Source organism: Streptococcus sp. 20925_1_77, from assembly GCF_041432125.1.
Lineage (GTDB): Bacteria > Bacillota > Bacilli > Lactobacillales > Streptococcaceae > Streptococcus.
The window spans coordinates 1-57,671 of sequence record NZ_JAPVZB010000011.1 but is presented as its reverse complement, the minus strand read 5'-3'; the positions used below and the strand labels follow the sequence as shown (position 1 = coordinate 57,671).

Below are 57,671 nucleotides of genomic sequence, written 5' to 3'. Positions count from 1 at the left end.
TACGAGCGCCAAAGTAAACCGAAAACGGCAAGCTCTTCATCGGTCAAAAAAGATAAGGAGAATACAGGACAAAAGAACTATCAAGAAGTATTAGATCGCTACAAGGCTTATGCAACCGCAATTAATGCCAAAGACCAAACGGCTTTACAAAATGAACTGAAGAAGATTGAAGCAACTTCAGAAGAATATGCGTATGTCTTTAACCTTCAAACACTTGGAAGCACTAATGAGTGGCACTATGCTTTTGAGGATCTTAATCGTGATGGTAATGATGAACTGCTGATTGGGGATGGCAAAACGATTGCTGCTGTGTATTATTTGAAAGATAAGCAGCCAACCTTGCTCCATGTAGCCTATGTGGCTTCTGCAGGTGGCTATCGCTCTAGCTTAGATCTTTTTGACAATGGACAAATCGTCTATGCTACTTGGCAATCTGTGAATCCAGAAATGGAATTGACCCTTTATTCGCTAGGAAAAGGGGAAGCCAAGGAAGAAAAGAAAGCAACCATTCAAATTGGTGGGAAGGAAACGGCAGAACAGGCTATTGGGATTTCAGCCAAGAAGTTGGACCTTAGTAAGCTTGATTGGAAAACGTTTGATGGTTCAGGAGACTCTAAATCAACAGCGAAAGCAGAAGAGAAAAAATCAGAAAGCTTCCAAGTACAAGTTAGCGTAGCTGATCTTCGTATTCGGAAAGAACCGTCTACTTCAGCTCCCTCTGCAGGAATGATCGCAAAAGGAACTCACACCATTACGGAAACTGTAGACGCGGATGGTCATACTTGGGGCAAATTGGAATCTGGACAAGGCTGGATCGCTCTTGACTATACAACGCGAGTGAGTGGAAATGCCGAATCAGCTCCTGCCAAAACAAAGACTGGTATGAATCTAGATGAAATAAAAGCTGGAAATTTCTCAAGTGTAGCAGGAGTATGGGAAAATAAGCACGGAACTAGTATTGAGTTTGATGCGCAAGGAATTGTGAAAGTCAATGGTAGTGCTGTCAATGGTGTTCAATTTTCTGGTTTTTACTTCAAGGAAGGCAATTTACACGGAGTTAGTCGGATGCCCGGCGCAACGAACGAAACGCCTATTCTTTTCATTCCTTCAAGAGAAGGTGGCAGTGAATCCATTTACTGGAGTAAGAGTGATGCTACGAATGGGAACGATTTGTACTACCGTGTGAACTAAAAAATAAGGAGACAAACATGAAAAAAATTGGAACCTATTTACTAGCTGCAGCCCTCTTGCTTTCCCTAGCAGCCTGCGCTCCGAAACGCTATGAGCGTAAGCATGCTCCAGTAGGATCTTCATCCGTCAAGAAGTCCTCTGGTGAGCCCCAAGAAAAAGAGAAGAGGGAAGAAAAGCAGTCAGATGAAAAGGACAAAGAAGCCATTGGGACCTTGTCAAAAGCGGACCAAGCGGATATCTATTCGATTATTGAAAACAGTGCGTCTTTGACCTATTCACTTCAGGTGCAACCGACTCGCTTGCTAGAGTTGAATAATGACCACGGCGCGGTTGATGGTTACCCACAAGACATGTTCATTGATTATTACAATACCTACACGCCGGGAACCTATAATCTGCAAGCTATCATTGATAAATTGAACGCAAAAGAAACATCGGACTCAATCCGCAGTCTTTCACAAGACAAGCTGATCCAGCTTACAAATGAAAAGAAAGACGGCTGGATCTATTCGACAAAAGACAAGGCCTTCTATGAAGTTGTTCCTGGCGGTCGTGGGGGAGCGATGCCACCGATGGAAATCCCTTCACCGGATGAATGGGTGATCAATGAAGATTCAGTTGAAGTGACAACGACTATCCAAGGAACTTCTGAACCATACAGACGTTTTGTCTTGAAACGCAACAACAAGAACTACAAGGGTGGAACACATAAAACACGCTTTTATGTGGATAGTACAGAATTCGTGAAATCGTAAAAATAATCAGAAGCTATATCTAGCTCTAAAATTTTTATATAGAACTTGCTGAAGAATCAAAGAAAAAGGTCCTCAAAGCCTTTTTCTTTTGGGCTTGAATATGTTAAAATAAAAGGTATACGTGCTTGGATACAAAGATGAGGATATAACATACAGATAGGCTGTTGAAATTCCTATCTCGTTGAGTTGCTTGACGGCCTTAGTATCTTGAGTAATTGAACACGGGCTAAATCCCTAGTGAAAAAGATAGATTTCCTAGTGTGCGTGGCACACTGCGTCAATCTCCTATTTTCATACGGGATTCTTCACGCCCTTTGTATCCTGATGAACTGAATTTTGGCCTCATTTCTTAGGAAAAAAGATAAGCTTCCTAGCACTCATCGAGTGCGGCGTCACCTTCCTATTTTTCTACAGAAATGTTCGGCAAGCCGAACCGTCCAAAATATCTTGATCTTTGTAGGCAAGTCGTATAATTTTATCAATCCAAAGGGGATTACAATGACAAAACAAGTGTTTCAAACGACTTTTGCGGGTCGTGAGTTAACCGTAGAGACTGGTCAGGTTGCCAAACAAGCAAATGGCGCTGTTGTCGTACGTTATGGTGAGTCAACTGTCTTGACGGCAGCTGTCATGTCTAAGAAGATGGCAACTGGGGATTTCTTTCCACTTCAAGTCAACTACGAAGAAAAAATGTATGCAGCTGGGAAATTTCCTGGTGGCTTTATGAAACGTGAAGGACGTCCTTCAACAGATGCGACTTTGACAGCGCGTTTGATCGACCGTCCGATCCGTCCAATGTTTGCGGAAGGTTTCCGTAACGAAGTGCAAGTCATCAACACAGTGCTTTCTTACGATGAAAATGCATCTGCACCAATGGCAGCCATGTTTGGTTCATCCTTGGCACTTTCTATCTCAGATATTCCATTTGACGGACCAATCGCTGGGGTACAAGTAGGTTATGTGGATGGGGAGATCGTCATCAACCCAACCCAAGAACAAGCTGAGCGCTCGCTTCTTGAATTGACAGTAGCTGGTACCAAACACGCTATCAACATGGTAGAGTCTGGTGCTAAAGAATTGTCAGAAGAAATCATGTTGGAAGCTCTTCTGAAAGGGCACGAAGCTGTTAAAGAATTGATTGCCTTCCAAGAAGAAATCGTAGCAGCAGTTGGGAAAGAAAAAGCAGAAGTAGAATTGCTTCATGTAGATGCTGACTTGCAGGCTGAAATCATCGCAGCCTACAACAGTGACCTCCAAAAAGCAGTCCAAGTAGAAGAAAAATTAGCTCGTGAAGCTGCGACTCAAGCAGTGAAAGACCAAGTGACAGCCGTTTACGAAGAAAAATATGCAGACCACGAAGAATTTGACCGAATCATGCGTGATGTAGCTGAAATCTTGGAACAAATGGAACACGCAGAAGTGCGCCGTTTGATCACAGAAGACAAAGTACGTCCTGACGGTCGTAAGGTCGATGAAATCCGTCCTTTGGATGCGGTTGTTGACTTCCTTCCTCGTGTGCATGGTTCAGGTCTCTTTACTCGTGGACAAACGCAGGCTCTTTCTATCTTGACTTTGGCGCCAATGGGTGAAACGCAAATCATCGATGGTTTGGATCCAGAGTACAAGAAACGCTTTATGCACCACTATAACTTCCCGCAATACTCTGTAGGGGAAACTGGACGTTACGGTGCACCTGGTCGTCGTGAAATTGGTCACGGTGCTCTTGGGGAGCGTGCCCTTGCTCAAGTATTGCCAAGTTTGGAAGAATTCCCATACGCGATTCGTTTGGTAGCAGAAGTTTTGGAATCAAACGGTTCTTCATCTCAAGCCTCTATCTGTGCGGGAACACTTGCCCTTATGGCGGGTGGTGTGCCAATCAAGGCACCAGTAGCTGGTATTGCAATGGGTCTCATTTCTGATGGAAATAACTATACCGTATTGACAGATATCCAAGGTTTGGAAGACCACTTTGGAGACATGGACTTTAAGGTTGCTGGTACTCGTGACGGGATTACAGCCCTTCAAATGGATATCAAGATCCAAGGGATTACTGCGGAAATCTTGACGGAGGCTCTTGCCCAAGCCAAGAAAGCTCGTTTTGAAATCCTTGATGTGATCGAAGCAACCATTCCAGAAGTTCGCCCAGAATTGGCTCCAACTGCTCCGAAAATTGATACCATCAAGATTGATGTGGACAAGATCAAGATTGTCATCGGTAAGGGTGGAGAAACCATCGACAAGATCATCGCTGAAACAGGCGTTAAGATTGACATCGACGAAGAAGGTAACGTATCTATCTACTCTAGCGACCAAGATGCCATCAACCGTGCTAAGGAAATCATTGCTGGTTTGGTTCGTGAAGCGAAAGTGGACGAAGTCTACCATGCCAAAGTGGTTCGGATCGAGAAATTTGGTGCTTTTGTCAACCTCTTTGACAAGACGGATGCCCTCGTTCATATCTCTGAAATGGCTTGGACGCGCACCAACCGTGTCGAAGACTTGGTAGCCATCGGTGATGAAGTCGATGTGAAGATTATCAAGATTGACGAAAAAGGTCGTGTCGATGCTTCAATGAAAGTTCTTCTCCCTCGTCCGCCAAAAGCAGAAAACAGCGAGGAAAAAGGTGAAAAAACTCATCGCCATGGCGATCGTCCTCGTCACCACAACAAAGACCACAAACCTAAAAAAGACTTTACTATTACACAAAAAGATTCAGAATAATCATTAGAAAAGGAGGAGCACGGTATGGGATGGTGGCGTGAAACCATCGATATTGTAAAAGAAAATGACCCAGCAGCGCGTACCTCGCTGGAGGTCCTTTTGACCTATCCAGGCGTCAAAGCACTGGCAGCTCACCGTGTTTCCCACTTTTTGTGGAACCATGGCTTTAAACTCTTGGCGCGGATGCATAGTCAGTTCTGGCGTTTTTGGACCCAGATTGAAATTCATCCAGGTGCGACCATTGCTTCTGGTGTCTTTATCGACCATGGAGCGGGCCTCGTTATCGGGGAAACGGCCATTGTTGAAAAAGGTGTCATGCTCTACCACGGGGTGACCCTTGGGGGAACAGGGAAGGATGTCGGGAAACGCCATCCAACGGTTCGTGAAGGAGCCTTGGTCTCCGCTCATGCCCAGGTCATCGGTCCGATTGAGATTGGGGCCAAGGCCAAAGTAGGAGCGGGAGCGGTCGTGGTCTCCGATGTACCGAGTGATGTGACCGTTGTCGGAATCCCTGCTAAGATTGTTCGTGTTCACGGTAAGAAGGATGAGCCAATCATTCACCAAGAAGAAGAAAAACGCGAATACTATGTGAATAAGATGGAGCATGCTAAGGAAGCCAGTCATCGGTCTTCTAGTTTGTAAGGAGATCGCTACGTGATTCAAGCAACCAATACATTGACTGACCACCAACTACTGGAAGCAAAGGCCCTTATTGCCATCTGTCAGAACGATGACGGAACTTTTCGGGATCTTTATCTCTCCAATATGCTCAATTTTGATCCCGATATGCCCGCCTTTTTCCTTTATTATGAAAAAGGTGAACTTGTTGGCCTATTAACGGTTTATGCAGATGACCCAGATGTGGAAGTAGCGATCCTGGTCCACCCCAATCATCGTCGTCAAGGCATTGCGCGAGCTTTATATAGAAGTTTTGAGACAGAAACGACATCTTATCCCATTGAGTCTGTAACTTTTCAGACAGAGCGTGTTTTTCTAGAGCGCCATCCTGAGTTTGTCAACAACTGGGGACTGGTCGAGGATGAAGAGACAGAAACCTGGTTAGGTAAGGATAGAAGACCTTATCCGTTAGCAACTGTTTCCAATCTGGACGTTTTGTTAGCAGATCGTTCCTATCAGGATCAAATTAGTCAGTTGAAGTTTCAGGCATTTTCAGAGGAACATGAATCTAGAGAAGTTGTGGATAGATATGTCGCTAAAGCTCTGAAGGATCCAGAAAGTCGCCTATATATTTTATTAAAAAACGGTCAGGTTATTGGAACTTGTACAGTTGATTTATCGAGTAATACGAATTACCTCTATGGTTTAGCAATAGCCGAACTTGAACGTGGAAAAGGCTATGGGAGCTACCTGGCAAAATCCCTCGTCAACCAACTCATTGAACAAAATGACAAGGAGTTTCAGATTGCCGTGGAAGACAGCAATGTAGGTGCCAAACGTTTGTATGAAAAGATTGGCTTTGTCAAACAGACTCAGGTGGTTTATTTGAAGCCAAAAGAGTAGAAACAGAAAGGAAATGAAGCGTGTTAAAAATTTATGATACCATGTCTCGTGATTTGCGAGAATTTGTCCCCATCGAGGAAGGGAAGGTCCGCATGTATGTTTGTGGGCCAACAGTTTACAACTATATCCACGTTGGGAATGCCCGTTCAACGGTAGCCTTTGACACGATTCGTCGCTACTTTGAGTATCGTGGCTACCAAGTTGCCTATATTTCCAATTTTACCGATGTGGATGATAAGATCATCAACCGTGCCAAGGAAGAAGGCATTACTCCTCAGGAAGTGGCGGATAAGTATATCGCAGCCTTTCGTGAAGATGTGACGGCTCTTGGGGTCAAGCCTGCAACCCGCCACCCTCGTGTGGTTGAGTTTATGGATGACATCATTCGCTTTGTTACCGACTTGATCGAAAAAGGCTATGCCTACGAGAGCCAAGGCGATGTCTATTTCCGTGTGGAAAAATCTCACAACTATGCTAAGTTAGCCAATAAAACTTTGGAAGACCTAGAGCTAGGTGCTTCTGGTCGGACAGATGAAGAAACGGCCCGCAAGGAAAATCCAGTGGATTTTGCCCTCTGGAAAGCTGCCAAACCAGGTGAAGTTTCTTGGGAAAGCCCTTGGGGACCTGGTCGTCCTGGCTGGCACATTGAGTGTTCGGTCATGTCAACGGGGATTTTAGGCGATACCATTGATATTCACGGTGGTGGAGCTGACCTTGAGTTTCCGCACCATACCAATGAAATTGCCCAGTCAGAGGCTAAAACTGGTCAAACCTTTGCCAACTACTGGATGCACAATGGCTTTGTCAATATTGACAATGTCAAGATGTCCAAGTCCTTGGGCAACTTTATTACTGTGCATGATGCCTTGAAGACCATCGATGGCCAAGTGCTTCGTTTCTTCTTTGCGACCCAACACTACCGCAAGCCGATTAACTTCACAGAAAAAGCTGTCCGCGATGCGGAGACCAACCTTAAGTATTTGAAAAATACTTATGAGCAACCTTTCGCCGGAGAAGTGGATCCAGCAGACTTACAAAACTTTGTGGACAAGTTTATTGCGGCCATGGATGAGGATATCAATGCCGCAAACGGAATCACTGTCGTCTTTGAATTGGCCAAATGGATCAATTCAGGTCATTACAACCAAGACGTCAAGGATGCCTTGGCAAAGATGCTAGAAGTCTTTGGAGTGGTCTTTGTTGAAGAAGTTTTGGATGCGGATATTGAAGCCTTGATCGCTGAACGTCAGGAAGCGCGGGCTAAGAAAGATTTTGCGCGAGCAGATGCCATTCGCGATGAATTGGCTGCGCAAGGAATCAAGCTCTTGGATACAAAAGAAGGTGTAAGGTGGACACGTGATTGATGTCAATCTAATCAATGGGATCGCCCTTGCCTTTGAAGGGGATGCGGTCTATTCCATGTATATTCGCAGGCACCTAATTTTTCAAGGGATGACCAAGCCCAATAAGCTTCACCAGACTGCAACCCGCTACGTCTCTGCTAGAGCTCAGGCTAGCTTGATTGAAAGCATGCTGGAGCAAGATATTCTGACAGAAAAAGAGTTGGAGATCTACAAGCGCGGCCGCAATACCAATAGCCATACCAAGGCCAAAAATGCGGATGTCGTGACTTATCGTATGTCGACAGGCTTTGAAGCCGTTATGGGCTATCTTCATATGACGGGTGAGTTTGCTCGTTTAGAAGAATTGATCAACTGGTGCATCCAGCAAGTAGAAGAAGGAAGAAAGCAGTGAAAAATATCAGAGAGTGGTTTCCTCATGCAGAGGTGACGGATCAAGCCCATCCACCAGCTGGTTATGTAGCGATACCCCTTCAGGCTCATCAATGGCTGCTACTGAAGGAAGAAGAGTTAACCGAGCGAGAAAAACAATTGATTTCCTGGTTGGGCGGTGAAGAAGAGGTTGCCCCCAATCCTTGGTACCAATACCTGATCGATGGAAAGGGAGAAGTCCCTCAGGTCATCAAAAAAATGCAGCTCGTCTATTGCCACATTTCGCACTCAACAGCGGAAGGGATGGCTTCTTGGTTAGAGATGATGCAGACACTCTTGCCCAACTTCCGAGCAACCTTGCAACTGAGTGGACAAGATTATGTGCTCATTCTGGACCAAGACCAGTCTTTGCCTGTAGCTGCTATCTTAAAAGATACCGTCTCTGCCATGGAGTATGATTTTAACATTCGTTTATCTATCCTGGTCGGGCAAGTATGGACCGAGTCAAAAGAAGGAAAAGTGTCTCCGGTTATCCGAGCAGAACAGGCGGTCTTTCGAGCTTGGATTCGAGAAGGGCATCAAGGCGTCTATCGCTTTTCTCAACTCTATCTGTGGGGGGTCGAGCAGGCAGGTCTGGATCTTACCCCGATCAAAGAACGCTTGCATCAGTTGATTGAAAGTCAAGATCAATTGCAAGACATCATTGTCGCTCTTTGGGAAAATGGGGCAGTCGTGACCAAGGCGGCCCAGCAACTCTATCTCCATCGCAATTCGCTCCAATACAAGATTGATAAGTGGGAAGAGCTAACGGGTCTCCAGTTGAAAAATCTGACAGATCTGGCTCTTTGCTACCATTTAGTCTTGCAAGATGTCATTTAAACGGAATCAATCGAGAGTTTTGTGCAACTTGCACAAAACTCTTTTTCTTTTTTGTGAGACTTGCCATAGATTTGTAAAACGTTTTCATTTACAATAGAACTATAAAAATCAAAGGAGTACCATCATGGTAGAATTAAATCTTAAAAATATTTACAAAAAATATCCAAACAGCGAACACTACTCAGTTGAAGACTTCAACTTGGACATCAAAGACAAAGAGTTTATCGTTTTCGTAGGTCCTTCAGGATGTGGTAAATCAACAACTCTTCGTATGATCGCTGGTCTTGAAGATATCACAGAAGGTGAATGTTCCATCGATGGTACTGTTGTAAATAACGTAGCGCCTAAAGACCGTGACATCGCCATGGTATTCCAAAACTACGCTCTTTACCCACACATGACTGTGTACGATAACATGGCATTTGGTTTGAAATTGCGTAAATACAGCAAGGAAGATATCGACAAACGTGTACAAGAAGCAGCTGAAATCCTTGGCTTGAAAGAATTCTTGGATCGTAAACCTGCTGACCTTTCTGGTGGTCAACGTCAACGTGTTGCCATGGGACGTGCCATTGTCCGTGATGCAAAAGTATTCTTGATGGACGAACCTTTGTCAAACTTGGATGCAAAATTGCGTGTATCCATGCGTGCTGAAATCGCTAAAATCCACCGTCGTATCGGAGCTACAACGATCTATGTAACCCACGACCAAACAGAAGCGATGACACTTGCTGACCGTATCGTTATCATGTCTGCTACTAAAAACCCTGCAGGTACTGGTACAATCGGACGTGTAGAACAAATCGGAACTCCTCAAGAAGTATACAAAAACCCAGTGAACAAATTCGTAGCTGGATTCATCGGAAGCCCTGCGATGAACTTCATTAACGTGAAATTGGAAGGTGGACACATCGTTGCTAATGGATTGAATTTGAAAGTTCCAGAAGGTGCTTTGAAAGTCTTGAAAGAAAAAGGCTATGATGGTAAAGAATTGATCTTTGGTATCCGTCCAGAAGACGTGAATACAGAAGCTGCTTTCCTTGAAACTTTCCCAGAATCAGTCGTAAAAGCAACTATCTCTGTGTCTGAGTTACTCGGTTCTGAATCTCACTTGTACTGCCAAGTTGGTGACAACGAATTCATCGCTAAAGTGGATGCGCGTGACTACCTTGGAACTGGTGAAACCATCGAACTTGGATTTGACTTGAACAAAGCTCACTTCTTCGATAAAGAAACTGAAAAAACAGTATACTAATACCTACTGACACGATAGAGACTGAGACGATTTGTCTCGGTCTCTTTCATTTTAAGGAGACAAGACATGGAAAAAGACTGGTGGAAGGGGAAGGTCGCTTACCAGATTTACCCAAAAAGCTTTAAGGACAGCAATGGCGATGGTGTTGGGGATTTGAAAGGCATCACGGAGAAACTCGATTACCTTCAAGACTTAGGGATTGATATTCTCTGGCTATCTCCTGTTTACAAGAGCCCTTTTATTGATCAGGGATATGATATTTCCGATTATTATGCCATTGATCCCCTCTTTGGGACTATGGAAGATATGGAAGAGTTGATTGCGGAAGGTAAGAAGCGGGGCATTTCTATCATCATGGACTTGGTGGTTAACCATTGCTCCAGTCATCACGAGTGGTTCCAAAAGGCTTTAGCAGATCCAGATGGTCCTTATGCGGACTACTTTTACTTCATCGAAAGTGACAAAGAACCCAACAACTGGGAAAGTTACTTTGGGGGCAGTGTTTGGGAGCCGGTTCCTGGCACCAATAAGTACTATCTCCATTCTTTCCATAAGGACCAGCCAGACCTCAATTGGCAAAATCCTGTCTTGCGCGAAGAAATTTACAAGATGATCAACTGGTGGTTGGACAAGGGAATTGTGGGCTTTAGAATCGATGCTATTATCAATATCAAAAAAGATCTAGAATGGCGTTCGCTTCCGTCTGATCGCGAAAATGGCTTGGTCCCAGTACCGGAGTCTCTAGTGAATGCCCAACCGATTGAACCTTTCTTGCAAGAGTTAAAGGAACGGACCTTCGCCAAGTACAATGCCTTCACAGTAGGGGAAGTATTCAATGAAACCGACGAAGAGTTGCATTTCTTTATCGGAAAAGATGGTGTCTTTTCTTCTATCTTTGACTTCAAGCAAACCTGCTTAGGGCAGGAAGGGAAAGGCTGGTTTGACCATAGTCTTCCAACAGCAGATGAACTCAAGGAAAGTATTTTCCAAGCGCATGAGCGCGCAGATAGGATTGGAGTTCTCTCGACGATCATTGAAAACCACGATGAGCCTCGTGGGGTGTCCCATTATATCGCTGAAGGTCCAGTAAACGACACCAGTAAAAAAGCCCTAGGAACTATTCAGGTTTTGCGCAAGGGAATTCCGTTTATCTATCAAGGCCAAGAAATTGGAATGGAAAACCAAGTCTTTGAATCAATAGAGGACTTTGATGATATCGCGACCATCAATGGCTATCATGTTGCGAAAGAAGCTGGTTTGAGCGAGGAAGAAGCCTTAGCAGTGATTGCCAACTATAGCCGAGACAATGCGCGGACACCGATGCAGTGGACAAGAGAGCCAGGTCTGGGCTTTAGCGATGGACCAGCCTGGCTGATCAGTCCCAAACCAGATTATTCCATTAATGTGGAAGACCAGGAAAAGGATCCAGATTCTATTTTGAATTATTACCGTCAGCTGACGGCCTTATATCGTCATCCCCTCTATGGGAATACCATCCGGTTTGGAGATATGATCCCAGCTTATCGGGACCGTGAGAATATCATCGCCTTCGAACGCCGTGGGGACAAGCGTCTCTTGGTAATCAGCAATTTCCAAAATCGCCAGGCCACTTTGGAGTTGCCAGCTCCGATTAAAACGCTCGTTTTAAATAATACAGCAGGATTATTCCAAGAAGGAGACCAAGTGCTCGAATTGGCCCCTTACCAAACGGTTGTGTTGGAGTTGGTGGAATAAGGAGAAACTTTGCATCAGTGTTAGGATTTAATGTAGAATAGTATGTTCATTAAATATTCTGGAGAACATTATAAAAGTTTTCTATACTTTAGAATCAGTCAAGTATAAACTGAAACTTTCCGCTGTGAGAAAAGTGTTTGAAACATTATTGTTTCAAACACTCGGGAGTTTTGAGACCTTAGGCTCAAAACTAAGTCATGGAACTTCGAAGAAGTTCGCTGACGTCCGTACTCACCTAAGGAAAGTTTTGAAAGATAGTTTATCTCCAAAAAGAACCTTCGCGTCTGCGAAGGTTCTTTTCATGTCATCCAAGTCTAAGCCAGGAACTTACTCAACTTCTTTCTTTTTCAAGAGGAGGAAGCCTCCGCTAACTGCTAACAAGAAGCCGGAAAGAATGAAGTGTGCGGTTGTGTCTTCTCCAGTTTGTGGCAATTGTGCCTTGGCTGGACTTTCTTGGAAGCTTTGTCCTACTTGGTAAGTCAAGGCTTGCACGCTTTCTTCATTTTTTGTTGTCATTTCTTTTTGTGGAAGGAGCACTTTAGGAGTATCCTTCTTGGCTAAGATTGGCTGTGGATTGCTTGTTTGGTTATGAATTGGAACCACCACTTGATCTGGTTCTTTAGCTGGAACGTAATCCATCAAGCTTGCCAACTTGCTGCCAAAGATCGCATTGGTTACCCAGCGGAAGAAGTGGACAGGGTGTTGACGGTTGGTTGGATTTCCTGCATAGACAAAGAGTGGTTGTCCCATCAGTTCTCCAGAGATGGCCATGACTTTGTTAGCCAGAACATCATTATGTGGCCACCAACCTGCAATATAATAATCGCTTGGAGCGATGCTCATCAAGGTCTTGAAATGCTCTGGAACCTTTTCAATCCAGTTTCCTGAGTTGGAGTAGAAGAGGGTATTCTTCTTGTATCCGCTGGTCAATGGATCCTGATCATCAATGATCGCTTTCATCAAGCCTTCGTAGTCACTACCGCCTTTTAGTTTTTCAGCGTCAAATCCTGTAAGAACTCCCAATTTTTCCAGTTTTTGCATGGCTTCCCCACCAATGACAAGGGTTGGTTTCTTGCCAAAAATGGAAGCGTCAAAGCGGTTGCTTTCCAAAATAACAACATCGGCTTCTTCTGGTGTATTGACGATTTGGAAGCCTAATTTTTCAAGGACCAGACTAGTATGAGCAGGCGCATCTACTCCAGCCCAATTATAGTGGTAGTTCGGAGAGTAGATCTTCATCGGTTTCAAGGTTGGGCCGCTAGGTACCTTGTAGAGGGCATCCCCATAGATGGCATAGTTTGGTAGGAGCGAAGCAAAGGTATCGCGGTCAACGATGTAGCCATCGTCTGTTAGGTAGACAGATTTTCCTTGCGCGATGGCCTGATTGACAGCTTTAACGGCACTGGCTGAGGTATTTGCGATCACATAGTAAGGAGCTTTTGGATCGATCTCAGAGGTACGAGTGGCGCGGGTGGTGGTGACTTCTCCTAATTTTCCGTTGAAAAGACCATCCGCAAATATAGGTTCGGACTTGAAGCCTCTCATATCTGGGAAGTTGACCAGTAACTCTGCGTACATCGCAGCCCAGGCAGATTCGTTGGAGCCCTTGTAGAGAATATGGTTGGCATAGCCACGTTTGGCTTGGGCCATGTCAATGACCAAGTCCCCTTTTTTGTAGGGACCTGTATCTTCTTTAAGTTCCTTGACGAGGACACCATTGCGTTTGAAGTAGTCAATCATATTGAAGGCTTCTTGCGCATCATTGTCCTTGTCGAGGCTCATTGGGATGACGTAGTAGTCTGGGAAGAATTTCGGACGACCATTTTTCACACGTCCAACGATTTCCCCATTTGGACCGACCAGTTCATTTTCGGCTTTTGGATCTTCGGTTTTATTGAGACCGCGCAGGTAGAAGTTGAGACGCATCTCAAGGAGACGGTCTGGATCTTGGTTGAGGAAGTCAATTCCGCCTAGGACAGCATTGCGACCTGCTTTGTAGGATTCTTCATTTCCTTCTGGAATTTCGATGGTATGGCCTAAGATACCATGGTAGACAGCATAAACCCCTGTATAGCCAGAGAAGGAGTCATCCCAGCCATCGCCCCAATCCAGTTTTGGAATGATGTAACTATTGTATTTAGAATTGGCAACTCCTGCCCGTCCCATATGATGGGCATTTTCTAGCATCAGGTCTGACAGAAGATCGTATTCGAAGTTCGGATCATGTGGTGGCGTTGCAGGTTCGATCAAGAATTCTTTGATAAAACCGTGTAAGTCGTAGAGAGCGATCGGATTCCACTTGTTGATTATTTGGATAACCGTGCGAACTTCAGGGTTAGTTTGGTAGCTGGCATCCCGGTTTGGATCGAGCCCGTTTGCTAGGGCCCGCAGGTTGAGAGCATCCCCATCTGGGTTTTCTGTGAAGTCAAATAAGAAGATGAATTTATTGAGCAAGGTTGGAATATCTAGCGTGATTGTTTTAGCATTTCCAGCTTCATCGGTGGTGTTAAAGGTCACCTTTTCCTTGGTCGCAAAAGTATTGAAGAGGCCTGTGATGATATCAATGCCTGGTTGTTCATCCGCGTGGGTGTTGTGGACTAAGACAGGTAATTTGTAATCCAAGGTCTTGTCTTTTAGTGCGGCCAGCATTTCGCTTGGCTTAGTCAAAGCTGTAGGGTTGGTACTAGACAGGTAGTGATCGATGCTGGCTTGGTCCTTACTCACGATCCCCATCTTCATATCCCGGCCTTGGGCGCTCTTGCCAAGGGTTTCCAGCTGCACTAAACGATCGGGTTTCGCTTCTTCCTTGGATTTTTCGATAGCAGCTAGCATTTCTTCATGTGTATGGTAGTCCTGATAAGGTCGAAAAACGAGGGTTTTATTGATGGTCACACCTAAGTCTGCATTGGTTCCGACCAGCTCATGATTGCCGATGTAGTTGCGGTAAGTCCGGCGAATATTATTTGGGCTACGAAGACTGAGATCTTCACCAAAGAGATCCTGCACGTCGATGTGGAGATCCAGATCATTTCCGTTTGCAGTCTCTGTGATGGTGAGGAATGGATCCTTGCTCAGTGTTCCTGTCTCCATATCCCAGGTTTTCCACTCAGAGAGAGGTTTATTGTCTAAGGTCCAGCTGATCTTGCCAGCAGCTTGAGCTTTTTCTTGGACTTTGTCATCAATCGTACTCTTTTCAGAGAGATAAATGGTGCTATCCGCCAATCGAGTCGTTTGGTCAGAAGTCGTTGTAGCACGGGTAGTGCTTGGACTAGTGGCTGGAGCAACTTCTGTAGTAGAAGCCATATCAGAAGTCGCTGCTGTTTCTGCAGGACTAGCAGGAGTTACTTCTGTGGCTGTAGCAGGACTGGCAGTCTCAGCTGTCACAGCTTGCTCAGTAGCAGGTGTCGCTTCAAGGACCGTGCTTGGTTCCGTTTGAGGCGCTTCTAAGCTATCGGCTGAAGCTTGGCCATGACCGATAACGGAAAGCAAGACAGCCGCTGAGAGACTGAGTGTCGTAGTGTACAAATGTTTCTTATATGAAGACTTCATATAGAAGACCCTCCTTAAATAGTTATTTTCCAGTTCTAGTATACCATTTTAGGAAAGCGTTTTCAACAGTTCCCGCAATAAAGAAGCCTTTGCATTTGGCAAGGGCTTCTCTGTCTATACTGTTTCCTGATGAAATTGTTGGTAAAAATCAACCTTGACCTGAATGAAGGTTTCTAAATCTCTTAACAATTGGAGCAAGGTGGCGCGTGTTTCGAATTCTTCCCGGGTCTTGGGAAGAGGCCGTTCGCGGAAGATCGCCAAATACTGAGTGATATCGTTGAGGAGGTCCTGAGCAGGATTTTCCTGACTTAACTGTTGCGCAGTCTTCTTAAAAAGTTGAGCCAGGATCATACTTTCACTCGCTGCTAACTGACAGCGGTTGACGTTTTCTGCCATATCCCGCAGGATGTCGTTTTGACGCTTGCGCATTTCGAAGTAGTGAATGTGGTAGTTGGTTTGATGAAAAAGGTGGTTGGAATGATCCAGATAGACGAGATTTAAAGCGTCCTTTAGGATACCATCCAATTCCTTGATCAAGCGGGCATCGTTGCGACCATCCCCTTTACCAAGTAATTCCGCAAAACGACCAAGGATCTTTTTCAGTTGGTCTTCGACAACATCATGGTAGTGATCAATCGCAGCCTGATTAGAAGGCATATAGAGATTGGCCAGCAGGGCAAAGCTGGTCCCGATTAAAAAGAGGGCAAGTTCATTTAGCAAGAGCCCCCAGGAAGTAGACTGCTCAATCAAGAGATGGGTGACCAGGACCGTACTAGGCGTGATGCCGATCTGCCAGCCCATTAGAAAGGCACAAGGAGCATAGAGAGCAATAAAGACTCCCAGTGCCCAAAGGTTGAATCCAAAAAAGGAAAAAGCGATACTTCCGATCACAAGGGCCAGCAAGGTCGACATAAAGCGCTGGTAGGCTTGCTTGATCGTACTGCGACGCGTATCAGAGATGCTCAAGATGGCAATGACGCCAGCTGAGATGGCATAGGTCAAGCCCAGAGCATAAGCAAGGGCAGCTGCTAGACAGGTGGCCAAGGTGAGCTTGATGGTTCGTTGAAAAAGAGGCATGGCTTCCTTTCTATTTTGCTGGTTTCGCTGAGATAGATTTCATTTCATTATATCATGAATTGGCCTCATCCTCCTTTCTTGTGGTATACTAGTTCTATGGAAAATAATGATATCGTATACGGTGTCCATGCAGTCACCGAGGCTTTACAAACCAATACAGGCAATAAATTATATATTCAAGAAGACCTCCGAGGAAAAAATGTCGACAAGATCAAGGCCTTAGCAACTGAGAAAAAAGTGTCGATTTCTTGGACGCCAAAGAAAACCCTGCAGGAAATGACAGAAGGAGCTGTTCACCAAGGCTTCGTTCTTCGCGTGGCAGCTTTTGCTTACACAGACTTGACAGCGATTCTGAAACAGACAGCCCAAGAGAAGAACCCGCTTTTGTTGATTCTCGATGGCTTGACCGATCCGCACAATCTTGGATCCATCTTGCGGACAGCTGATGCGACCAATGTCTCAGGGGTCATCATTCCTAAGCACCGGGCAGTCGGGGTAACCCCAGTGGTGTCGAAAACGTCTACTGGAGCAGTGGAACACATTCCCATTGCCCGTGTGACCAATCTCAGCCAAACTCTAGACAAGTTAAAGGAAGAGGGCTTTTGGATCTTTGGAACCGACATGAACGGCACGCCATCTCATCAGTGGAATACGGCTGGTAAGTTGGCTTTGATCATTGGTAATGAAGGAAAAGGGATCTCAACCAATATCAAAAAGCAAGTCGATGAGATGATCACCATTCCTATGAATGGCCATGTTCAAAGCCTCAATGCCAGTGTGGCAGCAGCCATCCTCATGTATGAGGTCTTTCGCAACCGACTATAAATAGTAGAAAGGCAATGATATGAAACGAAAAATCTTATTGGTTGACGGCTACAATATGATTGCCTTCTGGCAGGAGACCCGCCAGCTCTTTCAAAAAAGTGAGCTCGATGCGGCGCGCAACATCCTCCTGCAAAAACTGAGCCATTATGCTAGCTTTGAAGGGATCGAAGTCATCTGTGTCTTTGATGCCCAGTATATGCCAGGAGTGCGGCAGACCTACGATGAGTTCAATGTTCAGGTGGTCTTTACCGGTGAGGATGAGACAGCAGATGACTATATCGAGCGCTTAGCGGCAGAGCTCAATACGCCCCTCCACCAGGTATCCGTCGCAACCAGTGACTTACATGAACAATGGACTGTCTTTGCTCAAGGGGCCCTTCGGGTATCCGCGAGAGAGTTAGAGAAACGAGTCGCAGTCGTCAAAGGAAACCTCAATCAGGCGCAGCGAGTGGTTAACGATCAAAAACCACCCATGCGACCGCTCGATCACCAAGTATTGCGACAATTACAAGAAATGATGGGAGACAAGAAATGACATTTGCTATTTTGACTGATTCGACCGCAGATTTGGACCAAAATTGGGCCAAGGAACACCAGGTGACTATTCTTGGGTTGACCATTGAGTTAGATGGAACAGTATACCAGACAGTAGGAGAAGGTCAATTGACCAGCCCTGAGCTTTTAGAAGCCATGAAAAATGGGGCAAAACCGACAACCAGTCAGGTCAATGTGGGCCAATTCCAGGAGACCTTTAAGCACTTTGTAAAAGAAGGGAAAGCTGTACTTTATGTCGCCTTTTCATCGGTCTTATCTGGGACCTATCAGAGTGCAGTTATGGCGCGTGATTTAGTCTTGGAAGACTACCCAGAAGCCGTGATCGAGATTGTCGATCCGAAGGCTGCTGGGATTGGAGAGGGCTACCTGGTCATGCGGGCAGTAGCTGCGCGCGATGCGGGTCACTCATTAGCAGAAGCCAAAGAAGAGATCATGGCTCTAGCTCCAAAACTGCGGACCTATTTCCTCGTCGATGATCTCTACCACCTCATGCGTGGCGGTCGTCTTTCTAAGAGTGCTGCGATCATGGGAAGTCTAGCCAGCATCAAGCCTATTCTCTGGATTGATGCAGAAGGAAAATTAGTGCCCATTACGAAAGTCCGTGGACGCAAAAAAGCCGTCCGAGAATTACTGGAGTTGATCAAAACCGATATCGGTGAAAGCACAGCCTTGGTCTCTTATACAAACGATCTAGAAGGAGCCGAAGCGTTGAAGGCAGAAATGCTTGTACTTGATGGCATCGACGAAGTTCTTGTGATGCCTCTTGGACCAGTCATCTCCGCCCACGTCGGTCCGAATGCCTTGATCGGATTTGTCATAGGAAAAGAAAATCGCAAATAATTTTCCAAATCGGTTGACTTTTATCTTAGAATTTTGATACAATAGTAGGCGGTATTGTTTACCCCATTTGTAAGGCCCCGGAACCTTTCAAATAACTCGCGGACCGGAACATCCGCCCTGTAAACAAAAACGACATTCATATAGGAGAAATCATGAACAAAACTACATTCATGGCTAAACCAGGCCAAGTAGAACGCAAATGGTACGTTGTTGACGCAACTGATGTACCTCTTGGACGCCTTTCAGCAGTTGTTGCTAGCGTGCTTCGCGGAAAAAACAAACCAACCTTCACACCTCACACTGATACAGGTGACTTCGTAATCGTTATCAATGCTGAAAAAGTTAAATTGACTGGTAAAAAAGCAACTGATAAGATCTACTACACTCACTCAAACCACCCAGGTGGATTGAAATCAATCTCTGCTGGTGAACTTCGTTCTAAAAATGCAGTTCGTTTGATTGAGAAATCAGTTAAAGGTATGCTTCCACACAATACTCTTGGCCGCGCTCAAGGTATGAAATTGAAAGTATTCGTTGGAGCTGAGCACACTCACGCTGCACAACAACCAGAAGTTCTTGATATTTCAGAACTTATCTAAGGAAAGGAACAATAAAGTATGTCACAAGCACAATATGCAGGTACTGGACGTCGTAAAAACGCTGTTGCACGCGTTCGCCTTGTTCCAGGAACTGGTAAAATCACTGTTAACAAAAAAGATGTTGAAGAGTACATCCCACACGCTGACCTTCGTCTTGTAATCAACCAACCATTCGCAGTTACTTCAACTGTAGGTTCATACGACGTTTTCGTTAACGTTGTAGGTGGTGGATACGCTGGTCAAGCAGGAGCTATCCGTCACGGTATCGCTCGTGCCCTTCTTCAAGTAGACCCAGACTTCCGCGATTCATTGAAACGCGCAGGACTTCTTACACGTGACTCACGTAAAGTTGAGCGTAAGAAACCAGGTCTTAAGAAAGCTCGTAAAGCTAGCCAGTTCTCAAAACGTTAAGAAACGGCTACAATACAGCATTTATCAACACTTCATGGTTCACACCATGGGGTGTTTTTTGATGTTTTTTTGGCAAAATTCACACCACTTTTCACACCAAATTCACACCATTACTTTTTAAGGTTACGGTAGGCAATTTCACCAACAGCCATTGGTATGACATTTGAAGTGTTGACATAGGTCTTAGTTGTGAGAGTATCGCTATGCGTTAGAGCTTCTGAAATGTCCTCTAGTGATGTGCCAAATTGTTTGGCAAGAGTTGCACCCGTATGACGTAATTTATGAGGTGTGGCGTGTGTTAGTTCCTTATGACGGCGTTCGACTGACTTCATCTTATTATTAAGATAATCAGCGTGTAAGGGACTATTAACATTCCCTTTTGTATCAATATAAGTAAAAACATACTGTTCATCAGATTGGATAATATTGAATTTTGCCAATTCCAATTTTTGTTGTTTTTTCCAAGCACAGAGTAAATCAGTTAGTTCAATAGGAATATGGAAAGTTGTCCTTTTATTTCCCTTAGTTGATTTTGGATTTTTATACTTGTCCAAGGCTTTCACTAACTGAATTTCTTGTTTCTTTAGGTTAATGTGTTTCCATTGCAAAGCGTAACTTTCGGATTTCCTATCTCCTAAGAAAAAAGTTGTATAGAATAACACATAATCTTTGAATAGTAGCTTGTCGTTTTCTAAATCTTCTTCAAAAGCGGTGAACCATGCTTGAAGTTCTGATTGTGACAGATATAAATCTTCATCATTTTTACTCTCTTGTAGTTTTATTTTTTTAGTTGCCTTAATACGGCTAATTGTTTTAGAGAGACGATTAGTTTCGATATATTCCAATTCCTCAGCCCAATCAAAAATAGAATTAACGTAACTTCTAATGACTTTAAAGTTTGCATATTCTTCTGCCTTTTGTGTTAAAAGATTCAAGATAACCTGTTTATTTTGATTGAGAAAATCAATGGAATAATTACCAAGCAAGGGTAGGATATGTTTTCTAAAGACAATTTCGGTACCGTCAATAGTAGCTTGTGAAGGTGGTTTTGTGGTAGATGTTGTTTGACCTGCTTTATAGGATTCCCACCAAACATTGTGATAAAAATCGGAAAAGAGGATTGAGCCATTTGTTTCCAATGAGGTTGATTCTCCGCTTAAAATTTTATCAATCTTGTTTTGTAATTCAAGTTCGTATTTTTTAGCCTCACTCCTTAGTTTGAAACGTTTTTCAATCACTTTTTTATTAATTCCCAATGAGGATTTGACTTCTTCTGGGACATAGATACGTAAGCGATAAGTTCCGTTTTTAGTTTTTGTAATTGACATAGTATTCTCCTTTTTTGAATTGAGCTAGAAAAATACCGTGGCTTCATTATATCAGACCACGGTTAGAATGCTACTGATTTTGTAACCAGTAATTAAGTTCGGTTTTATCAAAGCGGACAGTTTTTCCAACTCGAATAACTGGTAATCCCTTTTTTATCCAAGAATCAAGCGTATTATTGGCAATTCCTAGATACTTACAAGCTTGTTGCTTGTTCAAGAATGGACTTTCAATGTTGTTACTATCCAATTTATTTTTTATTTCATTTTCTATAAGTCGGCTAATTAACAGTTGTAGCTGATGAATTTGTTCGTCTGGTAAAATCACTTGCATAGCCTCTTTTGTCCTTTCATGATATAATGTTAGTAGTTATTATTTCTAAGGCGATTTGTTTACGGCAAGTCGTCTTTTTGTATGCCCCAAGTCCCGGAACTCTGGTGTTCACGGACATATTGGTCAATCTCCTTTTCATCGCTGTTAGTAAATTTCGATAGTCCCAATTTTAAGAGGTCTTGGAGAAATTGGTTAGCTTCTTCAAGTGTGGTTGCCTCGTACTTAGCCACATAGAGCTTGGCTAAGGTCTTTGAGACTTGTTTTTCCGTCCATTGTTCCGATTGTCTAAGTGTTGGCTTGGTGCGTTCAATACTCAATCGTGTTTTAGTTTCCGTCTGGAGGTAGTCCAGCCACCATTTAACAGGTTGACGTCTGCGTTTGTTGGTATCCCTGTCATTAGGTCTGACAAAGCGGTAGTGTCCGTTGATTGCCTCAAAGTAAATGGCTGTCAGAGGTCTTTTAAGAACCATTTGCTGGGCGATAATATTGGCTTTGCCTTGCCAACAACGGAGCTCCGCCCTGACCCAAGAATGGGTCCCATCAATGACTTTACCTTTTCCTTTTTGTTCCATGAGTTTGTTATAAACACACCATTGTTGGCTTCCTCGTGCGCCTATGGTGACGGTCTCGCCAATCCGTTCCCCTGTTTCAAGGACTGACCGCTCGTGATAGTCCATGTGTTGGGCTCTGGTGATACACAATCCCCGTTTACAGTAAGCATAGAGAGTTTGAACCGATAAGGCATTATCGTAGATGTCATTAGCAATATCAATTCGGGTAAAGTTAACCTGATAGCGGTAAAGGCGTGTGACTAGAGCTACCCAGTTGTTAGCGTTACCCGCCATAAATTCCTCATATTGGCGACAGCCTTGTCCTTTTAGTTCCAGATAGACCCCCATATTATCTAAGGCTTGGTTAAAGTAAACTTTGATGTCTGAACAGGCATAGTGGCGTTGATACTTATTTATTCCCCAAGCATTCAGTGCAAACTGATCTTGGGGAATAAGGAGTATCTCTTCTAACACCTCCTCTGGTGAAACATCTTTAACGGTTACAGCGAAGTAGTCAATCCTTACGCTGTTGTCCATGCTTAGTCACCAGTCATTTTAAGGTCATTTGCCACTAGTTTTACACCAGACCAGTTGCTACGAGTCATGTTCCACATGAGACGGACTTGAGGATTGACGAGTTCAACGGTCTTATCAAGTAAACCGTCGTTTTCTGCCAGTTTCGTGATTTTGTCGAGGTTGTCATGAATTTCAAGCGTAATCGCTTTGAGTTCTTCAATGGCAATGTTCATTTCTTTTAACACTTTGATTTTATCCGCATCTTGAACGCTACAAACTAGTTTGTATGGTTCGTCTGTTCGGACTTGTTCGCCGTTTACCTCTTGATACTTATAACTCATACGAGCAGAAAGTACCACTACTTTTTTAGGAAGCATGAATTGACTTTTATCAAGGTTCAATTCGCCAAGTTTAAGTGTTGTGTCAGTTAGTGTTAAGTTTGTCATCATATTCTCCTTTGTGTTTTTTAAAGTAGTTATCTTTTCTAAACGTACGCAGAATTAGTTTTGAACCTTACTCTCCCAAGGGATTTCAGCGAAAACTTCAACTGATTGGCTTTAACCCCAGACGTATCAAGGGGTTAGCCCTACTTTCGTGTACGTTCGTACCCCCTATTAGTAGTGGGGCACTTATTTTAATGGCAAGTCTCGCCCGTTTCGAGCCCCTACCGCCTTGTGGGCTACCGTGTTGACCACTCGCCCACAGCGTTGGTGCTGTACCGTGCTCACTTCCCAAACAACTTTTTCTTCCTTGATTTCTCCAAATTTTCAATCTGTTCACTTAACTGTTCCATACGAATAGCTAATGCTTGTTCCTGTTGTGTTAAGTTGGTTACTCTTTGACTTAATTTCTTTAGTTGAAAGGTTAAGCGATTAATTTTTTGGTTAATGGATAAAGGGGAAGCTCTACTGGGGACATAAGCTTTTAGGATTGCCCTATCAAGTCCAAGACTTCCTTTAGTATCTGCAATTTGTTGGAGCTTTTCAATATCATCAGTGGTAAAGAGGAAGACTTTGCTATAAGAACGTTTCCCTGTTTGTATCCTATCTTCTTGAAAGGTATGTCCTGTTAAGTGTTCAATCTTTAAACGCCACTTTTTTAGCGTAGAGACTGAATTTAAACCTGAAACTTGTTTTATTGTTTGATGATAGTCAAAATAATTAGTCATGTATTCTCCTTTAACTTAAATTTATTTTATATATTTAAAACTTATTTTTACTATTTATATCTATATTATATATCCTTTTTATTATATGTCAAGTATTTTGTTGAAAAATAAGTTTTAAATTGTTAAAATAAATAACAACCAAAACTAAGGAGCTACCTATGACTTATATGATTCATAATTTCGCTTTTAATCTTTCTCGACTTCGTAAGGAAAAAGGGATCAGTCAGACAGAATTGGCGGAAAAACTAAATATTGGAAAACAATCGATTTCTGATTACGAAAAAAGCAAAAGCTATCCAACTTTTGCGACCTTAGATAAAATAGCGGACTTTTTTAAAGCAACACCAGTACAACTTTTTGGGACAAGTCAAGATATTGAACTGGAAAAAGCTGTTCTTAAAACAGATGAATACACAGAAAAGGCTAATAATATCATACAAGCAGTTAAATCTTTTGATGAGTTAGCTCATCAAATAGAAAAATATAATAGTATAGAAGGTTATACTAGTGATACGATTAATAATTTAGCATTTCTATTAAAGAGAGTCCCTATCATATCTCCCAAAACCGACCATCAGCTTTATAAACATATTCCTAGTGGTAAGCTAGTTGAGGCAGAAGATAAAGATGATATTGAAAGTAACTATGAACTTGCTTTTGAACCTAGTGCATTATCTAGATTGCAGTATATGAGTGATGATGAGTTAGCCATAATTGACAAACTGATTTACTTAACTCAAGGTAAACCAATACTTAATAAAGATGGGGAACCATTGACTAGTATTGGTAATGGTAAATACGTTGTAGCAGAGAATGGTGATGAAATTGCCCGTGAAAAATCACCTCTACAGTTATTGTTAGAAAACGAGAGTAAATTAAATAATCTTCTTTAATTTATATGACTAAATTAAAGAAGATTAAAATGTAAAGACTGATGTGAGTGATAATACCTTAAAAATGGAAATGAAAAAAATAAGTATGAATAATTCTATTTTTGCTGATTTGTATTAATTTTTAGGAAAATAAGAGTAAATAGCATAATAAAAAGGGATTGAAAATAAAATTTCAATCCCTTTTTTGGATAAAGAAAATAATAATGGTGCTAATTAGGATTAATACCTAAATAAGTTTTAATTTTCTTTTCAAGAAAATCAATATGTTGGTTAATTTCAGTTTGTTGCTTATGAACTTCATCAAGTTGAAAAAATAGTAGTCTAAGTCGTTGAGGAATTGTGGAGTCTCCTTTATATCTTAGGTCAGCGTATTCTTGCATATTTTTAATAGACATTCCCGTCTTTTTTAATCTAATAATGAATTGAGCCCACGCTATATCAGAGTCATCATAGTATCTACGATTATTTTCTTCTCTGTGTGAGTAAATCAATTTTTCTTGCTCATAGTATCGAAGTGTGGAAATAGAAAGTCCAGTTTTTTTAGCAAATTCTCCAATAGAATAGTGAGCCATAATATTTCCCCCTTTTTTTTTAATATTTTAGCATAATTTTAAAAAAATCGAAAAATTTTCAGTTTTCTCTTGACATAAAGTGCACTTTACTATGTAAAATACATAGCATCAAAGGAATTTGATATAAAGTACTCTAATTTATGAGTTGATTGAAAATAAAGGAAATTATGGAATCGCTTCTCTGTGTAGGTGGCGGAATGGGAGCAGCGACTCTTATAAAAAATGCAAATAGCAATCTGTAAAGGAGAAAATAGTATGGAACAAACGAAGAATTATACTTGTATTACTGGAGCCAGTGCTGGTATAGGAGCGGAGACAGCAAGACAATTTGCAAAATTAGGAACGAATCTTATTTTAATTGCTCGGCGTCAAGAACGACTAGAAAAATTGAAGCAAGAGATTTTGAACCATTATCCGGATTTAGATGTTGTTATTAAAGTTGTTGATTTATCGAAGTCCAGTAATGTTTTTGCTCTTTATGAAAGCTTGAAAAAATATCACATTACTACTCTAATAAATAATGCTGGTTTTGGAAATTATGATAAGGTTGAATCTCAAGATTTAGAAAAGATAATAACATTAATCCATCTAAACATTGAAGCTTTAACAATTCTATCAACTCTATATGTGAGAGATTATAAAGATTGTAAAGGCGCTCAATTAATTAACTTATCATCTAGAGGCGGATACATGATGGTTCCAAATGCAGTTACATACTGTGCAAGTAAATTTTATGTCAGTGCTTTTACAGAAGGCTTGGCATTGGAACTAGAGGCAAATCAACATCAATTAAAAGCTAAGGTTTTAGCTCCAGCTGCCACAAAAACGGAATTCGGTCAAGTTGCTACAGATTCTAAAGAATATGATTATGATGAGCATTTTGCTAAATATCACACAAGTGAAGAGATGGCACAATTTTTGATGGAATTATATCAAAGTGACAAAGTTGTTGGTTTAGTTGATGTTACAAATTTTGAATTTCATCTTAGCGGACCACTACTTAAACATTAATTATTTTAATAAATATAGATAATGTGGTGTCGATTAATAGTTGCAGTCGTTTTATGATAGGAAGAAAGCTTCTGAAACGTTAGATTTCAGAAGCTTTTTTTCTTTAAGTTTTGAGTAAGTTATAATTTTCTGTGATATTTAGGATATTTAAAAAATATACAAGTGTTTTTGTAGATTAATTTACAATTTTTCCAGTATTTTACCAAGTAGTTCTTCTAACTTTCCTAAGTCTCCATAGACTGTTCCGTCCATATAAAGATTGTAAACCTCGTCATCTTGATCCACACGTATTTGTGCAGAATAACCTTTTGATAGTGCTAAGGAACGAATAACTTCTCGTTGAGTTCGTCCATTCCCTTCTCGAAAGGGATGGAAATAATTAAGATTATCAAGAATTTTTGCTAATTGTTTAATAATTTTATTTTTTGAATTAGCAGTTTGATAATAGGTATGAATAAGATGGTTGATATAGTCTTGGGCAGTACTGAAAGATTGTATTGACATAAAAGGATTCCCATTTTTTGAGATATTCACCTTGCGAAATTGTCCCGCCCAAGCATAGACATCTTGAAATAAATATTTATGAATGGCTAAAATATCACTAATGGAGTAGACTTCAATGGTTTTCAAGCGCAAGTCTGCAAGCCTTTTAGTAACGAATAAATGCTCATTCCGGTAGGCTTCTTCAATATTTGTAATATTTTGTTTGTTGATTAAGACTGTGGAATTTGGATAGGTATATTGGTGATTGGGGTCAATGTACTCATAGCCTTCGTATTGATTTTTAACCAATATTCAATTCCTTTCGTTTGTTGATAACATAAGTTTTTAAATCAATCACATCTTGAACAGTAGGTTCATAATTTTCAATCATTGATGACCCAATAGCATACCAGACAGTATCAAAATCAGAAAAGTTATCAAAGGGAATCCCTAAAATTGTTAATTCTTCTTTATTTACATCAAGAGTCATGGCACACCTCCTTGTATAGAGTTATCCTTATTATACCATAAAATCGGTATTTTCACCTAAAGGATAGAGACTGTTATTAAAGTATGAATTTGTGATAAAATAATTTTATCATAAAAAGAAATAGCAGGGGTGTAGCATGGAGCCATATATTACAGAAGCTTTAGTAAAAGCAGGGATTGAGTTGGGAACTCTAACATTTAAAGGAACAACAACACTAGTGAATAGTAAAATTCAATCATTAAAGGAAGAACGTAATGCCGATAAATTACGAAATACTTATGATGAAATTGTAAATGAGTTGCTTTCGGAGCGAGAACAGGCAATCAGAATTGCTCAGGCATATAAAGAAGAATATGAAAAAGTACATATTGATGATAAAGATATTGAGTATTTGCATAATACTTTAGAACGGGTTATTTCTCTGCTATCTTCATTTACTAGTGTTGAAGATGGGAAAGAAGATTCAATGAAACAATTAGTTGCTTTACTTAACAAGGATACTTTAAAGACTATGCAATTATTGGGATTTAATTACAAGGAGGCAATAGGAGAACCTCTAACGGAGGTTTGTTCAAATGCTATAAGAAATAAATTAGGAGGTCTATCATTTAAGAAAAACGTACGTAACAAAAAATAATTTAACTAATGGTGTGAACTTTTAGTATTTATCAGCTCAATTCTTTGTAATTTTGGGGTAAAATTCATACCATTCAGATAAAATTAGTTGAAATTGATTGAAATAACACTTTCAGAAAAGCGTAGAAATGCTTGATATTAAAGACTTTTGAAATTTAGTCAAACAAAAGTCGTTCAAACCAGGCTTGAAAAAAGCTCGTAAAGCATCACAATTTAGTAAACGTTAAAACTTATTTAAACTTATTGAAAGCATTTCGTATCAAAAATACGGGATGCTTTTTCTGTTCACCCCAAATTTTTGTAACTAGGTGATACTTGAAATTAATACAAATTTGGTTGTTTTTGATAAATCTAAGCAACACTACATGATGAAGTGAAAGGGGATGAATCTTTGATAGTATTCACTTATTGTGAAATATGATATATTTATTAATTAGATGGATGAATACTTCTAGAGTTAAATATAGTATAATAGGGACATACTTTTTGGTTTATTTTTGTTTGTAGTCGGATTATGAAAGAATATCCAATATTATGCGATAAGATAGAATGTTACAAAAAAGAAAGGGGATGCAATCCGATGAAGAAAGACAGATTAATTGTATTGACAGATGCTGTTCTAGCAATTATTATGACCATCTTGGTTTTAGAGTTAGAAAAACCAACAACACCAAGTCTTGAAGCTTTTTGGGATTTACGGCAAAATTTCTTTGCTTGTTTTCTTTCCTTTTTCTGGTTGGGATCGTTATGGATGGCACTAAACACATTATGGGAAAAGGTTGAGAAAATTTCCTCAGAAATTATTTGGTGGAATTTGTTTCTACTCTTGGAGCGGCAGGAGTTCTCTTTGGAGAATTTCATGCCATCCAAGATACCAGTCTGAATGATGTGGTGGACCGGATCTATATAAATGTCAAGGATTTACCGTTTCAGTCCTTGGGAGCTTTAGCTAATATCCTGTCTGATATTAAGAAGGGACTGATTCAAGACAGTCATATCTGGTCTTTCTTCCAGTCATTTTTCAAACAATATCAGTTGATAATCAGCTTAAATCAGATCTATCAGTTTGTCTATCTTTCTCTGATGGAGATCATGTCCTATCTTCACTTTGATTATTGGAAAAAAACGGCTCGGTCAGGAGCTAGTATGAATAAGGAGAACAAATGAAACGTTTAAAAATGTTATGGCATATTATGCAGGTTACGGGTTTTACTCGGTTTGCTCTGAGTTTTGTGACCTTTGTTTTTGGGTCAGGAGGCGTGCTTTTCCTAGTTGAACCTGCTATCACAAATTACGGAGACGGTCTTTGGTATGCTTTTGTGACTTCGACGACTGTCGGCTACGGGGATCTCCTAGCTGTGACCTTGATTGGAAGGATTACCAGTGTCTTCTTGACGATTTATGGGCTCATATTTTTTGGCTGTTTATCAGCTGTTATTTTTAATTATTATACCAATTTAAATAAGGAAAGAGGAGAGGACAAATGACTGCCAATTATTCAACACGGGAATACCGTGAGAAATTATACGATGACCTTCATGTTCGATTGAGAGATACAGCGATTTTGATGTGTGCAATTTTTATTGCCTCTATCGGACTAAATATGAATTCAACAGCTGTCATTATAGGAGCCATGTTGATTTCACCTCTCATGACACCGATTGTTGGACTGGGATTCGGTTTAGCTATTTTTGATACGCGTTTAATCAAGCAATCTCTAGAGGTTTTATTGACTCAAGTGTTGGTCAGTTTGCTTGTCTCGACTCTGTATTTCTGGATTTCTCCCTTGTCTTATGCAAGTAGCGAGTTGATTGCACGAACCTCTCCAACCATTTGGGATGTCCTCATTGCTATTGCTGGTGGGATTGCTGGTGTGATCGGTTCAAGGAAAAAAGAAGCAAACAATATCGTGCCAGGAGTAGCCATTGCTACAGCTCTGATGCCGCCTATCTGTACTGCTGGCTATGGTTTAGCTAATGGGAATGTACGATTTTTATTGGGGGCTCTCTATCTTTTCTTGATCAACTGTGTCTTTATCATGCTAGCCAACATTGTTGGAACAAGAATTTTGATGAGAAAATCTCCTTTAACTTCATTTAAAGAGCTGAGCATTAAAATGAGAATTGGCTTGATATCTTTGATTGTATTGTTGATTCTTCCAGCTAGCTATTCGGCAGTTACTCTGACAATAGAACAAGCGCGCAAAGAAGGGATCAAACAGTTTGTAGGAAAAGAGTTCGCCAATTATACGGTTATTAATCAAGTCTACAAGTCAAGTAACAATGAATTGGTCTTGACGGTTGTTGGAGATCCGATTTCAGAAGAAGAATTAGAAACACTCCACCAAAAACAAGCCTCTTACGGTATTCAATCTGTTCAATTGAAAGTGAATCAAGTTCAGAACTCGCCAACATTAGATAGTGAAGCGACCAAGGAATTTTATGAAAACATTGACAAGTATATTGATCAAAAACTCTCTGAAAAAGATTCACAAAACGATCTCGTAAAAGAAAATGAAGCAGACAAGGATTGAGGACAATGAACTGAATCGGTTTTTACGCCGTGTTTTTCTTGTATCTTCCTCTTTCTTACTTATAGCAGGTTGTTTTTGCTTGAATAAGAAATAAATTAGAAGTTCTATCATCTAAGAAAAATGATGAACAAAAAATCATTTAACTAATGGTGTGAACGTTTAGTGTTTATCAGCTCCATTCTCTGTAATTTTGGGGGTAAAATCCACACCATTCGGATAAAATTAGTTGAATTTGATTGGAAAAAAGCTTTTATAAAAGCGGAGAAAAGTCTTGATATTACGCTGTTTTTAGTCCAACTGAAATTCATACTTTCCAAACCAGGCTTGAAAAAGGCCCGTAAAGCATCACAATTTAGTAAACGTTAATTCGTTACTGGACAGCAGAATACAAACGAAAACACTTTGCATCTTGCAAGGTGTTTTTTTCTATGAGAACTGGCGGTGCGCAATTAGGATAGCTCTAGCGACTTTAGTCGCATAGAGATATGCTATGCACAGTTGCCTCAAGAAAACAATGCTTCTTGGTCCACCCTGTTAGACAAGCTTCAAAACCAAGGAATCCAACAGATTTCTCTTGTAGTTACAGATGGCTTTAAGGGGCTTGAGCAGATTATCAGTCAGGCTCACCCATTAGCTAAACAACAATGTTGCTTAATTCATATTAGTCGAAATCTAGCTAGTAAAGTGAAACGAGCAGATAGAGCGGTTATTCTGGGGCAATTTATAATGATTTATCGTGCTGAAAATTTAGAAATGGCAGGACAAGCTTTAGAGGACTTTCTCGCCGAATGGAAACCAAAGTATAGGAAAGTCATGGAAAGTCTGGAGAAGACGGATAATCTTTTAACTTTTTATCAGTTTCCCTACCAGATTTGGCACAGCATGTATTCGACAAACCTCATTGAGTCTCTTAACAAAGAAATCAAACATCAAACGAAAAAGAAGGTTCTTTTTCCTAATGAGGAGGCTCTGGAACGTTACTTAGTTACGTTGTTTGAAGATTATAATTTCAAGCAAAGTCAACGAATCCATAAAGGGTTTGGTCAATGTTCTGATACACTTGAAAGCTTATTTAATTAACACTCCGTAACTCTACTTAAGTGTTTACACATAATTATTGACAGTATCAAAAAATAAAGTATATTGTTTTCATCATAATATAATTAAATATCAGTATAGAGAATTTTATCTATATATCAGATATCAGCAATTGCTTTTGCTGTCATTTTTCGCTACAATAGTTACAAGGAGGAAATAAACATGTTAAAAGAAGTATTAAACGTCGCAAAAGTTGCGAAAAAATCATCTCTCTTCTTAGGAGGGGTAGCATTTGGGACGCTTGGCTTGAAAGTCTTAGCAAGTAAAGAAGCTAAGAAAGGCTATTCTAAGGCCTTGGCTAAAGCTTACAAATTGAAAGATGGACTGGATGCATCTGTTTCTGTTGTAAAACAACACGGTGATGATGTTTTACAAGACGCTAAATATTTATACGAACAGGAAAAGAAAGAAGAACAATTAGATAGCCTGACAGGTGAATAATATGTCTTTTAAAGTGCTACACAGAGGATATCAACATATCCGATTATCGTCCTCGTTTTCACTGACCTTGGATATTCAAGATTATCTTCGTTCCTTGGCTAAAGATGAAAAAGGGATCGACTCTATTCAGTTTTATATGGATCAGCAGCACTTTACTCTACGTATGAAAGAAGGCTTCTCTGTATTAGAAAATGCAGAGGCCTTTTTAAAAAAAATTGACAAGGGGAAAGTTTCGGACTTGATGACTCTTCCCATTCGTAGAGAAGAGAGTGCTTATTCAATTGTATCGGGTGCAGCGATTAAGCGTTTGCTGTTTCGAAGTTTTGTACCCTACCCTATTCGTTATATTTGGACTTGTTATCAGGCTTTGGGTTATGTCAAAGAAGCCTATCAAACTTTAGCGCGCAAGGAACTAACCATGGAGGTCTTGGACTGTTCGGCCATTTTGTTGTCCTTGTTTATGAACCAATCCAAGACAGCTAGCAACATCATGTTTATGCTTGATTTGGGTAATCATCTGGATCAGTGGTCTTTAAAAAAAACAGCAACAGATTTGGAACAAAGCCTTCTTGCTAAAGAAAGTGATGTTTTCTTAGTGCGGGGAGACATGGTCATCAGCATCAAGAGTTCTGATGTTCAAGTAGGTGATGTATTAGTTGTCTCCCAAGGGAATGAAATCTTGTTTGACGGCCAAGTGGTTTCAGGATTAGGCATGGTCAATGAGAGTTCCTTGACTGGAGAGAGCTTCCCTGTTGAAAAGAAAGAGGGAGATTCTGTATGTGCGAATACTGTTTTGGAAACAGGAGAGTTAAGAATTCGTGTGACTGATAATCAGATAAACAGTCGTATTTTGCAACTCATCAATCTGATGAAAAAATCTGAAGAGAGTAAGAAGACAAAACAACGTCATTTTATTAGGATGGCAGACAAGGTTGTAAAATATAACTTCTTAGGTGCTGGTTTGACTTATCTGTTAACAGGTTCGTTTTCAAAAGCCATTTCCTTTTTATTGGTGGATTTTTCATGTGCTCTAAAAATATCCACACCTGTAGCCTACCTTACGGCCATAAAGGAAGGTCTAAATCGAGAAATGGTTATTAAAGATGGTGATGTATTAGAAAAATATCTGGAAGTGGATACTTTCTTGTTTGATAAAACGGGTACCATCACGACGAGTTATCCTTTGGTTGAAAAGGTTCTTCCTTTCGGAGATTATACTGAGAAAGATATTTTAAGAATAAGTGCATGTTTGGAGGAACATATCTATCATCCTATTGCCAATGCAATTGTTAAACAAGCTGAAATTGAAGGCATTGAACACGAAGAAATGCATGGCAAGCTTCAGTATGTTGCAAGCAAAGGGATTAAATCGCAAATTGATGGTCAATCGGTTGTCATTGGAAATTATGTACTAATGCAAGACGAACAGGTAAGAATTAGTTCTGAGCAGCTGGCCTTGATTGAGCAATATAAGACTCATTACAATTTATTGTTTTTGGCTTATAAGAAAGAATTAATTGGGATGTTTTGTATCCACACTCCCTTGAGAAGCGAGGCGAAAGTTGCATTGAAAAAGCTAAAGCGCCAAGGGAAAAAACTGATTCTGGCAACTGGTGATACGTTGGCTAGAACAGAAGAGTTGGTTAAAGATCTGCCATTTGACAACGTTTATACTGATTTAAAACCAGATGGTAAGTTTCAGTTGGTTCAGGAATTACAGAAAGCTGGCCGAACTATTTTGATGGTTGGAGACGGGTTAAACGACTCTGCTGCCTTGACGCTTGCAGATATTGGGGTTGTGATGAATGAAAGTGCTGATATTTCTAAGCAGATGAGTGATATTTTATTATTAGATAATCGTTTAGATTTCTTCGAGGAATTGAATTCTTTATCTGAATCGTTGCAGAAATTAATTCAAAGAAATATTCAAGAAACAGTTGTAATAAATGGAAGTTTAATTGGATTTGGGTTGTTAAATTGGTTAAGCCCATCTAATCTTTCGATATTGCACAATCTGACTACTTTAAGAATCGTCCTTCGTAGTCTTTCTATTAAAAGTAGGTAAGAGACCGAGAAGCTGAGGTTATAAAAACTAAAAGGAGTTGTCTCATTTGAGAATAACGGCTCTTTGTCAACTGTAGTGGGTTGATGGAAAATTATACCCTGGAGAGGACCAAATTGGTTCTCTCCTTTTAAATATTGAAAAAACCATTGGCAGTGGACATACTTTAAGACTATATATTTCTGAAACTAGTTTCACAATACAAATATTGACATGCAATTATTAATTGGTGGATTTTAAGTTGACATCTACAAAGTTTAATGTTAGAATACATTCAAAAATATATTTGAATAAGGTGTTTTATGATTCAAAATATTGTTACTTCAATAATCCTGTATTCTGGGACAGCCGTAGACTTACTTATTATCCTAATGTTATTTTTTGCCAAAAGAAAAAGCAGAAAGGACATCATTAACATCTATTTAGGACAATTTCTAGGCTCTGTTAGTCTAATATTCCTAAGTTTGCTTTTTGCATTTGTCTTAAATTATATTCCTAGTAAAGAGATTTTAGGTTTACTCGGTTTGATTCCAATTTTCCTAGGCCTCAAAGTTTTGCTTTTAGGAGATTCTGATGGAGAAGCTATTGCAAAAGATGGTTTGCGAAAAGACAATAAAAACCTGATTTTTCTAGTCGCTATGATTACTTTTGCAAGTTGTGGCGCTGACAATATTGGTGTCTTTGTCCCATATTTTACCACCTTAAATTTAGCGAATTTGATAGTGACTTTACTTACTTTTCTAGTCATGATTTATCTCTTGGTTTTTTCTGCCCAAAAATTAGCACAAGTCCCTTCTGTTGGAGAAACTTTGGAAAAATATAGCAGATGGTTTATTGCCGTTGTCTATTTAGGATTGGGGATGTATATCCTGATTGAAAACAACAGCTTTGACATGCTATGGGCTGTGTTAGGCTAGGAGAAAAAATTATGAAAAAAGATAGTATCTGTCAAGTGGATGTTATAAATCAACAAAATGTTACAACCGCAACGAACTACCTTGAAAAGGAAAAAGTCCAAAAATCACTTCGCATTTTATCAAAATTTACCGATAATAAACAGATAAATATCATCTTTTATCTCCTTGCCGTCGAAGAACTCTGTGTCTGCGATATAGCCTGTTTATTAAATCTCAGTATGGCATCTGCCTCCCACCATCTTCGTAAACTAGCCAATCAAAACATCTTGGACACTAGAAGAGAGGGGAAAATTATATATTATTTTATAAAAGATGAGGAAATCAGAGATTTTTTTAATCAACTAGGATAACAACTATTTTTACTACTTTTCCATGATTATAGGGAGATTATATATGAAATTTTTTGATGAAAATTACTCACAAGAAATACCTACTCGTATTAAATGTTTAAGAAAAAAGTATAATTTAAAGCAAAGCGACCTAGGTAATGCAGGTCAAGTTAGGCAAATTGAAAAGGGAGAAATTTGAAAGAATTTGTATCTTTTATTTTTTGTTTCATTTATGCCCTATGCTACTGGAATAGTTAGTAGTCATTTCATGAATCATACGGCACAGCTCTTTTATGGACTGATCGTTATTGTTTCAACGGTAGCAAACTGGTTTTTACATAAAGTAATTGATAAACCCAATATAGATCAGAAAGAATTACTTGAAGCTACCGCACAATATAGGAAGTTATTGATACCTGACCTAATAATTAAAGGAGTGGGATTGATTCTGTCCTTAATTCTCTATCCTCCGATTATGATGTATAGTGTTTTAATTGCGGCATTTTACATCATAACTTTAAAAACACTATCCGAAAAAAGAGTGAATAACTAAAAAACGGTGACCAAAGTTAGGTGTATTATTTTAATGCTTAGAGACCTAAACTATTCCCTATTTTAAAAATATTGATTCAGATTTTATGAAATTAAAAAGTAGATATTGTTCAGAAAATCCTTGATATTACGCTGTTTTTAGTCCAACTGAAATCCATACTTTCCAAACCAGGTCTTAAGAAAGCTCGTAAAGCTAGCCAGTTCTCTAAACGTTAATTCGTTGCTGGAAAGCAGAATACAAACGAAAACACTTTGCATCTTGCAAGGTGTTTTTTTGTATGAGAACTGGCGGTGCGCAATTAGGATAGCTCTAGCGACTTTAGTCGCGTAGAGATATGCTATGCATAGTTGCCCCAAGAAAACAAGCGTAGCGATGTTTGATTGGATGGCAACCACTGCACTCAAAATGTTAATTCGAAAGAATTACTATACTTACAAAGAGCACCCTTCGGGGTGTTCTTTTTGTATAACTGAATTTGAAGCAAATAAAACCCACCCTATCTTTCACAGTCAAATGTGACTGTAGAAAATAGAGTAGGTCTAGGATGTTAAAGACTATTTGTCGTCTTTATGAAAGATATTTTTAACGCCCTTGATAGCTCCTTCAACAGCTTCTTTTGCATCTTCAGCAACTTCTTTTGCTTTTGAAGCAACTTTTTCAGCAGTGCCTTCAGCTTCTGTTTTTGTATCGCCGGTTAATTTACCAAGGCCTTCTTTAACAGAACCTTTTGCTTGGTTCAATTTTTCTTCTAATGACATAGCGTCACCTCCATGAAGTTAGTAGTTTTTTCTCTGAATACAATACTGTTGATTTAAAAAAATAAAAAATATTTGTCTCAGATTAGAATGAGTATATTCTTTTTAAAATAGAAAGTCAAATTTTTGCTACGGCTAAAAAACAGGATCGCTTTCCGGTCACGAATAATGATCGACTAATAGGTCACGATATTTCGTTTTTCCAGCAAAGATTTGAAACGAAAGAAGCAAAAAACTTTTCTGTCTCCATTGAATTACATGGTATAATGGTCGTGAATGGAGACATCGTAACGCTGTTTTTTGAAAAAGAGAAGATAAATATGAAAAGAATCCTTATAACCTATCCTGTTATCAGTACTTTAGCTCTAATCTGTTTGCTGCTCGGTCTATTGACTTCCTTTTATGGGGATGCTATGTATGATCTATTGGCCTTTCATTCAAAGCCGGTGTATGGTTGGCAATATGTCAGCGGGACCCTGATGCACGGTAGTAAAGGAGCCCCTATCTGGTTTTTATGGGTCCATTTGATTTTAAATGGACTCATGATCCTTCCTTTTGGAGGACTGCTAGAAAGAAAAAGAGGCTCTAGACAAGTCTTGATCGTTTTTATGACGGCGACAGTCCTCTCTTCCATCGTTTTTCACCTCTTAACCCAGGAGCAGGACATTCAAGCAACAGGGATATCTGCTGTCGGATACGCCTTTGTGACCGGAGGGGTTATGATCCTGCCAAACGTGTGGAAAGAGTTCTCACGCACCGTAAAATGGTTTTATCTATTTTTAATTTTTCTATCTGGTCTCATGCTCTTACCAGTAATCACCGGATGGATCTCAACGCTATTGCATCTTTCAGGGATTGTGAGTTATCTATTGGTCTTTATCGGAAGTACTATCTTGAAGGGGAGAAGCTAACTATTAAGACGGCTCCTCAGTAAGGTTTTCATCGTACTTCCTTGACTCTTCCTCTACCAGGACGTATAATATTCTATATCAATGAAGAAATCACCTTTTGTCATTGTGCAAAGGGTGATTTTATAACGAAAAAAAGGAGACACAATGGGGTATATCTCTACTATTAAAACGGCGGTTCAGCTCTTCCCTTTCCTGGCATTTTTGCTGACCTTGCCCTACATGATTTTGAATTATCGAAAATATGGTTCGGTCAATAAATTGCGGGTGCTGATTTTCTATTCTTTTATGCTTTACTTGATGACGGTCTATCTGCTGGTGATTTTGCCTCTGCCGGATCCAAGTAAGATTCATACTAGCTACTCGGAAATGGTCAATCTCCATCCCTTTGCTTTTGTGGTGGATTATTTCAAGGAGAGCCCCTTTGATTTAGCGCAGACTGGTACTTGGATTCAAGCCCTTAAGCATCCGACTTTTTATGTGCCCGCCTTTAATGTCCTGATGTTGATTCCTTTTGGGATGTATCTGCGCTATTATTTCAAGTGTGGTTTTAAGAAAACGATCCTTCTGACAGCCTTCTTTAGTCTCTTTTTGGAGCTGACCCAGTTATCAGGTCTCTACTTTAGGTATCCGGGTCCTTACCGCCTAGCAGATGTCGATGATATTATTCAAAATACCACTGGTGGTGGAGTGGGCTATCTTCTTGGTTGGTTTCTAGTTTGGTTACTACCAACACGAGATGAAATTGACGAGCATTCTTTCCGAGTGGGGACGAGAGTATCGGGTCTTCGGATGGGCCTTGCTTTCTTGATCGACTTTATAATGGTAGCTATTCTCTACGCATTGATTGGGCGTTTAGGGACGATTCCTTATGTGGCGGTTCTAGCGGTTTACTTTAGTTTGCTTCCCTTGTGGCGGGGCAAAACCTTGGGAATGGCTTTGCTGAAATTCCGCCTGCATTTTGAAAAGCAAAAATGGCTTCGCACCATCTGGCGGGGGATTCTAGTAGTCGGCTATTTCTATCTGATTCCTCAGGGATTGTTCTATTTGATTTCGTTCTTGAACAGCGATTTGACGGATAATTCCCTCTTAACCCTATCCATGATTTTATTGCTCTTCTTTGCGCTTTTATTGTATTTGATTCTGACTCTTGCCATCGTCTTACTTAATCGTCGCTTTCCGTTTGACCGTTTAGCTGGAGCTGAGTATGAGAGTACGGTGCGCGTGAAGAAAGAGATCTTAAAGGATGAAACTGAATCGTCAAAATAGAGAGAGTGGGACAGAAATCGGTCATTCGTTAGAATTCGATTTCGTCGTCCCGCCTCCGCACAGTTGAGTAAGGCTGTAAAAGCTGATGAAATCAGCGTAGTAGAGCCCACTCAACCACTGCGTCTTGCTCGACAATCCAAAAACAATTAAGAGGCTAGGACTTTTGTCCCAGCCTTTATTTTTTAGATACGCGGAAAATATCTGAACGTTCCCAGTTGAGAAGGGCGATTTTAAGGGGAATGTGCTACAATGGAAGCAAATAGATAGAATGGAGCAGTGAAATGAAAGCAATTATTACAGTCGTTGGAAAAGACCAAAAAGGAATCGTAGCCGGTGTCGCAACGAAAGTGGCAGAATTAGGACTCAATATTGACGATATCTCTCAAACGGTATTGGATGAATACTTTACCATGATGGCGGTCGTATCATCGGATGAGAAAAAGGATTTCACGCAGCTTCGTTCAGAGTTGGAAGAATTCGGTCAGTCTCTTCATGTCAAAATCAATATCCAAAGCGCAGCGATTTTTGATGCCATGCACAATTTGTAAGATAGGGGTTGAGAATTTATGGACATTAGACAGGTAACAGAAACCATTGCCATGATTGAGGAGCAGAATTTTGATGTTCGGACCATCACCATGGGGATTTCGCTTCTAGATTGTATTGATCCAGATATCGATAAGGCAGCAGAAAAAGTCTACAATAAGATTGTGACAAAGGCCAAGGATCTTGTGGCTGTTGGAGATGAGATTGCAGCAGAACTCGGAATCCCGATTGTGAACAAGCGGGTTTCGGTCACTCCGATTTCCATTATCGGAGCAGCAACCAATGCGACAGATTATGTGCCCTTTGCCAAGGCGTTGGATCGTGCAGCTAAAGAGGTCGGAATTAACTTTATCGGTGGCTTCTCAGCCCTGGTTCAAAAAGGCTACCAAAAGGGAGATGAGATCCTCATCAATTCTATTCCTCGAGCTCTTGCAGAGACCGATTTTGTCTGCTCTTCAGTCAATATTGGATCGACCAAGACGGGGATCAATATGACCGCTGTCCGAGATATGGGCCGTATCATTAAAGAAGCTTCCCAAGCAGATCCAATGGGGCCTGGTAAGCTCGTAGTTTTTGCAAATGCAGTAGAAGATAATCCATTTATGGCGGGTGCCTTCCACGGTGTCGGTGAAGCGGATGTTGTCATCAACGTTGGGGTTTCCGGACCTGGTGTCGTCCAACGGGCTATTGAAAAAGTTCCAGGTGCAAGCTTTGATGTCTTGGCTGAAACAGTCAAGAAGACAGCTTTCAAAATCACCCGTGTCGGACAATTAGTGGGTCAAATGGCTAGTGAACGTCTCGGTGTGGAGTTTGGAATTGTGGACTTGTCTCTCGCGCCAACACCGGCTGTTGGGGATTCGGTTGCCCGTGTCCTTGAGGCGATGGGGCTTGAAGTAGTTGGAACCCATGGAACTACAGCAGCGCTCGCTCTGCTCAATGACCAAGTGAAAAAAGGCGGCATCATGGCTTGTAACCAAGTTGGTGGGCTGTCAGGTGCCTTCATTCCAGTCTCAGAAGATGAAGGGATGATTGCAGCGGTTCAATCAGGTCATATCAACCTGGAAAAATTGGAAGCCATGACAGCTATCTGCTCCGTCGGTCTGGATATGATTGCCATCCCAGCTGATACTCCAGATACGACCATTGCGGCCATGATCGCAGATGAAGCAGCTATCGGAGTGATCAACCAAAAGACAACAGCGGTTCGTATCATTCCTTATGGTAAGGAAGGCGATATGTTAGAGCTTGGAGGACTTCTTGGCTCTGCTCCAGTGATGAAGGTCAACAAGGCTTCGTCAGCTGATTTCATTGCCCGTGGTGGTCAAATTCCAGCTCCGGTTCATAGCTTTAAAAACTAAGAGAAATCTAGTATAATAGTAGAAAATAGAAAAGTCTGTGATGATGAAACTCCAGACTTTTTTCTTGCAAAAGGAGACAAGATGGCTAAAACAAGATTATTTGTGATTCGTCATGGGAGAACCATGTTTAATACCATTGGCCGTGCTCAAGGCTGGTCCGATACACCCTTGACAGCAGAAGGAGAAAAAGGCATTGAGGCTCTGGGGATCGGCTTGCATGAGTCTGGTTTGGACTTTACTCGAGCCTATTCCAGTGATTCAGGTCGTGCCATTCAGACCATGGGGATCATACTTGATCAATTGGGGTTAAAAGAAAAAATTCCTTATCGCTTTGACAAGCGGATTCGCGAGTGGTGTTTCGGAAGCTTTGATGGAGCCTACGGTGGTGAGCTCTTTCACGGTGTCGTGCCGCGCGTGCTGGATGTAGAAGATTATAAGACCTTGACCTTGGAAGACTTGGCCAATGGCATCTGCCAAGTGGACACAGCGAATTGGGCTGAACCTTGGGAAGTTTTGAAAGGCCGAATCTTAGAAGGTTTTGAAGCTATTGCCAAAGAAGTAGAAGAAAATGGAGGAGGCAATGCCTTGGTGGTCAGCCATAGTTGGACCATTCAGACATTGGTCTGCCTAATTGAAGGAAAACCAAATCTCAATCTGCCTCTTTCAAATGGTAGTGTTACCCTTGTAGAATATGAAGATGGCGCATTGACGGTTAAGGTGTTTGGAGATAGCAGTTACCGTGAAGTCGGTGAAAGCTTGCAAGAATCCTAGTCCGTCGTAAAAGGCTGACCTTTTGGTCATAGCCTTTTCTTTCTCTCAAAACTTGTAAGAGCTTTCCTACTTTCTTTTTACAAAAAATGATATAATGAAAGAGATACATACGGAGGTAATACAATGACAAAAACCAGATTATATATTGCTCGTCATGGAAAAACCATGTTTAATACTATTGGGCGAGCACAGGGCTGGTCAGACACTCCGCTGACAGAAGCAGGAGAGCGTGGGATTCGAGAATTAGGGCTTGGCCTTAAGAAAGCAGGTCTTTCTTTTAAAGAGGCTGTTTCGAGTGATTCTGGTCGAACTATTCAAACCATGGGAATTGTTCTTCAAGAGCTTGGTTTGACAGGTCGGATTCCTTATCGCTATGATAAACGCATTCGTGAGTGGTGTTTTGGTAGCTTCGACGGTGCCTATGATGGCGAGCTCTTTATGGGGGTTTTACCCCGTGTCTTTAAGGTCGATGATTTCCATCGGTTGAGTTTAATGGAGTTGGCAGAAGGGATCGTTGAAGTGGATACCACGGGTTGGGCTGAATCCTGGAGCGCCTTGAGTGGCCGAATCTTAGAAGGATTTGAAGCTATTGCAAAAGAGGTAGAAGCAGCTGGCGGTGGGAATGCGATTGTTGTCAGCCACGGCATGACCATTACGACCTTGATTTATCTCATCGATCCGAAAGCTGTCGAAGAATTGGTCTTGGACAATGGAAGTGTAACGGTTTTGGCCTATGAGGATGGCGCCTTTCATATTGAAAAGATTGGAGATCTGTCCTATCGTAAGGTTGGAGCAAAACTCTTAGAGGATGGCCATGACAAATAAGTATAGACGCGCAAGAAAAAAACGTAAGAAACGGTGGCCCTACCTATTGAGTTTCTTTCTTCTTGTGATCCTTGGATCAGGAATTGGTGCTTACTTGGCTAAACCAAGCTTGTTTTCAGGGCTTCAGTTTTGGAAGGCAAAAAAAACAGCTGTAACGACTCCCTCTTCTTCTAAGAAAAAGAAAGAAAAATCAGATTTACCAGCTGTTTCGACAAAAGACTGGCAGTTGATCTTGGTCAATCGTGACAATGTGAAGCCAGAGTTGAACCCACAATTGACAGATGTAGATGCTATCAAAGTGGATAGTCGGATTGTAGAGCCAACTCGTCAATTTCTAGAGGCGGCTCGAAAAATTGCCCCAGAAGAAACCTTGATATCGGGTTATCGAAGCGTGGCGGAACAAACAGAGCTCTATAATGAGCGTGTTGCGCAATTAGAGGCCAGTGGTCTTTCACACGAAGAAGCTGAAAAGCAGGTGCAGACCCAGGTACAGGTCCCTGGTGCTAGTGAACACCAGACGGGGCTTGCGATCGATATGAGTGTCGAAGCTGGTCAAAGTGATGAGTTGGGCTTGCAGCTAGCTGCCATCGCACCGCAATATGGCTTTGTCCTTCGTTACCCAGATGGGAAGAGCAACATCACAGGTGTGAATTTTGAGAATTGGCATTTCCGTTATGTTGGCGTAGAAAACGCCCAGTATATGGCCAAACATCAGCTAGTATTGGAAGAATATATTCAACTATTGAAAAAGGCTGGAAAATAGGAGGAGATTCACTTTTTCTAGGTCTTCAGAATGATTTTTAGCACTCTTGAAAAAAGAGTGCTAATTTTTTGGATTTTTTTCTTGACTTTCCTTTGGATGGGTGTATAATAGAATCATGGTTTAGCACTTAAGTGTTTAGAGTGCTAAATACGAAAGAGAGGTGAGGTCATGGTTACAGAGCGTCAAAATGAGATTCTAAATCTTGTCGTCGATATCTTTACCAAGACCCACGAACCAGTTGGTTCAAAAGCACTGCAAGATGTCATTCAATCCAGTAGTGCTACTATCCGAAACGACATGGCTGCCCTCGAAAAACAAGGCTTACTAGAAAAGGCCCACACTTCGAGTGGCCGAATGCCTAGCCGGGCTGGTTTTCAATATTTTGTTCAGAACTCGCTTGATCTAGAGTTGATTGATGAACAAGATGTCTACCAGGTGGTGAAAGCCTTTGATTTCGAAGCCTTTAAGTTAGACGATATCTTGGATGCTACGGCTAAGTTATTGGCCCAGATGACGGGCTACACCGCAGTCATTCAGGATGTTGAGCCGACGCGGCAGCGCTTGACTGGTTTTGAGATTGTTCCCTTATCCAACCACGATGCTTTAGCGGTTCTGACCTTGGATGAATCAAAGCCTGTCACTGTACAATTTGCTATTCCAAAGAATTTCTTAACCAGTGACTTGGAAATCTTCCATCAGCTGGTTCAAGAACGCTTCATTGGAAATACGGTCTTGGATATCCACTACCGCTTGCGGACGGAGATTCCACAGATTGTACAGCGCTATTTCAAGACGACAGACAATGTCTTGGATCTATTCGATTACGTCTTCTCGCAACTGTTTCAAGAACTGGTCTTTGTAGAAGGAAAGGTTTCATCTTTGAGTTATGCCGATCTTCAGACCTATCAGTTTTTAGATAATCCCCAACACGTAGCCTTGGAGTTACGAGGGGGAATGCCAGAAGACCAAATGACCCAGATCCTGGTTGCAGAATCTCAAGAGAAGGCTTTGAAAAATGTGACGGTGATTAGTCACAAGTTCCTAGTGCCTTATCGTGGGATGGCCCTCATGCATGTGATCGGTCCCGTAGAGATGGATTACAGGCGTGTGATTAGCCTGGTCAATGTCATCGGCCGAGTGCTGGTCATGAAGTTAACGGATTACTACCGTTACCTCAACAGCAACCATTATGAAGTAAATTAAGACCAAATGAAAGGGGTGTATGCCTTGACAGAAGATATCAAAAAAGAAGGCGTGAAAGAAGAGGATGTTGCCGAGACAACTGAAGAAGTTGTTAAGGAAAGCAATCAACCTTCTGAGTTAGAAGAAGCACAAGCGCGTGCTGAGGAATTTGAAAATAAATACCTTCGTGCTCATGCAGAGATGCAAAATATTCAGCGCCGTGCCAATGAAGAACGTCAACAATTACAAAAATACCGTAGCCAAGATTTGGCAAAAGCGATCTTACCATCACTTGACAACCTCGAACGTGCCCTTGCCGTCGAAGGGTTGACAGATGATGTGAAGAAGGGCTTGGAAATGGTCCAAGAAAGTTTGGTACATGCCTTAAAAGAAGAAGGTATCGAAGAAATTCCAGCAGATGGAGCCTTTGACCATAACTACCACATGGCCATCCAAACCTTACCTGCAGATGACGAGCATCCAGCAGACACCATCGCACAAGTCTTCCAAAAAGGCTACAAACTCCATGACCGCATCCTACGCCCAGCCATGGTAGTAGTGTTCAACTAGGCGAGAAAACTTAAAAACCTTGTCCGAAACGACACTAAACTATGAAAGAAAGATAAACAATGGTTCAGCTTCACCAATAGTAAGAAGCGAAGCGAACCAAAGGAGATACTCTTCGCCGTGGCGCTATCTTCGCAAACTTTGAGACCTTAGGCTCAAAGTTTAGTCAAAGAGATTGACGAAGTCAAGCTCTGACGGCGTCGCCACTTAAGAAGAGTATCAAAAAGAAAAAAGAAGAAAAAATCAACAAGGAGAAAAACACATGTCTAAAATTATCGGTATTGACTTAGGTACAACAAACTCAGCAGTGGCAGTTCTTGAAGGAACTGAATCAAAAATCATCGCAAACCCAGAAGGAAACCGCACGACTCCATCTGTAGTTTCATTCAAAAATGGTGAAATCATCGTTGGTGACGCTGCAAAACGTCAAGCAGTCACAAATCCAGATACAGTCATCTCTATCAAATCTAAGATGGGTACTTCTGAAAAAGTTTCTGCTAACGGTAAAGAATACACACCACAAGAAATCTCAGCTATGATTCTTCAATACTTGAAAGGTTACGCTGAAGATTACCTTGGTGAAAAAGTAACCAAAGCTGTTATCACAGTTCCTGCTTACTTCAATGACGCACAACGTCAAGCAACTAAAGACGCTGGTAAAATCGCTGGTCTTGAAGTAGAACGTATCGTCAACGAACCAACAGCAGCAGCCCTTGCTTATGGTTTGGATAAGACTGATAAAGAAGAAAAAATCTTGGTATTCGACCTTGGTGGTGGTACATTCGACGTATCTATCCTTGAATTGGGTGATGGTGTCTTTGATGTATTGGCAACTGCAGGGGATAATAAACTCGGTGGTGACGACTTTGACCAAAAAATCATCGACTACATGGTTGAAGAATTCAAGAAAGAAAATGGTATCGACTTGTCAACAGACAAGATGGCTCTTCAACGTTTGAAAGACGCAGCTGAAAAAGCGAAGAAAGACCTTTCTGGTGTCACTTCAACTCAAATCAGCTTGCCATTCATCACTGCAGGAGCTGCTGGACCTCTTCACTTGGAAATGACCTTGACTCGTGCCAAATTCGACGATTTGACTCGTGAACTCGTAGATCGTACAAAAACTCCAGTTCGTCAAGCCCTTTCAGATGCTGGCTTGAGTTTGTCAGAAATTGATGAAGTCATCCTTGTTGGTGGTTCAACTCGTATCCCAGCTGTTGTAGAAGCTGTTAAGGCTGAAACTGGTAAAGAACCAAACAAATCAGTGAACCCTGATGAAGTGGTTGCTATGGGTGCTGCTATCCAAGGTGGTGTCATCACAGGTGATGTGAAAGACGTTGTCCTTCTTGACGTAACACCATTGTCACTTGGTATTGAAACAATGGGTGGAGTATTTACAAAACTCATCGACCGCAACACTACGATTCCAACATCTAAATCACAAGTCTTCTCAACTGCAGCAGATAACCAACCAGCCGTTGATATCCATGTTCTTCAAGGTGAACGCCCAATGGCAGCAGATAACAAGACTCTTGGACGTTTCCAATTGACTGATATCCCAGCTGCACCTCGTGGTATCCCACAAATCGAAGTAACATTCGACATCGATAAGAACGGTATCGTATCTGTTAAAGCGAAAGACCTTGGAACTCAAAAAGAACAAACAATCGTTATCCAATCAAACTCAGGTTTGACAGATGAAGAAATTGAAAAAATGATGAAAGATGCGGAAGCTAACGCTGAAGCAGATAAGAAACGTAAAGAAGAAGTTGACCTTCGTAACGAAGTAGACCAAGCCATCTTTGCGACTGAAAAGACAATCAAGGAAACTGAAGGCAAAGGCTTTGATGCTGAACGCGATGTTGCTCAAGCAGGATTGGATGATCTTAAGAAAGCTCAAGAATCAGGTAACCTTGAAGAAATGAAGGCTAAATTGGAAGCTCTTAACGAAAAAGCTCAAGCATTGGCTGTGAAACTCTACGAACAAGCTGCAGCAGCGCAACAAGCTCAAGCAGGAGCTGAAGGCGCACAAACAACAGGAAACGCAGGCGGCGATGACGTCGTAGACGGAGAGTTTACTGAAAAGTAAGATGACATTAGATTTTACAAATAGAAACCATGTTGATCTATATAATCAACTTTGCAAAGAAGCAAGACAAGATCCAGAAAGTACCAAGAGTCAAATAAGGGAATATTTCACAATTGATCGTGTAGATGAATTAGAATTATACAAGGAAAAAATTCATGTAGCTAGGTTACGCTCGGAACAAATGGATTCATCATTAAATAATATTTTGTCTTCCGTTTTCACACCGACGGTTGCAGCAACATTAACACTTGCTATTTCAATTCCATTTAAACTATCAGAAAAAGATCCTAGAGTTATTAATTTACCTCTGTATATATCGAGTGCTATTGTAATCTTGTATTTGCTCCGATTGGTATGGATTCGTCGTTTAAGTTCAAAATCTGAAAAGGAATGGACAAACATGAATAGAGTTCTATACTTTTTAGAAAATTATAAACCGTAATAAAATAAAGAAATCCAGAGGTTGCAACCCAGCCTCTGTTTTTCGGTAAAATAGAGGATGCTGCGTATGAAAAAAGTACTTTGTATCATTTATCCTAATTTTTCTCTTTACGAGATAACTGCTTTAACGAGTACTTTAGCTCTGTCTTTTGATAGTACGATTGATTATGCCGCTTCAGATCATTCGATGGTGGTTTCTGAGGATGGCTTGCCCTGTCAACCGACGAAAACACTAGATCAAATCCGTATAGGAGAGTATTCTTGCGTGATTTTGCCAGGAATGGTCAACATAGGACCTGCCCTACAGGATGAAAAATTGATTTCGTTTTTGAGAGATCTTGGTGAGCGAGATATCTTAATTGCAGCCATTTCTTCAGCCCCCCTTTTATTGGCCAAAGCAGGTCTGTTGAAGGACACGAAATTTACAGGTGGCATTTGGCAAAACTTCTTTGACTATTTTGAATTTCTTCCACGTGAAAATTTCCAACCGAAAGTCCTTGTGCAAGATAAACAAATCATTACGGCTATAGGATTTGCCCATCAAGAGTTTGCAAGGAGACTGATTCTTAGTCTAGGGCTGGCAGAAAATACGGACAACTATTTTAAAGAACAGAACGAGTACGCTGAAGAGGATTTGTTATTTACTCTATCAGACCAAGAGTTTGATCAAGTGAAGCAGAGTATAGAAAACAACCTCTAAAGATGTGCATGAAAATTATAGAAAGGAACAAAAAGTGTTCTCAACTGAACACGGGCTACGGACGGTGCCAAAAAGATAGTTTTTTCTAGGACGCAAGCGTCCGTCGTCAAAACTTCTATTTTGGCTGTGTCCGTTTGACGCCCTTTGTATCTTGAATTATGAACAATACTGAATTTTATGACCGTTTGGGCGTTTCTAAAAATGCATCTCAAGACGAGATCAAGAAAGCCTATCGGAAATTATCTAAAAAATATCACCCAGATATCAACAAGGAGCCTGGTGCTGAGGAAAAGTACAAGGAAGTTCAAGAAGCTTATGAGACTTTGAGTGATGAGCAAAAACGGGCTGCATATGACCAATATGGTGCTGCGGGGGCTAATGGTGGCTTCGGTGGCGGAGCAGGTGGATTTGGTGGCTTTGATGGTGCTGGATTTGGTGGCTTTGAAGACATCTTCTCTAGCTTCTTTGGAGGCGGTGCAAGTCGTAATCCAAATGCGCCTCGTCAAGGGGATGACCTCCAATACCGAGTTAATCTCAAGTTTGAAGAAGCGATTTTTGGTGCTGAAAAAGAAGTTAAGTACCATCGTGAAGCAAGCTGTCATACCTGTCACGGTTCAGGAGCTAAGCCAGGGACTAGTCCGGTAACCTGTGGACGCTGTCATGGTTCCGGGGTTATCAATGTAGATACGCAAACCCCTCTTGGAATGATGCGCCGTCAAGTGACCTGTGATGTCTGTCATGGCCGTGGTCAAGAAATCAAAGATCCATGTACGACTTGTCGTGGAACAGGTCATGAAAAACAAGCCCATAGCGTGAACGTCAAGATTCCTGCAGGAGTTGAAACAGGTCAACAAATCCGCTTAGCGGGTCAAGGAGAAGCAGGCTTTAATGGTGGACCTTATGGTGACTTGTATGTCGTTGTCAGTGTAGAGCCGAGCGATCGCTTCGAACGAGATGGCTCAACCATCTACTACAAGTTAGACTTGAACTTTGTCCAAGCAGCTCTTGGAGATACGGTCCATGTGCCAACTGTTCACGGAGATGTCGATTTGGTGATTCCTGAAGGAACCCAAACCGGTAAAAAATTCCGTCTTCGCGGAAAAGGTGCTCCAAGCTTACGTGGTGGTGCCATGGGAGATCAATATGTGTCTGTCAATGTTGTCACCCCAACTGGTTTAAATGACAAGCAAAAAGAAGCCCTTCAAGCCTTTGCGGAAGCAAGTGATTTGAAGGTCAACCCAAAGAAAAAAGGCTTCTTTGATAAGGTCAAAGATGCTTTAGATGACTTATAAGAATAAACGAGTTTCCTTTTGACTAAGGAGCTCGTTTTGTTTTGGACGGTCTTCAAGAACCTTCTTTTTTGCTTGCAAAACTGTACCCGGACAGTTTTCTTTTTTCACTCTTGTATCCCCTTTTATATCCTGCTAAAATAAAACCATGACACGATACAAAGCAACTATTTCTTATGATGGAACGCTATTTGCAGGTTTCCAACGCCAACCGCATGCCCGCAGTGTACAAGAAGAAATCGAGAAGACCTTGACGCGTCTCAATCAAGGAAGCTCTGTCACCGTTCATGGAGCGGGTCGAACCGATTCAGGTGTCCATGCTCTTGGGCAGGTGATTCATTTTGATCTCCCCCAAGAGCGGGATGAGGAGAAGCTCCGCTTTGCTCTGGATACCCAGACCCCAGAGGATATTGATTTCATTCGGGTGGAGCAAGTAGCAGATGACTTTCACTCACGCTACCAGAAGCACAGCAAAACCTATGAATTCATCGTGGATTATGGTCGTCCTAAGAACCCCATGATGCGCCACTATGCCACCCACTATCCCTACCCCTTGGATGTGGAAAAGATGCAAGTAGCCATCCAAAAGTTGGAGGGAACCCATGATTTCACCGGTTTCACCGCTTCAGGAACCAGTGTGGAAGACAAGGTTCGTACGATTACAGAGGCTCGCTTGGTCGAGGATAGGGCAAATCATCGCCTGCTCTTTACCTTTTCGGGCAATGGCTTTCTCTACAAGCAAATCCGCAATATGGTGGGAACTTTGTTGAAGATTGGAAATGATCGGATGCCGATCGAGCAGATCGATCTGATTTTGGAAAAGAAGGACCGCAATCTAGCAGGTCCAACAGCAGCGCCAAATGGCTTATATTTAAAGGAGATACGTTATGAGTAATGAATTGATTCTCGCAATTTCAGGAAATGATATTTTTAGTGGGGGAGGTCTTCACGCAGACCTGGCAACCTATACGACCAACAAACAGCATGGCTTTGTAGCAGTGACTTGTTTGACAGCTATGACTGAGCACGGTTTTGAAGTGATTCCGGTGGATCCGACGACCTTTGCTCAACAGCTCAACTCCCTAAAAGATGTCCCTTTTTCTGCTATTAAACTCGGTCTTTTGCCAAATGTTGAAGTGGCAGACTTAGCCTTGGACTATGTCAAAGCTCATGCAGATATCCCAGTAGTGCTCGATCCTGTCTTGGTCTGCAAGGAAAGCCATGATGTGGAAGTGTCAGCCCTTCGAGATGAATTGATCAAGTTCTTCCCTTATGTGACCATCATTACACCAAATTTACCAGAGGCTGAGATCTTGACCCAAAGCAAGATTCAATCGCTCGATGATATGAAGGAGGCTGCTCGTAAGCTCCATGAATTGGGAGCAGCGAATGTCGTGGTCAAAGGGGGCAATCGTCTCAATAAAGAAAAGGCCATCGATGTCTTTTATGACGGACAAGATTTTACAATCTTTGAAGAGCCAGTCCTAGAAAAGAACAATACAGGGGCTGGTTGTACCTTTGCGTCTAGCATTTCCAGCCAGTTGGTAAAAGGGAAATCACCGCTTGAAGCTGTTAAAGCCTCTAAAGACTTTGTCTTCCAAGCGATTCAACATTCAGACCAGTATGGAGTAGTACAATATGACATCTAATCGAACTCAACTCATTGCCCGCCTTTCCATTTTGACAGCCTTGACAGTTGTACTTGGCTACTATACCAAACTCCCAACTCCCACAGGGATTGTCACCCTGTTAGATCTTGGAGTGTATTTTACAGCCTTTTATTTTGGACGCAAGGAAGGTGCGATTGTAGGTGGTGTCGGAGCCTTCCTACTCGATCTGATTTCAGGCTATCCTCAGTGGATGTTCTTTAGCCTCCTCTTTCACGGGGGCCAAGGCTATTTCGCTGGCTTCAAGGGAAAAGCCCGTTACCTAGGCTTGCTTCTTGCGACAGTCGTCATGGTAGGCGGTTACGCACTAGCTTCTGCCCTCCTTTTAGGCAATGGATGGGGAGCTGCTATCTCGGACATTCCAAATAACCTTGCTCAGAATTTTGTCGGAATGGCTTTAGGCTATGTGGTCTATTATGCCTTCCAAAAGAAAGGAAACTAATTCATGGATTTGGAGCAACTGAAGAAGGATACAAAAGAAATCCTGGTAGATGTTTTGGCAAAAAGCCGTCTCCATCAGGGACAGATTCTAGTTCTCGGGATGTCTTCAAGTGAAGTTGCAGGAGGGCAAATTGGAAAGGCCTCGAACATCGACATTGCTGAAGCTATTGTCCAGACCTTATTAGATGAGTTGAATCCAAGAGGGATTTATCTAGCGGTACAAGGATGTGAGCACCTCAATCGCGCCTTGGTGGTCGAGCGGGAATTAGCAGACAAGAAGGAGCTAGAAATCGTCAATGTCCTTCCTAGTCTCCATGCAGGGGGAGCTGGACAACTCGCTGCTTTTAAGTATTTCAAGGATCCTGTCGAAGTGGAATTTATCACAGCCCAAGCGGGCTTAGACATCGGAGATACCTCAGTGGGGATGCACGTCAAGCACGTACAAGTTCCGATTCGCCCTGTTATACGTGAACTAGGGGAAGCCCATGTCACAGCCCTCGCTAGTCGGCCAAAATTGATCGGTGGTGCCCGTGCTCTCTACCTAGATGATCCTATCCGAAAATCATAAATAGAACTAGCTTTTAAGGGCTAGTTTTTTTGGATGAAAAGAGAGGCAAAAACGTTTTAAAACTTGCAATTTCAAAGTTTTGTGGTAAAATTATAAGGAATGACTATATTATTTTAAGGAGAGACAGAATGTCTGTATCATTTGAAAACAAAGAAACTAACCACGGTGTATTGACTTTCACCATCAGTCAAGAGCAAATCAAACCTGCTTTGGACCGTGTGTTTGAGTCTGTTAAGAAAACCTTGAACGTACCTGGATTCCGTAAAGGTCATATTCCACGTCCAATCTTCAACCAACGTTTTGGTGAAGAAGCTCTTTACCAAGATGCTTTGAACGATCTTCTTCCAGCAGCATACGAAGCAGCTGTTAAAGAAGCTGGAATCGAAGTTGTAGCACAACCAACTTTCGATGTTGTATCTATGGAAAAAGGTCAAGACTGGACATTGACAGCAGCTGTTGTAACAAAACCTGAAGTAAAATTGGGTGCTTACAAAGACCTTGAAGTATCAGTAGAAGTTTCTAAAGAAGTAACAGACGCTGATGTGGATGCTCGTATCGAACGCGAACGCAACAATTTGGCTGAATTGGTTGTTAAAGAAGGTGCTGCAGCAGAAGGCGACACAGTTGTAATCGACTTCGTAGGTTCTATCGATGGTGTTGAATTCGACGGTGGTAAAGGTGACAACTTCTCACTTGGACTTGGTTCAGGTCAATTCATCCCAGGTTTCGAAGACCAATTGGTTGGACACTCTGCTGGTGAAACAGTTGACGTGATCGTAACATTCCCAGAAGACTACCAAGCAGCTGACCTTGCAGGTAAAGAAGCGAAATTCGTGACAACTATCCACGAAGTGAAAGCAAAAGAAGTACCAGCTCTTGACGATGAATTGGCAAAAGACATCGATGAAGAAGTTGAAACTCTTGCTGAATTGAAAGAAAAATACCGCAAAGAATTGGCAGAAGCAAAAGAAGAAGCATACAACGATGCAGTAGAAGCAGCAGCGATCGATCTTGCCGTTGAAAATGCTGAAATCGTTGAACTTCCAGAAGAAATGATCCACGAAGAAGTACACCGTTCAATCAACGAATTCCTTGGAAATATGCAACGTCAAGGGATCTCACCTGAAATGTACTTCCAAATTACTGGAACAACTCAAGATGATCTTCACAAACAATATGAAGCAGAAGCTGAAAGCCGCACGAAGACAAACCTCGTAGTTGAAGCAGTAGCCAAAGCAGAAGGTTTTGAAGCAACTGAAGAAGAAATTAATGCTGAAATCGAACAATTGGCAGCAGATTACAACATGCCAGTTGAACAAGTTCGCAACCTTCTTTCACCAGAAATGTTGAAACATGACATCACAGTGAAGAAAGCCGTGAACGTAATCACAAGCACAGCAAAAGTAAAATAATTGAGATTAAAAAGGCTGGACAACAACTGTTCAGCCTTTGATGTTGGATAGAAATAACTGTATGACGCAGTGGTTGATTGGCATCTTTGTTCGCCTTTAAGCTCCAAAGATGACCTAATCAACTGTGCGGGGGTGGGAAAACGAACTCTTTTTAACTAGTCGGAGTTCTTTCCCACTCCCTTTTCTGATTTCATGGAGAATCCTGGAATTTTCCTTTGACGAAAGGGGAAATTTATCGTACAATAGAGTGTAACGATAAAATGCGTGATAGATTTAGTGACGAGAAGTTTTCAATCTATCATCGAGGATAGGATGAGGTTTAAGACCGGATCCTTCTCCATTTAGGAAATGAAACATAAGGAGATTTACCCTTGGAATTAGAAGTATTTGCTGGACAAGAAAAAAGTGAACTTTCTATGATTGAAGTGGCGCGTGCGATTTTGGAATTACGCGGACGTGACCATGAAATGTACTTTAGCGATCTTGTAAATGAAATTCAAAATTACCTTGAAAAATCAAACAGCGAGATCCGTGAAGCTCTTCCATTGTTCTACACAGAATTGAATGTCGATGGAAGCTTTATCCCACTTGGAGATAACAAATGGGGTCTTCGTTCATGGTATGCCATCGATGAAGTTGACGAGGAAATCATCGCTCTTGAAGAAACAGACGAAGATGAAACTCCTAAGAAACGCAAGAAAAAACGTGTCAATGCCTTCATGGATGGAGACGAAGATGCGATCGACTACAACGACGACGATCCAGAAGACGAAGAAGTTTACGAAGCAGATCCAGCTCTTTCATATGATGAAGAGAATCCAGATGATGAAAAGAGTGAAGTCGAAGCTTACGATGCTGAAATCAATGAAATCGTACCAGATGATTTGGGTGAAGAAGTTGAATTGAGCGAAGAAGACGACGAAGAAGAGGATTCTGAAGACGAGGAAGAAGAATAAATCATATGAAACAAGGAAATTGTTCCTTGTTTTTTTATTGAAGACGAAGTTTTCCCAGAAACTTTCCTTAGGTGAGTACGGACGTCAGCGAACTTCTATGAAGTTCCATGACTAATTATTGAGCCTTAAGTCTCAATAATTCCGAGTGCCTGAAGCTATGAAGTTTCAGGCACTTTTCTCACGGCGAAAAGTTTCAGAATATCCTTTGATTTTTCAAAAGTAGAGGATGGTTTGCAAGTAATTTATTGACTTATATGTCAATAAAAATAGTTTATCTATCTTCTGAAAAAAAACCAATTGTTCCTTGTTTCTTTTTGTTTGCATTGAAAAAAGTGACGAAATGGAGTATAATAAACGTGTAAGGATTCCCAAATAGGAGGTATTCAGATGGACTTTCATTTAGATCAAAGTTTAGTAGCTCTTGGTATTGATACGGTTGTGGTCGGAATTGCTAGAAATGTGGATTCCCAAGCAGTCTTGCCCCCTTCTTTTCTTGAAAAGAAGAAAGCAGTTGAACAATGGGCGCTCCAGTGTCAGACAGAAGAAGTAGCGGCATCCCCTGTCGTCAAAGGCTATACAGACCTCTTGCAAAAAGTAGGGCGTAGCATCAAGAAAAATCCGCCAACAGTCCTAGCTCTTATCCGAAACATCCAGCATCGAGGAGCTCTTCCTCAGATCAATAGCATCATCGATATCTATAATGTCGAATCTCTGAAGTCTTTTCTCGCGATCGGAGGACATGATCTGGATAAGATTGAAGGTCCGATTGAATTTACAGTGAGTCAAAGAGAAGATCTCTTTCTCCCGATCCTTTCTAGCGAAAAGCATGTAGCACCGACAGATCCCGTCTATAGAGATCAAAAAGGAGTTCTGGCTTGGTTGGATGTACGCGATAGTGACCATTACAAATTTGAGGAGACTACGCAAAACGCCCTCTTTGTCATCCAAGGAAATACCGAGACGTCAGTCGAGATGCGTTTAGAAGCACTGGAGCGAATCCATAAGGACCTTGCTCTTTGCATGCCTCAGCTTCAATTTGAGAAATTTCTCGTCACACAAAATGGAGTGGAAAAGGTCGTGTAAACAGCGAAAGTCATTTTCATGAAATTTTCAATTTGACAAAGTAGACCATTTGCGGTAAGATATTGTTCGGGCACCTCATTTTGATGTCGGAGCTCCCTAGCGATTAGGGGGCTATTTTTGTTTTTTCTGCAAAGGGGAATGGCCTCTACAACATTAGAAGAAGAGGAAAGCACATGTCAACAAAATATATTTTTGTCACGGGTGGTGTCGTATCATCCATCGGAAAAGGGATTGTCGCAGCAAGTCTTGGTCGCTTGCTTAAAAATCGTGGATTGAAAGTGACGATCCAAAAATTTGACCCTTATATCAATATCGACCCAGGGACGATGAGTCCTTACCAACACGGGGAAGTATTTGTCACAGACGATGGTGCAGAGACAGACTTGGACCTTGGTCACTATGAACGCTTCATTGATATCAATCTGAATAAGTACTCAAATGTGACGACAGGAAAAATCTACAGTGAGGTCCTTCGTAAGGAACGTCGTGGAGAATACTTGGGAGCAACTGTACAGGTCATTCCTCATATCACAGATGCCTTGAAAGAGAAAATCAAACGAGCAGCAACGACGACGGATTCAGATGTCATCATCACAGAAGTCGGGGGAACCGTTGGAGACATTGAGTCCCTTCCATTCCTTGAAGCTCTTCGTCAAATGAAGGCAGATGTTGGGGCTGAAAATGTTATGTACATCCACACCACCCTTCTTCCTTACTTGAAGGCTGCGGGAGAAATGAAAACCAAGCCGACCCAACACTCTGTGAAAGAATTGCGTGGTCTTGGGATTCAACCAAATATGTTGGTCATCCGTACAGAAAAACCAGCTGGTCAAGGAATTAAGAACAAGTTGGCTCAATTCTGTGATGTCGCACCAGAAGCTGTCATTGAGTCACTTGATGTGGAACATTTGTACCAAATCCCATTGAACTTGCAAGCACAAAATATGGACCAAATCGTTTGTGACCATTTGAAATTGAATGTTCCTGCAGCAGATATGACAGAATGGTCTGCGATGGTCGATAAGGTCATGAACCTCAAGAAGCAAGTCAAGATTTCCTTAGTTGGAAAATACGTGGAATTACAAGATGCCTACATTTCTGTCGTTGAGGCATTGAAGCACTCAGGTTATGCCAATGATGCTGAAGTCAAGATTAATTGGGTCAATGCCAATGATGTGACAGCCGAAAATGTGGCAGAACTCCTTGGAGATGCTGATGGAATCATCGTCCCAGGTGGTTTTGGTCAACGGGGAACAGAAGGAAAAATTCAAGCCATCAAGTATGCGCGTGAACAGGACGTCCCAATGTTGGGTGTCTGCTTGGGGATGCAGTTAACCTGTATCGAATTTGCCCGTCACGTTTTAGGCTTGGAAGGGGCTAATTCATCCGAATTGGATCCAGAAACCAAGTATCCGATTATCGATATCATGCGAGACCAGATCGATGTGGAAGATATGGGAGGAACGCTCCGTCTCGGTCTTTACCCTTCTAAACTCAAACGAGGATCAAAAGCAGCTGCAGCCTATGACAATCAAGAAGTGGTACAACGTCGCCACCGTCACCGTTATGAGTTTAACAATGCTTTCCGTGAACAGTTCGAAGAAGCAGGTTTTGTCTTCTCAGGCGTTTCACCAGACAACCGTTTGGTCGAAATCGTTGAAATCCCAGAAAACAAATTCTTTGTCGCTTGCCAATACCACCCAGAATTGTCAAGCCGTCCAAACCGCCCAGAAGGACTTTACACAGCCTTTATCACAGCAGCAGTTGAAAATCACGATAGCAAATAAAAATCAAGGGATCAGGTCGAGAAACCTGATCCCTTTTTGTGAAAAAATGACAAACCCTGAAAAAAGTTTGAAAAAAATCTTGACAAAAAAGTTGTTGATTGATATACTAGTAAAGTACTCAATCGCGGGGATGGCGGAATTGGCAGACGCGCAGGACTAAGGATCCTGTGACCGCTTTAGGTCGTGAGGGTTCAAGTCCCTCTCTCCGCATCGGATGAAGATAGCTTCGGCTGTCTTTTTTTGTTTCTCGAAACCTTTGTGGTAGAATAGATGTGAGATGAGGTGAGAATATGAAGAAGTATCTTGTTTTGGTCGATGGCCTCTTTGCACTATTGGGAAGTGCCATTAATTTTTTCGGTCCTATTATGATTTTAGCTATGGCGATAGGCGCATACAAGGATACTTTTAGATATTTTATCGCCTTAAACATATGGAATGTCCTCGTTTTTCTAGCAGCGATTGCTTCTAAGTATTTGCTCAGAAAAGAGAAAAGGATTAAAAAGTGGATTCCCAATCTTTTCTTGATGGCAGGCTTTATTCTACTTGTTGCGATATTTCTTGCTGTACCTGACACCTTTCCTTTTCTTTTTAGATTGGTAAACGGGCTTCTTGGAAAAATGTTCACCGACAGTCAATTATTTGCTGCTTATTTCTATTCTCAATGGGTTGTAGCAGTACTCCTTGTGATTTGCGGGATTGCCTTTCTCCTTTCACTAAAAAATTTTAAAGAAGAGAAT

60 protein-coding genes, 1 tRNA gene and 2 pseudogenes (1 of these 63 running past the window's edge) are annotated in these 57,671 nt (G+C 41.4%); 52 read left to right on the top strand and 11 right to left on the bottom strand.

Going from position 1 to position 57,671, the window contains the following annotated elements; genetic code table 11:
- The 10 genes from O3626_RS07070 to O3626_RS07025 form a co-directional block, all read left to right on the top strand.
- Window positions 1-1,191, top strand: partial view of a DUF6287 domain-containing protein gene (locus tag O3626_RS07070; RefSeq protein WP_272145021.1) — the 3' portion only. 72 nt of this gene lie to the left of the window's left edge; the window shows 1,191 of its 1,263 coding nt (coding positions 73-1,263); its start codon lies off the left edge, out of view; its stop codon occupies window positions 1,189-1,191.
- Between the two features lie 17 nt (window positions 1,192-1,208).
- On the top strand, window positions 1,209-1,946 hold the full coding sequence (locus O3626_RS07065; RefSeq protein WP_272145019.1) for a hypothetical protein: 738 nt from the start codon (window positions 1,209-1,211) through the stop codon (window positions 1,944-1,946).
- 498 nt (window positions 1,947-2,444) lie between these two features.
- The gene (gene pnp, locus O3626_RS07060; protein ID WP_371496077.1) at window positions 2,445-4,667 is read left to right on the top strand and encodes a polyribonucleotide nucleotidyltransferase; all 2,223 of its coding nucleotides are present in this window, start codon (window positions 2,445-2,447) and stop codon (window positions 4,665-4,667) included.
- 24 nt (window positions 4,668-4,691) lie between these two features.
- Complete coding sequence (gene cysE / locus O3626_RS07055; RefSeq protein WP_031576159.1) at window positions 4,692-5,309, top strand: serine O-acetyltransferase; 618 nt, start codon at window positions 4,692-4,694, stop codon at window positions 5,307-5,309.
- A 12-nt stretch (window positions 5,310-5,321) separates the two neighbouring features.
- Window positions 5,322-6,188, top strand: a complete 867-nt coding sequence (locus O3626_RS07050) for a GNAT family N-acetyltransferase (protein ID WP_371496074.1) — start codon at window positions 5,322-5,324, stop codon at window positions 6,186-6,188.
- Window positions 6,189-6,208: 20 nt separating this feature from the next.
- Window positions 6,209-7,552: a cysteine--tRNA ligase gene (gene cysS / locus O3626_RS07045; RefSeq protein WP_371496072.1), complete on the top strand. Its 1,344-nt coding sequence runs from the start codon at window positions 6,209-6,211 to the stop codon at window positions 7,550-7,552.
- Entirely contained in the window at window positions 7,545-7,943 is a 399-nt protein-coding gene (locus O3626_RS07040; protein WP_371496070.1) for a Mini-ribonuclease 3, read from the top strand. The genes cysS and O3626_RS07040 overlap by 8 nt, the downstream gene beginning before the upstream one ends.
- Window positions 7,940-8,800, top strand: coding sequence for a helix-turn-helix domain-containing protein (locus tag O3626_RS07035; protein WP_371496068.1), 861 nt, complete (start codon window positions 7,940-7,942; stop codon window positions 8,798-8,800). Before O3626_RS07040 ends, O3626_RS07035 begins: the two co-directional genes overlap by 4 nt.
- 124 nt (window positions 8,801-8,924) lie before the next feature.
- Window positions 8,925-10,055 (top strand): ABC transporter ATP-binding protein, encoded by a 1,131-nt coding sequence (locus tag O3626_RS07030; RefSeq protein WP_021154414.1) that lies wholly within the window; start codon window positions 8,925-8,927, stop codon window positions 10,053-10,055.
- A 66-nt stretch (window positions 10,056-10,121) separates the two neighbouring features.
- Window positions 10,122-11,789 (top strand): alpha-glucosidase, encoded by a 1,668-nt coding sequence (locus O3626_RS07025; protein ID WP_371496066.1) that lies wholly within the window; start codon window positions 10,122-10,124, stop codon window positions 11,787-11,789.
- Between the two features lie 327 nt (window positions 11,790-12,116).
- On the opposite strand, the gene O3626_RS07020 is transcribed toward O3626_RS07025, so the two are convergent.
- A complete protein-coding gene (locus O3626_RS07020) occupies window positions 12,117-15,338 on the bottom strand; it encodes an LPXTG-anchored zinc carboxypeptidase (RefSeq protein WP_371496064.1) in 3,222 nt (1,073 codons plus the stop codon).
- A gap of 114 nt (window positions 15,339-15,452) precedes the next feature.
- Entirely contained in the window at window positions 15,453-16,415 is a 963-nt protein-coding gene (locus O3626_RS07015) for an aromatic acid exporter family protein (RefSeq protein ID WP_371496061.1), read from the bottom strand.
- Between the two features lie 96 nt (window positions 16,416-16,511).
- Here O3626_RS07015 and rlmB point away from each other — a divergent pair, with 96 nt between their 5' ends.
- From rlmB to rpsI, 5 genes are all read left to right on the top strand, one after another.
- Window positions 16,512-17,240, top strand: coding sequence for a 23S rRNA (guanosine(2251)-2'-O)-methyltransferase RlmB (gene rlmB / locus O3626_RS07010; RefSeq protein ID WP_371496058.1), 729 nt, complete (start codon window positions 16,512-16,514; stop codon window positions 17,238-17,240).
- 19 nt (window positions 17,241-17,259) lie between these two features.
- Window positions 17,260-17,775: an NYN domain-containing protein gene (locus tag O3626_RS07005; RefSeq protein ID WP_049506652.1), complete on the top strand. Its 516-nt coding sequence runs from the start codon at window positions 17,260-17,262 to the stop codon at window positions 17,773-17,775.
- A complete protein-coding gene (locus tag O3626_RS07000) occupies window positions 17,772-18,635 on the top strand; it encodes a DegV family protein (RefSeq protein ID WP_223325178.1) in 864 nt (287 codons plus the stop codon). Before O3626_RS07005 ends, O3626_RS07000 begins: the two co-directional genes overlap by 4 nt.
- 152 nt (window positions 18,636-18,787) lie before the next feature.
- A complete protein-coding gene (gene rplM, locus O3626_RS06995) occupies window positions 18,788-19,234 on the top strand; it encodes a 50S ribosomal protein L13 (RefSeq protein ID WP_371496056.1) in 447 nt (148 codons plus the stop codon).
- A gap of 18 nt (window positions 19,235-19,252) precedes the next feature.
- Window positions 19,253-19,645, top strand: coding sequence for a 30S ribosomal protein S9 (rpsI, locus tag O3626_RS06990; protein ID WP_000075969.1), 393 nt, complete (start codon window positions 19,253-19,255; stop codon window positions 19,643-19,645).
- A 110-nt stretch (window positions 19,646-19,755) separates the two neighbouring features.
- On the opposite strand, the gene O3626_RS06985 is transcribed toward rpsI, so the two are convergent.
- The 5 genes from O3626_RS06985 to O3626_RS06965 form a co-directional block, all read right to left on the bottom strand.
- The gene (locus O3626_RS06985) at window positions 19,756-20,973 is read right to left on the bottom strand and encodes a tyrosine-type recombinase/integrase (RefSeq protein WP_045768738.1); all 1,218 of its coding nucleotides are present in this window, start codon (window positions 20,971-20,973) and stop codon (window positions 19,756-19,758) included.
- 70 nt (window positions 20,974-21,043) lie between these two features.
- Window positions 21,044-21,304, bottom strand: a complete 261-nt coding sequence (locus tag O3626_RS06980) for a helix-turn-helix domain-containing protein (protein WP_045768737.1) — start codon at window positions 21,302-21,304, stop codon at window positions 21,044-21,046.
- Window positions 21,305-21,363: 59 nt separating this feature from the next.
- Entirely contained in the window at window positions 21,364-22,392 is a 1,029-nt protein-coding gene (locus O3626_RS06975; RefSeq protein WP_201061652.1) for a replication initiation factor domain-containing protein, read from the bottom strand.
- Between the two features lie 2 nt (window positions 22,393-22,394).
- The gene (locus O3626_RS06970) at window positions 22,395-22,817 is read right to left on the bottom strand and encodes a hypothetical protein (RefSeq protein WP_371496054.1); all 423 of its coding nucleotides are present in this window, start codon (window positions 22,815-22,817) and stop codon (window positions 22,395-22,397) included.
- A gap of 278 nt (window positions 22,818-23,095) precedes the next feature.
- Window positions 23,096-23,539 carry a hypothetical protein gene (locus O3626_RS06965; RefSeq protein WP_155124138.1) on the bottom strand — a complete coding sequence of 148 codons (444 nt, stop codon included), beginning with the start codon at window positions 23,537-23,539 and terminating at the stop codon, window positions 23,096-23,098.
- Between the two features lie 158 nt (window positions 23,540-23,697).
- On the opposite strand from O3626_RS06965, the pseudogene O3626_RS06960 reads away from it, so the two are divergent.
- Window positions 23,698-24,039, top strand: a pseudogene (locus O3626_RS06960) (helix-turn-helix domain-containing protein); the annotation flags it as partial.
- Window positions 24,040-24,641: 602 nt separating this feature from the next.
- On the opposite strand, the gene O3626_RS06955 reads toward O3626_RS06960, so the two are convergent.
- A complete protein-coding gene (locus tag O3626_RS06955) occupies window positions 24,642-25,004 on the bottom strand; it encodes a MerR family transcriptional regulator (RefSeq protein ID WP_371496052.1) in 363 nt (120 codons plus the stop codon).
- 255 nt (window positions 25,005-25,259) lie between these two features.
- On the opposite strand from O3626_RS06955, the gene O3626_RS06950 reads away from it, so the two are divergent.
- Entirely contained in the window at window positions 25,260-26,015 is a 756-nt protein-coding gene (locus tag O3626_RS06950; protein ID WP_023919441.1) for an SDR family oxidoreductase, read from the top strand.
- A gap of 180 nt (window positions 26,016-26,195) precedes the next feature.
- Here the strand turns inward: O3626_RS06950 and O3626_RS06945 are convergent, their stop codons facing one another.
- Both O3626_RS06945 and O3626_RS06940 read right to left on the bottom strand, forming a co-directional pair.
- Window positions 26,196-26,807 (bottom strand): Fic family protein, encoded by a 612-nt coding sequence (locus O3626_RS06945; protein ID WP_156671953.1) that lies wholly within the window; start codon window positions 26,805-26,807, stop codon window positions 26,196-26,198.
- Window positions 26,800-26,988: a hypothetical protein gene (locus O3626_RS06940; protein ID WP_000171299.1), complete on the bottom strand. Its 189-nt coding sequence runs from the start codon at window positions 26,986-26,988 to the stop codon at window positions 26,800-26,802. The genes O3626_RS06945 and O3626_RS06940 overlap by 8 nt, the downstream gene beginning before the upstream one ends.
- A gap of 136 nt (window positions 26,989-27,124) precedes the next feature.
- Between O3626_RS06940 and O3626_RS06935 the strand changes: the two genes are divergently transcribed.
- From O3626_RS06935 to O3626_RS06880, 12 genes and pseudogenes are all read left to right on the top strand, one after another.
- Window positions 27,125-27,625: a hypothetical protein gene (locus O3626_RS06935; protein ID WP_156671954.1), complete on the top strand. Its 501-nt coding sequence runs from the start codon at window positions 27,125-27,127 to the stop codon at window positions 27,623-27,625.
- Window positions 27,626-28,204: 579 nt separating this feature from the next.
- Window positions 28,205-28,507, top strand: coding sequence for a TMEM175 family protein (locus O3626_RS06930; protein ID WP_006151097.1), 303 nt, complete (start codon window positions 28,205-28,207; stop codon window positions 28,505-28,507).
- Window positions 28,432-28,791 (top strand): hypothetical protein, encoded by a 360-nt coding sequence (locus tag O3626_RS06925; protein ID WP_000397555.1) that lies wholly within the window; start codon window positions 28,432-28,434, stop codon window positions 28,789-28,791. The genes O3626_RS06930 and O3626_RS06925 overlap by 76 nt, the downstream gene beginning before the upstream one ends.
- Complete coding sequence (locus tag O3626_RS06920) at window positions 28,788-29,111, top strand: potassium channel family protein (protein ID WP_000825751.1); 324 nt, start codon at window positions 28,788-28,790, stop codon at window positions 29,109-29,111. Before O3626_RS06925 ends, O3626_RS06920 begins: the two co-directional genes overlap by 4 nt.
- On the top strand, window positions 29,108-30,157 hold the full coding sequence (locus O3626_RS06915; RefSeq protein ID WP_000126416.1) for a DUF389 domain-containing protein: 1,050 nt from the start codon (window positions 29,108-29,110) through the stop codon (window positions 30,155-30,157). Before O3626_RS06920 ends, O3626_RS06915 begins: the two co-directional genes overlap by 4 nt.
- 489 nt (window positions 30,158-30,646) lie before the next feature.
- Window positions 30,647-31,237: pseudogene (locus O3626_RS06910) on the top strand (transposase); the annotation flags it as partial.
- A gap of 180 nt (window positions 31,238-31,417) precedes the next feature.
- Window positions 31,418-31,696, top strand: a complete 279-nt coding sequence (locus O3626_RS06905) for a DUF6110 family protein (protein ID WP_002893755.1) — start codon at window positions 31,418-31,420, stop codon at window positions 31,694-31,696.
- A 1-nt stretch (window position 31,697) separates the two neighbouring features.
- Window positions 31,698-33,761 carry a heavy metal translocating P-type ATPase gene (locus tag O3626_RS06900; RefSeq protein WP_002893754.1) on the top strand — a complete coding sequence of 688 codons (2,064 nt, stop codon included), beginning with the start codon at window positions 31,698-31,700 and terminating at the stop codon, window positions 33,759-33,761.
- A gap of 299 nt (window positions 33,762-34,060) precedes the next feature.
- On the top strand, window positions 34,061-34,675 hold the full coding sequence (locus O3626_RS06895) for a CadD family cadmium resistance transporter (RefSeq protein WP_002911684.1): 615 nt from the start codon (window positions 34,061-34,063) through the stop codon (window positions 34,673-34,675).
- 11 nt (window positions 34,676-34,686) lie between these two features.
- Window positions 34,687-35,025, top strand: coding sequence for a Cd(II)/Zn(II)-sensing metalloregulatory transcriptional regulator CadX (gene cadX / locus O3626_RS06890; RefSeq protein ID WP_000711078.1), 339 nt, complete (start codon window positions 34,687-34,689; stop codon window positions 35,023-35,025).
- A gap of 43 nt (window positions 35,026-35,068) precedes the next feature.
- Entirely contained in the window at window positions 35,069-35,203 is a 135-nt protein-coding gene (locus O3626_RS06885) for a hypothetical protein (protein WP_023024363.1), read from the top strand.
- Window positions 35,204-35,236: 33 nt separating this feature from the next.
- Window positions 35,237-35,557, top strand: coding sequence for a hypothetical protein (locus O3626_RS06880; protein WP_002893753.1), 321 nt, complete (start codon window positions 35,237-35,239; stop codon window positions 35,555-35,557).
- Window positions 35,558-36,111: 554 nt separating this feature from the next.
- Here the strand turns inward: O3626_RS06880 and O3626_RS06875 are convergent.
- A complete protein-coding gene (locus O3626_RS06875; RefSeq protein WP_049471982.1) occupies window positions 36,112-36,315 on the bottom strand; it encodes a CsbD family protein in 204 nt (67 codons plus the stop codon).
- 317 nt (window positions 36,316-36,632) lie between these two features.
- On the opposite strand from O3626_RS06875, the gene O3626_RS06870 reads away from it, so the two are divergent.
- From O3626_RS06870 to O3626_RS06760, 23 genes are all read left to right on the top strand, one after another.
- Window positions 36,633-37,223: a rhomboid family intramembrane serine protease gene (locus tag O3626_RS06870; RefSeq protein ID WP_254728391.1), complete on the top strand. Its 591-nt coding sequence runs from the start codon at window positions 36,633-36,635 to the stop codon at window positions 37,221-37,223.
- A 144-nt stretch (window positions 37,224-37,367) separates the two neighbouring features.
- On the top strand, window positions 37,368-38,489 hold the full coding sequence (locus O3626_RS06865) for a VanZ family protein (protein WP_371496046.1): 1,122 nt from the start codon (window positions 37,368-37,370) through the stop codon (window positions 38,487-38,489).
- 281 nt (window positions 38,490-38,770) lie between these two features.
- On the top strand, window positions 38,771-39,037 hold the full coding sequence (locus tag O3626_RS06860) for an ACT domain-containing protein (protein WP_003004214.1): 267 nt from the start codon (window positions 38,771-38,773) through the stop codon (window positions 39,035-39,037).
- 18 nt (window positions 39,038-39,055) lie between these two features.
- Window positions 39,056-40,393, top strand: coding sequence for a PFL family protein (locus tag O3626_RS06855; protein WP_371496043.1), 1,338 nt, complete (start codon window positions 39,056-39,058; stop codon window positions 40,391-40,393).
- A gap of 81 nt (window positions 40,394-40,474) precedes the next feature.
- A complete protein-coding gene (locus O3626_RS06850) occupies window positions 40,475-41,164 on the top strand; it encodes a histidine phosphatase family protein (RefSeq protein WP_371496041.1) in 690 nt (229 codons plus the stop codon).
- A 123-nt stretch (window positions 41,165-41,287) separates the two neighbouring features.
- Window positions 41,288-41,989, top strand: a complete 702-nt coding sequence (locus O3626_RS06845) for a histidine phosphatase family protein (RefSeq protein ID WP_371496039.1) — start codon at window positions 41,288-41,290, stop codon at window positions 41,987-41,989.
- Window positions 41,973-42,752: a M15 family metallopeptidase gene (locus O3626_RS06840; protein WP_315377533.1), complete on the top strand. Its 780-nt coding sequence runs from the start codon at window positions 41,973-41,975 to the stop codon at window positions 42,750-42,752. The genes O3626_RS06845 and O3626_RS06840 overlap by 17 nt, the downstream gene beginning before the upstream one ends.
- Window positions 42,753-42,920: 168 nt before the next feature.
- On the top strand, window positions 42,921-43,955 hold the full coding sequence (gene hrcA, locus O3626_RS06835; RefSeq protein WP_045759110.1) for a heat-inducible transcriptional repressor HrcA: 1,035 nt from the start codon (window positions 42,921-42,923) through the stop codon (window positions 43,953-43,955).
- 24 nt (window positions 43,956-43,979) lie between these two features.
- Window positions 43,980-44,504 carry a nucleotide exchange factor GrpE gene (gene grpE, locus O3626_RS06830; protein WP_371496099.1) on the top strand — a complete coding sequence of 175 codons (525 nt, stop codon included), beginning with the start codon at window positions 43,980-43,982 and terminating at the stop codon, window positions 44,502-44,504.
- 259 nt (window positions 44,505-44,763) lie between these two features.
- Window positions 44,764-46,590, top strand: a complete 1,827-nt coding sequence (gene dnaK / locus O3626_RS06825; protein ID WP_371496036.1) for a molecular chaperone DnaK — start codon at window positions 44,764-44,766, stop codon at window positions 46,588-46,590.
- Window position 46,591: 1 nt separating this feature from the next.
- Window positions 46,592-47,032 (top strand): hypothetical protein, encoded by a 441-nt coding sequence (locus O3626_RS06820; RefSeq protein ID WP_371496034.1) that lies wholly within the window; start codon window positions 46,592-46,594, stop codon window positions 47,030-47,032.
- Between the two features lie 66 nt (window positions 47,033-47,098).
- On the top strand, window positions 47,099-47,731 hold the full coding sequence (locus O3626_RS06815) for a DJ-1/PfpI family protein (RefSeq protein ID WP_371496032.1): 633 nt from the start codon (window positions 47,099-47,101) through the stop codon (window positions 47,729-47,731).
- A 158-nt stretch (window positions 47,732-47,889) separates the two neighbouring features.
- Window positions 47,890-49,023, top strand: a complete 1,134-nt coding sequence (gene dnaJ / locus O3626_RS06810; RefSeq protein WP_371496030.1) for a molecular chaperone DnaJ — start codon at window positions 47,890-47,892, stop codon at window positions 49,021-49,023.
- 145 nt (window positions 49,024-49,168) lie between these two features.
- Window positions 49,169-49,915, top strand: coding sequence for a tRNA pseudouridine(38-40) synthase TruA (truA, locus tag O3626_RS06805; protein WP_371496028.1), 747 nt, complete (start codon window positions 49,169-49,171; stop codon window positions 49,913-49,915).
- Complete coding sequence (locus tag O3626_RS06800) at window positions 49,908-50,669, top strand: bifunctional hydroxymethylpyrimidine kinase/phosphomethylpyrimidine kinase (protein ID WP_049472741.1); 762 nt, start codon at window positions 49,908-49,910, stop codon at window positions 50,667-50,669. Before truA ends, O3626_RS06800 begins: the two co-directional genes overlap by 8 nt.
- A complete protein-coding gene (locus O3626_RS06795) occupies window positions 50,659-51,129 on the top strand; it encodes an ECF transporter S component (protein WP_049491359.1) in 471 nt (156 codons plus the stop codon). The genes O3626_RS06800 and O3626_RS06795 overlap by 11 nt, the downstream gene beginning before the upstream one ends.
- A 3-nt stretch (window positions 51,130-51,132) precedes the next feature.
- Window positions 51,133-51,696 (top strand): TIGR01440 family protein, encoded by a 564-nt coding sequence (locus O3626_RS06790; RefSeq protein ID WP_371496024.1) that lies wholly within the window; start codon window positions 51,133-51,135, stop codon window positions 51,694-51,696.
- 128 nt (window positions 51,697-51,824) lie between these two features.
- The gene (gene tig, locus O3626_RS06785) at window positions 51,825-53,108 is read left to right on the top strand and encodes a trigger factor (RefSeq protein WP_021154454.1); all 1,284 of its coding nucleotides are present in this window, start codon (window positions 51,825-51,827) and stop codon (window positions 53,106-53,108) included.
- Window positions 53,109-53,479: 371 nt separating this feature from the next.
- The gene (gene rpoE, locus O3626_RS06780; RefSeq protein ID WP_003010182.1) at window positions 53,480-54,064 is read left to right on the top strand and encodes a DNA-directed RNA polymerase subunit delta; all 585 of its coding nucleotides are present in this window, start codon (window positions 53,480-53,482) and stop codon (window positions 54,062-54,064) included.
- A gap of 387 nt (window positions 54,065-54,451) precedes the next feature.
- Window positions 54,452-55,147, top strand: coding sequence for a B3/4 domain-containing protein (locus tag O3626_RS06775; protein WP_371496021.1), 696 nt, complete (start codon window positions 54,452-54,454; stop codon window positions 55,145-55,147).
- A 173-nt stretch (window positions 55,148-55,320) separates the two neighbouring features.
- Window positions 55,321-56,934 (top strand): CTP synthase, encoded by a 1,614-nt coding sequence (locus O3626_RS06770; protein WP_227197919.1) that lies wholly within the window; start codon window positions 55,321-55,323, stop codon window positions 56,932-56,934.
- Between the two features lie 124 nt (window positions 56,935-57,058).
- Window positions 57,059-57,144 (top strand) — tRNA-Leu (locus tag O3626_RS06765).
- An 80-nt stretch (window positions 57,145-57,224) separates the two neighbouring features.
- The coding region (locus tag O3626_RS06760) for a hypothetical protein (protein ID WP_371496019.1) at window positions 57,225-57,671 on the top strand (447 nt) is incomplete at its 3' end.

Bases quoted from the DNA above. Each gene is read 5' to 3' on its own strand.
- O3626_RS07065 (WP_272145019.1), top strand. From the start codon at position 1,209: ATGAAAAAAATTGGAACCTATTTACTAGCTGCAGCCCTCTTGCTTTCC.
- pnp (WP_371496077.1), top strand. From the start codon at position 2,445: ATGACAAAACAAGTGTTTCAAACGACTTTTGCGGGTCGTGAGTTAACC.
- cysE (WP_031576159.1), top strand. From the start codon at position 4,692: ATGGGATGGTGGCGTGAAACCATCGATATTGTAAAAGAAAATGACCCA.
- O3626_RS07030 (WP_021154414.1), top strand. From the start codon at position 8,925: ATGGTAGAATTAAATCTTAAAAATATTTACAAAAAATATCCAAACAGC.
- O3626_RS07025 (WP_371496066.1), top strand. From the start codon at position 10,122: ATGGAAAAAGACTGGTGGAAGGGGAAGGTCGCTTACCAGATTTACCCA.
- O3626_RS07020 (WP_371496064.1), bottom strand. From the start codon at position 15,338: ATGAAGTCTTCATATAAGAAACATTTGTACACTACGACACTCAGTCTC.
- O3626_RS07015 (WP_371496061.1), bottom strand. From the start codon at position 16,415: ATGCCTCTTTTTCAACGAACCATCAAGCTCACCTTGGCCACCTGTCTA.
- rlmB (WP_371496058.1), top strand. From the start codon at position 16,512: ATGGAAAATAATGATATCGTATACGGTGTCCATGCAGTCACCGAGGCT.
- O3626_RS07005 (WP_049506652.1), top strand. From the start codon at position 17,260: ATGAAACGAAAAATCTTATTGGTTGACGGCTACAATATGATTGCCTTC.
- O3626_RS07000 (WP_223325178.1), top strand. From the start codon at position 17,772: ATGACATTTGCTATTTTGACTGATTCGACCGCAGATTTGGACCAAAAT.
- rplM (WP_371496056.1), top strand. From the start codon at position 18,788: ATGAACAAAACTACATTCATGGCTAAACCAGGCCAAGTAGAACGCAAA.
- rpsI (WP_000075969.1), top strand. From the start codon at position 19,253: ATGTCACAAGCACAATATGCAGGTACTGGACGTCGTAAAAACGCTGTT.
- O3626_RS06985 (WP_045768738.1), bottom strand. From the start codon at position 20,973: ATGTCAATTACAAAAACTAAAAACGGAACTTATCGCTTACGTATCTAT.
- O3626_RS06980 (WP_045768737.1), bottom strand. From the start codon at position 21,304: ATGCAAGTGATTTTACCAGACGAACAAATTCATCAGCTACAACTGTTA.
- O3626_RS06975 (WP_201061652.1), bottom strand. From the start codon at position 22,392: ATGGACAACAGCGTAAGGATTGACTACTTCGCTGTAACCGTTAAAGAT.
- O3626_RS06970 (WP_371496054.1), bottom strand. From the start codon at position 22,817: ATGACAAACTTAACACTAACTGACACAACACTTAAACTTGGCGAATTG.
- O3626_RS06965 (WP_155124138.1), bottom strand. From the start codon at position 23,539: ATGACTAATTATTTTGACTATCATCAAACAATAAAACAAGTTTCAGGT.
- O3626_RS06955 (WP_371496052.1), bottom strand. From the start codon at position 25,004: ATGGCTCACTATTCTATTGGAGAATTTGCTAAAAAAACTGGACTTTCT.
- O3626_RS06950 (WP_023919441.1), top strand. From the start codon at position 25,260: ATGGAACAAACGAAGAATTATACTTGTATTACTGGAGCCAGTGCTGGT.
- O3626_RS06940 (WP_000171299.1), bottom strand. From the start codon at position 26,988: ATGACTCTTGATGTAAATAAAGAAGAATTAACAATTTTAGGGATTCCC.
- O3626_RS06935 (WP_156671954.1), top strand. From the start codon at position 27,125: ATGGAGCCATATATTACAGAAGCTTTAGTAAAAGCAGGGATTGAGTTG.
- O3626_RS06930 (WP_006151097.1), top strand. From the start codon at position 28,205: ATGAAGAAAGACAGATTAATTGTATTGACAGATGCTGTTCTAGCAATT.
- O3626_RS06920 (WP_000825751.1), top strand. From the start codon at position 28,788: ATGAAACGTTTAAAAATGTTATGGCATATTATGCAGGTTACGGGTTTT.
- O3626_RS06915 (WP_000126416.1), top strand. From the start codon at position 29,108: ATGACTGCCAATTATTCAACACGGGAATACCGTGAGAAATTATACGAT.
- O3626_RS06905 (WP_002893755.1), top strand. From the start codon at position 31,418: ATGTTAAAAGAAGTATTAAACGTCGCAAAAGTTGCGAAAAAATCATCT.
- O3626_RS06900 (WP_002893754.1), top strand. From the start codon at position 31,698: ATGTCTTTTAAAGTGCTACACAGAGGATATCAACATATCCGATTATCG.
- O3626_RS06895 (WP_002911684.1), top strand. From the start codon at position 34,061: ATGATTCAAAATATTGTTACTTCAATAATCCTGTATTCTGGGACAGCC.
- cadX (WP_000711078.1), top strand. From the start codon at position 34,687: ATGAAAAAAGATAGTATCTGTCAAGTGGATGTTATAAATCAACAAAAT.
- O3626_RS06885 (WP_023024363.1), top strand. From the start codon at position 35,069: ATGAAATTTTTTGATGAAAATTACTCACAAGAAATACCTACTCGTATT.
- O3626_RS06880 (WP_002893753.1), top strand. From the start codon at position 35,237: ATGCCCTATGCTACTGGAATAGTTAGTAGTCATTTCATGAATCATACG.
- O3626_RS06875 (WP_049471982.1), bottom strand. From the start codon at position 36,315: ATGTCATTAGAAGAAAAATTGAACCAAGCAAAAGGTTCTGTTAAAGAA.
- O3626_RS06870 (WP_254728391.1), top strand. From the start codon at position 36,633: ATGAAAAGAATCCTTATAACCTATCCTGTTATCAGTACTTTAGCTCTA.
- O3626_RS06865 (WP_371496046.1), top strand. From the start codon at position 37,368: ATGGGGTATATCTCTACTATTAAAACGGCGGTTCAGCTCTTCCCTTTC.
- O3626_RS06860 (WP_003004214.1), top strand. From the start codon at position 38,771: ATGAAAGCAATTATTACAGTCGTTGGAAAAGACCAAAAAGGAATCGTA.
- O3626_RS06855 (WP_371496043.1), top strand. From the start codon at position 39,056: ATGGACATTAGACAGGTAACAGAAACCATTGCCATGATTGAGGAGCAG.
- O3626_RS06850 (WP_371496041.1), top strand. From the start codon at position 40,475: ATGGCTAAAACAAGATTATTTGTGATTCGTCATGGGAGAACCATGTTT.
- O3626_RS06845 (WP_371496039.1), top strand. From the start codon at position 41,288: ATGACAAAAACCAGATTATATATTGCTCGTCATGGAAAAACCATGTTT.
- O3626_RS06840 (WP_315377533.1), top strand. From the start codon at position 41,973: ATGGCCATGACAAATAAGTATAGACGCGCAAGAAAAAAACGTAAGAAA.
- hrcA (WP_045759110.1), top strand. From the start codon at position 42,921: ATGGTTACAGAGCGTCAAAATGAGATTCTAAATCTTGTCGTCGATATC.
- dnaK (WP_371496036.1), top strand. From the start codon at position 44,764: ATGTCTAAAATTATCGGTATTGACTTAGGTACAACAAACTCAGCAGTG.
- O3626_RS06820 (WP_371496034.1), top strand. From the start codon at position 46,592: ATGACATTAGATTTTACAAATAGAAACCATGTTGATCTATATAATCAA.
- O3626_RS06815 (WP_371496032.1), top strand. From the start codon at position 47,099: ATGAAAAAAGTACTTTGTATCATTTATCCTAATTTTTCTCTTTACGAG.
- dnaJ (WP_371496030.1), top strand. From the start codon at position 47,890: ATGAACAATACTGAATTTTATGACCGTTTGGGCGTTTCTAAAAATGCA.
- truA (WP_371496028.1), top strand. From the start codon at position 49,169: ATGACACGATACAAAGCAACTATTTCTTATGATGGAACGCTATTTGCA.
- O3626_RS06800 (WP_049472741.1), top strand. From the start codon at position 49,908: ATGAGTAATGAATTGATTCTCGCAATTTCAGGAAATGATATTTTTAGT.
- O3626_RS06795 (WP_049491359.1), top strand. From the start codon at position 50,659: ATGACATCTAATCGAACTCAACTCATTGCCCGCCTTTCCATTTTGACA.
- O3626_RS06790 (WP_371496024.1), top strand. From the start codon at position 51,133: ATGGATTTGGAGCAACTGAAGAAGGATACAAAAGAAATCCTGGTAGAT.
- tig (WP_021154454.1), top strand. From the start codon at position 51,825: ATGTCTGTATCATTTGAAAACAAAGAAACTAACCACGGTGTATTGACT.
- O3626_RS06775 (WP_371496021.1), top strand. From the start codon at position 54,452: ATGGACTTTCATTTAGATCAAAGTTTAGTAGCTCTTGGTATTGATACG.
- O3626_RS06770 (WP_227197919.1), top strand. From the start codon at position 55,321: ATGTCAACAAAATATATTTTTGTCACGGGTGGTGTCGTATCATCCATC.